Source organism: Winogradskya humida (genome assembly GCF_016862215.1).
GTDB lineage: Bacteria > Actinomycetota > Actinomycetes > Mycobacteriales > Micromonosporaceae > Actinoplanes > Actinoplanes humidus.
In genome coordinates, this window is sequence record NZ_BOMN01000142.1 from 1 (window position 1) to 57671 (window position 57671).

The following is a 57671-nucleotide window of genomic DNA, read 5'->3' on the forward strand; positions in this document are numbered from 1 at the left end:
AGGGGCGGGCCAAGACCCAGCCGCGGCGGCCGTGCGGGAACGTGGTGCGGATCGGGGTGGAAACCCAGTCGTAGACGCGGGGTCCGTGGGCGCCGTCGCCGCAGGAGATCCGCCGCCAGGCCCCGGCCCGGATCGTGTCGATGAGGGCGTCGACGCGGGTGGTGGTGTGCAGTCCAGAGGGCACTTCGTGGTCTTTGCGGGTGGCCATCACGTAGTGGATGTCCTGTTCTTCGCACCAGTCGCGCAGGCCGCGGTTCTGGCCGTAGGCCTCGTCGGCGGTGAACCAGGCGAACGGCACCTTCGCGTTGACGGCGCGTTCCAGCATGGCTTTCGCCTGCTGTGGTTTGGTCGCGAACGCGACTTCGTCCGCGATGTTCGCCGTGCGGCACCGGTCTCGGTCGTCGGTCCACGATGCCGGCAGGTACAACTCCCGGTCGATCAACGCCCGCCCGGCCGGGGTGTGATAGGCCAGGAACACTCCGATCTGGCAGTTGTCGACCTTGCCGGTGGTCCCGGTGTACTGCCTTTGGACACCGGCGGAGCGTTTGCCCTTCTTGATGAACCCGGTCTCGTCAGCGATCAGCACCCCACCCGGATCGCCGATCTCCGCGACGATCCGGGCCCGGACGGCGTCACGAACCGCGTCCCGGTCGAAACACGGGCTGCACAGCAACGCCTGCATCGAGTCCGGAGTGGCATCGCCGGCATGCTCGGCCAGGGTCCACCCGTTGCGCCGCTCGATCGGGGTCATCAACCCACGCAGATACTTCCTCGCCTGCCAGCGGGTCTCCACCCGGCCGAAATGGTGCGAGAACTCCAGGAAGAACTCCTGGAACGCCTCGTCCCATCCCCGCACCTGCTCAACCGTCACCACGTCCGGCAAACGATCCAGAACTACTCGAAGTAGTGATCCGCCGTAGCAGTACTAGGCCGACTGGCCGTGCTGAGCATGCCCGAGTTCCGGGGCCGGGTGGTCGATATCGAGAGCCTGCCGCCGGAGACGCTGCCGCTCGAGAACTCGATCGCCATGCCTATCTACGCGCGCGGCATGACCTCCGAACAGCTACTCGACGCCGTCTGCGCGGCCGTCCGGGTGCCGCCCTCATCGGTCGGCGAACTGGCCCGGCGGCTGCAGAGCGACCGCGAGAGGCGCGCCGTCGTGATCGACGGGATCGACGAGGCGGCCGACCCGCACGCCGTGGTCGACCAAGTCCTCGTACCGCTGGTGCGGATGGCGGCCACGGTCGGGCTGAAGCTCCTGCTCGGCATGCGCCCGTACCTGGTCGATCGCTTTGAAATGCGCACTTTCACCCGGCTCGATGCCGAAGAGCCAGCCTACGCTGACCCGGCCAGCATGCTCATCTACGCGAGGCGCTGCCTGGTGGAGCTGTCACCGGATTCCCCTTATCGGGGACGGCCTGAGATCGCGGCGAAGGTCGCCCGCCTGATATCCGAGGCGGCAAAGAACTCGTTTCTGGTAGCGCTGATCAACAGTCGGAGCCTTGCCAACCGGAAGACCGCCATCGAGGGCGTCGACACCGACCGGCTCAAACTGCCCACCGATGCCGCCGTCGCGATGCGGGTTGACCTAGAGTACCGGCTCGGTGACTCCGCCCAGAAGGCCCGCCTCCTGATGACTCCCCTAGCCTTCGCTCAAGGTGACGGCCTGCCCTGGGAGAACATCTGGGCGCCGCTGGCCGCGGAGATGACGGGCGCCGCGGCCAACGACGACGACGTGGACTGGGTCATGCAGGCGGCCGGCGGCTACATCGTCGAGACCAGGGTCGGCGACCGGTCGGCCTACCGGCTCTATCACGAGGCCCTAGCCGAACACCTTCGACGGGACCACGATGAGGCGTCGGCTCACCGGGCCGCATTCTCGGTCCTGTACAAGCGGGTTCCCCTCGACGTGCACGGCAAGGCCGCGTGGGCGGCGGCCGGCGGCTACACGCGGTACTACCTGTCGGTGCACGCCGCCCGCGGTGGTGTCCTCGACTCCCTGCTGATCGACCCGGCTTATCTGCTCGCGGCTGAGCGGACCAACCTGTTGACCGCGCTCTCCGCGGTCTGCACCTCGGAGGGCCGCGCGTCAGCGGCGGCCTACCGCGAGGCTGCCCACCGGCTGACTGTCCAGGTGGGGACGGACGCCCTCTCTTACCTCGAACTGGCCGCGCACAAGCAGGGCGCCCGCCAGCTCGGCGCGGCGATCGCGAATCTGCGGGCGGACCGACTGTGGGCCGTTGACTGGGCGCGATGGCGACCGCAGACGCCCCACCGCGACCTCGGCAAGGCGTCGGAGTCGATCAACGCGCTCACCCTCGGCCGGCTCAACGCGCGGCGGGTTGTTGTCACCGCCAACTCCGACCGGCACGTCAACATCTGGGACTTTGCCACCGGCAACCTCGTGCTCGACAGCGAGCTGACGGCCGGGCACCCACCGGCCCGGGTCGCCGTGCTCAGCGCGGGACCGTCGATGTATCTAGCCATCGGCGGCTCGACTGGCCGGGCCGGCAAGGACTGGATGGGCCACGTCACCACCTACGCGTTCCCAGCCGGGCAGCTCGTCGGTACCTTCTCCTCGGCCGACGTCGATCCCAGCTCCGGCGTCGGCCTGCTGCCCATCGAGGGGCGGCTGATGGTGCTGGCTCCACGCCCTTCGGGCGCGTTGTGGGCCTGGGATGCGGAGACCGGAGATCCAGCCGACCGGCCTCCGATCCGGCAGTACATCGACGACCGTTTCTGGTCGCTCGGGCACCTCGACGACCGGTCCGTCGCGGTGACCAGAAGCGCCACCCATGTCGTTCGCGTTCACGACATCGAGCAGCGGACCCTGCTGGCGGAGTTCCAGGCGTTCAGCGACACCCCGAACCGATCGTGTGCCGTGGGCCGGAGCGGAGGCACCTTGTACTTCGTCGCCTACAGCCCCCGCAGCCTCGAAGTATGGGACACCGAGACCGGCAAGCTGTCACTGTCCATCGGCGGATTCGGCCGTGCGTTGACCATCAACGGCGATCCGAAACATCACGACGCGGGCATGGCCCGAACCACTTCTCACCCGCGTCGCGACGTCATGGCGGGCCGCCTGCGCCCGTCCGACCGGATGCTGTTCCCCGGTGCTCGACCGGCCACGTCGGACCGGTCCATCGTCAGCGCGACCGTCGTCGAGCGGGACAAGACGCCGGTCCTGGTCCTCGCCTACGACGACGGGCAGATCCTGTGCAGGCCGCTGGCCGTGGGCGCACGTGCAGAGCCCCCGATGCAGGGACACCGCGGCGGCGTCCTCTTCATGCTGCCGACTGAGTTCGACGGACGGCCGATGCTGGTGACCGCGGGCGAGGACCGGAGCCTGCGGGTCTGGGACGTGCTGCCCGGCACCGTCCAGCACGCCAGCTGGGAGGCAGCCGAGCTCGGCGTCCAGTGCCTATCCAGCGCCACCCGCGACGGCGAGCCGGTCACCGTTGTGGCTACTGCCGACGCGAAGCTGCGGATATGGGACAGCCGCGGGGCAGAGGTGCTGTCCCAGCGCGTCGCGGGCCAGGTGTGGGACCTGTGCTCGCTGCCCGCCGACGAGACGGCGATCGTCTACGGCCCGGGCATCGACCGTTCGCTGCGGGGTTGGAGCCTGGGTCGGACGGCCGTCATGGTGGCCGACCTATGGACCGGCCGAACCGGCTGGATCAGCGCGGTAGCGGCTCACCAAGGCACCGACCGTCCTTTGATCTTCGTAGCGGCCGAGAACGGCGACGTGCGGCTCTTCGACACGCGAGAGGGGACGGATCGGACAGTGGGCCGGGTCGGCAAGACCAGCAACCCGGTCGTCGCCTTGCTGGCTTCGACCGGCGCCGGCCCCGTCTATCTCGGCGTGGTGCAGCGCGACGGCACCCTCGGCCTATGGAACCTCCATCACCGGGGCCTCAGTCCGGTAGCGCGGTTCATCACCCGCGGCCCGGCATCGTGGATCCTGATCGACGCGGCTGAGCGGAGGGCGGTGGCCACCGTCGGTGGTCACCTGCTGCTGTTCCGCATTCCGGCTGGCTTCACCGAACGTCTATCCGCCCGCTCCCGCGGCTTGGAGCTCATCCGGACAATTACCCTGGACTCGGCGGTGACGGCCGCCTGCTACGACGACCACCTTCGCCTCATCTTCGTCGGCCAGGCCAGCTCGGTGAAGATCTACGACCGCTCGTTCGTGCTTGTCCAGGTGATCAGCTTGGGTGCCGGCGTGCGGAAGCTGGCCAGCCTGGGCCACGGCCGCATCGTCGCCGCCACTGACGCCGGCTCGGTCGGCCTAGCGGTGCTACGGCCCCCGTCGTCCAGCGCCGTCATCGACGGCGTCGTCGTGCCGGAGAACGGGCAGCCAATATCGCTGCCGGGGGGAGCGCCATTACGGGGCGTGACGCAGACCGGTCGGACTGACGCTTGATTGCGCCGCGATCACCAACCTCAAGGGGCCTTGATGCCGTAGAGCGCGTGCACGCGGCGATCGGTCTGCACAACCTGACTAGCGCCTTTGAGGTGGTTCTGACCCATTAAAGGTGTTTCGACAGCGATGACCAGGATCGCGGTTTGTCGACACGGACGTAAAAATATTCCATGTGACCCCCCTCGGGTAGCCACTTCGCTCAACCGTGGCCCCCAGTCGGTGTCCGAGGCCGACCTGGACGCCGACCTCGCTGCGCTCGGGTTCGGGTCGGACACCGGCGACGACGGCCCGGCTCCGCCAGAACACGGATTCACCCGTCCGTGACTTTCGCCGACGCGGGGTCGTCGGGCAGAATTTGCCGGGCGATCTCGCGACCGTGAGTGCGGCGGCGACTAACAATTAATGCGCAGGTGGGGTTTGCGGGCTGATGACGAGTGTGCCTCGGCGGCCGAGCTCGTTTTCCTCGTCTCGTCCCGGGATGATGTCGGCGCGCGCACGGCAGATCAGTTCGAGTGGCAGGCTGCGATGGCAGCAGCCGACTGTCTCCGTCTCTATTGGGAGGAGCTCGGCGCCGACAGCGCATTCCGGGAAACAATCAAGATCCGAATAGTGTGTGAGCACCACGAGGACTGGACCGTCGTCTACTACGCGGACGCGACGCTCGTGTCTGCGAAACACTACGGCGAGAACTTCAGTCCATACTCCACGATCAACTCCTTAATGGACGAAGGCGGCGTCGCACACCTTTTCAGCAGCTGGCTCGCACTACGCGAAAAGCCCACCACCCGCCTGGTTACCGCCACGGGTGCGTCCGGCGATACGGCAAAGCTCCTGGAGCTGGCTAGAGTCGCAATGGAAAGGCGACTTGACAGCGTGGGTCTCGATCCGACTCCGGAGCAAGTTGATACCCTCGAGAGGTTTCACCAAGCTCTCCTGAAGCATAGTGCTGGTTACCGCGATCACTGGGCAAAGGTCGACGGCTTCCGACCCGGGGAGTCGGCCACGGGAACGCAGCAGCGTCAGCTGATTCGTTTCCTGTCTGGTTTCATGTTTCAGTACAACCCGGTGAACCGGCATGTCATCGCCGACGCGGCGCCGACGCGGTTCGTTCTACCCCTACTCAACCGGCTCGGGATCATGGCGGACCCTGGCCCGGTCTGGGTCGCCGTTCTTGGGCTCGTTCGGCAGCGCATGCGGTCCCGAGGCCCCACACCATCCGGCGGGCTCCTGCCGGTCCGGCCCCTTGGATCCGGTGGCGGAACGGTTACGCCGGCCGAGGCAGAGGCAATGTTGGTCGCCCGAATCGTGACGCTGACCGATATTGACCAGGTAATCCAGCAAGCGATCACGCGGCCGACCGGGTTCGCTAACCTGCGGCGTTTGGTGAGATTCAGCCGGTTGGCGATCAAGATGGAGGCGGGAAGCTGCCCCGACACCATGATCGAGCTGGCCGAGCGGCTCCACCGCGAGTGGTTGAACTACTGGCGTGATCACGACCTGGACCCGACCGCACGCAGCCGCAAGCGGCGGTTGGAGCGTGACCTGCTTAGGATCAGTGTCAAGGCAACGGTACTGGTGAGACAGCGCGACGCGGCGTGGGGACCGACACTGTGGCAGCAGCTCGAGACCGAGCTGGAACGCAGCCAAGACATTCTGCCGCCCGGTATAGACGTCAGCCTTGCGCTCGGCGGGTTATGCGACCTCGCCAGCAATGGCGAGGTGTGGTTCAGCGAAAGCTTCGACGTCGATCACGAACAGGCACGCCGGCGTTCCGCGAGAGGAGGAGACGACTCATGACGGCGCCCGACGCTGATGAGCTCGCGTTGCTACGCGAGGATCTCGCCTACCACCAGGCACGAGTACTGCTCCTCGTCACCGCGGTCTCCGCCGAGCCGGGACATGCCCGCAAGCTCGACGGTCTGACGAAACTCGCCAAGCTTGACTTCCTCCTGCGCTACCCGGCACTGGCAAGCGTTGTACTCGACCCGCTCGATCCTCGTGACCCACGCTTGCAGCTCGATGACGAAGACCACCGAGAACCGACAGCGGTGGAGGCCCCCATGACCCGGTACAAATACGGTCCCTGGGATGACCGGTATTACATGATCATCGGTGCTCTTGTCGGTCGCGGATTACTTAAATACGCCCGCGGGCGGCAGGGCAGCGTCGCCCTGGCACCCACAGCGGCCGGCCGCAAGACGGCAGCCGAGATGGCCGGGACCACACAATGGTCGGAGATCGCCGGGCGCAGCCAGGCCATCGCCCAGGCATCGACCGGGTTAACAGGTAATGCATTGAAGGAACTGATCTACCAGAGGCTGGCTGACCTAATGGACCGACCGCACCGGCAGGTGATCCGGTGACCACTACGTTCCGGCTCAACACCGTCACCCTTGATACCGTCGAAGGCCAGGTGGAGTACTCCTTCGCAGCGGATCTCACCATCCTCGCCGGGCCCACTGCCGTCGGCAAGACCACCCTCCTCGAAGCGATCAAGTACGGCTTCGGTGGGGACGGAATGTTGGCTCCCGTGGTCGTCTCGAGCGTGACCGCGGTAAGCATCGACGTCACCCTTGGGCAGGGCCGCTACCTTCTCACCCGCAGCGTGGACCCGGGTAAGCGCCGGACGGTACGTGTGACCGATTTGAAGAGCGGCGAACGGTTACCCGACCACAGTACCGAGCTCAACGACACCCCGAGCCTGTCCGGGCTGCTCATGGGTGCCCTAGGCTTCGCCGACGATATGCGCGCCGCCGCCCGCGCAAGCGGCAGCACAAGAGCCGGCGCACGGATCACATTTAGCGACATCTACTCCTACCTCTACGTCCCCCAGGCCGACATCAACCGCGACATCGCCAGAAGCCACGACCAGTACCTTGCACCAAAACGCAAAGCCGTCTTCGAGTTGCTATTCGGACTCACCGATCAGTCCCTTCTAGCACTGCGGTCGAGAGCCACCCAGCTGAACGGCGAAGTCGACGAGGCCAAAAAAGAAACGACGACTATTCGCAACTTCCTCGCGACGACCCGCACCACGAGCAAGGAAGAGGCACTCAACGCCCACGGCGACGCCCGCAACGACCAGATAGCAACAGAAGCCGCCCTGCGAGTTCTGCGGGAAGAAATCACACCCGCGGTCGACCACGAAACCCAGGTGTTGCGTGATCTATTAACCGACGGCGAACGTCGGCTCGCTGAAGCCAGGTCTGCGACCACGGCCTTGATTCGCCAGAGTACAGAGCTGACCGCAGAGAAACGGCGTGTCGAGGGCGACATCGCCCGACTCCGCCGCATGCGTGACGCCGGCGCCCGCATCGCCAACATCGAGTTCGTAGCATGCCCGCGATGCATGCAATCACTCACCAACCGGCCCGTCGCAGACGGAACATGCCGCGTATGCCTGCAACCGGATCCCGTCGCTGGCCATACGGACACCGACCAATACGAGGAACGGCAGCTCGCTAGCCAGCTTCGCGAAATGGACGATCAACTTGCAGCCATCGCCGGGCAGCTTCACGTCACCAACGACGCAGTCACCGACCGCGAGAAACTCGTCAGAGAACTGACGATCGATATCGAACATCGCACGGCAGCCCGGGTCACCCCTCGCCTACAGGCATTCGCCGATGCATCCGGCCGACTGGCGACAGCTTTGGCTCGGCAGCGCGAGCTCGATGGCGTGCTCCGGCAATGGGACCGCGTCGACGACCTAATCGCGGCTGAGGAACGGCTGGCCGCAGACAGAGACGCGATTCGTTCCGAGATCGCCCGGCGGGAGGAAGCCATCGATGAGCGGCGCGGCGAAATCCTCACCGAGCTTAACGCCGAATTCAACCGCGCACTGCGCAGCATCGGCGTCCCCGGCATTAAGACAGCACACATCCACCCCACCAACTATTTGCCTATCTTGAATGGCGAGCCTTTCTTCAAGATGAGTCGCGGCGGCGGCATCATCACCGCCACGCAAATCGCCTACTGGACGACAATGCTGTATGTCGTGGTCAGCCGCGGCGACACCTACTACCCCTCGTTCCTACTCATTGACAGCCCGCGCATGGCCTTGAACTCCGCCACCGACATCTCCACAGCCCTGTACCGTCGCCTGCGTGCCCTTTCCGGCGCGCTGCCGGGGAAGCTGCAAATGATCGTCGCGGACAATGAGCTGCCCGACGCGGTCCAACGAGACTTCGCCGAGCTGGACTTCGATTACGAGCATCCCACCGTTGGCACTATCGCCCACCCGGGGCCGAACGCCGTGCAGCCCGTCAGCCAGGACGACGCCCAGTAAGCACCTTTCGCCGGAATGGGCGAAAGCGGTAACAGCTCGCCCCGTTGTGGCCCAGCCTCGGGGCCCTAAACGCTGCGGAGGGCTGAGTGGCTTCGGAGCTAGTCGGCCTACAATGGTGATTAAGTCTTTAACGGATTGGACGAGCCGGTCGAGCGGGACGGCGGTGAGCGCGTCGCCAGGCCGGATCTATCGAGCAACTTCGACAGCTCGTGCCAGTCGGCGTCTTGCCGCGGCGTACCAGCTAGTAGAGCGGTTACCACCGTGTCGCTACTTCGAGGGTCCCGCAGAGCTGCAAGCAGGATCGCCGTGAAGGAAGCCTCGTTGAGCCAACCCTTAATTACCGGCCCGGGCGGGCGGATCCAGGCTGGATCGATCCCAACGGCCTCACCGGCCCTTGGAATCGTGTAGACGGAGTTCAGCCCTGGCCCGGCATACCGGCTTCCTTCAAGAGCCGGAAGAAGTTGTATCTGCCCCTGAAGTTAGGGTTGCCGAGGACGACGAGCTTTTCTCTCTCCAGTAGGGCCAAGGCCCGGACGAGCTGGCGTCGCATGCCGGCCGAGCGTTGCCCGGTACTCGTGGCAGCAGGTAATAGGTCGACCCAGGCGGCCAGCTGCTCGGTTCGGTGCAGCAGCGGTCGCGTGTTGTCGACGCCGACCCCTGGCGGACGACGTGCTTGGGCCTCGAACAGCGCGATCAAGTACAGCTGCAGCGCCCATCCCTTTAACGGGGCTAGCGCTGCGGCTGGTGACGCCACCACGGCAGCCTCCGGCCCCGGAGTCCGCGCCCGGATGAGGTCTCGGCGGATCTCATATGACGCCCGGTTCTGCCCGCCGCCTTCGTGAATCTTGCGCAGCTCCTGCCGGGCACGCTCGTACGACCGACGATGCGCGTGCATAGCGCCGGCCCGATCATGATGGCGCTGTTGTTCGCGAACGTTCACGACCGCCAAGAGTATTGTGACCGATCAGCCGAACCAAGAAGTTCCTTCGCTCGAAGGCCAACGAGGACGCTGAGCCAATCCGCTCTCCGACCTGCCAGGACGGCCACCTGGCATACGCGGCTGATCGGTCATGGTGCTGTTTGGCCTGCGACTTGTACCGGTGCCATCGTTGCCCAGACATCGAGAAGCGGTGCTGGCGGATTGCCCGACCGGCAAACTCGGCGAAGGGATTACTGTGCAAAATCTGGTATTGGTCGGGTTGTACGCCGTGGTGGCTCTGCTCGCGGCAGCGCTCGTCGGCGCGTTCTCTGGATGGTTGTCGTGGCTCGATGACCGCCGGGTCCCGCGAGCCGTGCTTGTTGGCGGCTCGGCCTCTGGCGCTGCTCTCGTGCTTGCTGTCGCCGTCGCGGCCCTGCTGACCTGACACGTCCACAGACTGCCCAGTGTCGTTGTCGCCCAGCGCATCCTCGACGACACTCGTATCGATGTGACCGACCTGCACGACGATCAAAGTTATACATGGTCCGGCGATGGACGCACACCACGGAGCGAAAGCCGACTGTCTCCACTTACCGTGTAACCGTGAGATCGGCAAGGCCTACAGCGGTCGAAATGAAGGACCGGGCGTTGCCGGCTCCGTCCTCCACCATGGCGGACACAAGTAAGCGAGGGGACCTTGACCAAGGTGACGATCAACAAGCGAGCGATCGCCAAACTCACGCGCGAGATCCAAAAGGAATCGACAAGCACCCGATCCGAGTGCCGGTCGAGGCAGACCCCCATATCCATCCCGCCGACCACCATGCCGCCAGCACCACCGTCCACAACAACTTCGGGGTAGTCTTCCACGCCAGCGCCGAAGGTGCGCAGGTGGCGACGAACAACAGCGGACAGATCAACCAGCAACAAACTCACGGCGACCAGTTGGCTCCCTGGTTCGAGCCCCTCGCCCAAACCGTCGCCCTCGTCATGCAAGGCCTCGCCCTGGTGAAGCTCACGGATGACGACCGCCGCGACGCCGAAGAGGCTGCCGCTGAGGTGACCACCGACCACCCCAACTCGAGCAAGATCCGCCGCGCGGTCAACGTTCTCAAAGGGGTGCTCGCACCGATCGGCGCCGGCTTGGCGACCGCTACGAACGCCGAGGTCCAGGAGTGGGCGCGTACCGCCATCGACCAGCTCGGCGCGGCCCTCTACCTACGCGGCCCGTACGAGGGCTGGTTCCGCGCCTCGGCCTCGACGCACGTCCATATCGCCGAATTCACCCAGTCCAGTGATGAAGCCTGTCACTCCCGTGCTGACCAGCGGCCTTTGGCTCCCTGCGGTTCCGTACTCTCGGACACCCCTCGTCCCTGGTCAGCAAGTTGTCAGACGTCGAGCCAAGGGATCCGCTGTGCGGGCGACGATCCGAACGACCCCGGCTGGGTGGGCCACAAGCTGCTCCCATGAATATCACGAGCCTGGCCAATGCGCTTTCGCGAGCTGGGCGCTGTAGGAAACAGCTGCCAGCACTGGCGGTGCCGGCGGGCCGCGCCCGTGCAGGGAACGGACCGACGCCGGTGCCGGTGCCGATCAGGGAACCTGCGGCCTTGCAGCGCGGCCCGCTCCCGTCATTCACTCGGTCGGCGGGTGAGCACCTCGTCGAGGTACTCGCGCCAACGGTGGCTACATTGGCAAACCACGTCGGGGCTGTTGTGCACCTCGCAGTGCTGTTCCGTTTTATGGTGTTGTCCCGGGCAGCGATGGCCAGCAGCCGGCCACCTGAGGAGAGCGCCAGTGCGGTCACTCCGCCGGCACGACCGTGGTCGCGGACGGCGGATATGTTGCTCAGGTCCGTGATCGGCGGGCCGCGCGAGTCGAAGAGTCGTACGGATTTGTCCGATGATCCGATGGCGATCCGGCTGCCGTCCCCAGCCCAGGTTGTCCGGGCCGCGAATGTCGGCCAGCTGTGCTGGCACGCGATCCGGGAGCTTAGGGCATGATCTCCGCCCAGGCGCCGCGCTCGTCCAGGTGGAGGACATTTTGGCCACTACCTGCAAGTGCAGATGAAGGAAGTCAGACTCACTTCCAACAGGACGTCATGCTCGCGCAAATTCAATCAGCTTGGGCATGCGGGCACGATCCGCAGCGTCACCGCTTGACTATGACAACCGCGCGTCGATGACGTAGCGCTCTCCCCTAACCTTGGCTGGTAACGGGGGAAGAGGAGAACATGCGCTGGTGGGAACGACTACAGGCTTGGTGGGCCGACCCGTCGGAGTCTGCCGACGGTGATGTCGCGCTTCTTCCGCTGACGCCGCAGTTCGAGCCGGGGCAGCATGAGGACTATGTCGTACGGCTGGCCTCCGCCCTAAAGGCCCCGGACATCCGCAACATCGCCCTGACTGGTCGTTACGGTGCGGGTAAGTCGAGCGTCCTGAAGGCGTTCACCGACCAACACACAGGACGCGTTCTCAACCTCTCCTTGTCGACCCTCGGGCCTTCCGAGGAGGAGAAGTCGACCACCAACCGGATCGAGAAGGAACTCGTCAAACAACTGCTGCACAGCCAGCCCCAGCGTTTGCTGCCCCGCTCGCATTTCCGACGCATCGACAAGCCGGACTTCCGCCGGGCTATCGCCTTCGCCACGACGCAGGTCGTGGTAGTCGCGCTGATCCTGTTCTTTGTCGGCCGCTTCCCGCGCCTGACCGGCGCCACCAAGGACCATCCGTGGCCGGTGCGGGCCGGGGCAGTCCTTCTGTTCGGGCTACTGACGGTGGCCGTGCTGACGTGGATCCGGCAGGTCGTCCACAACCGGGTCGTCTCCTCCGTGTCTGCCGCCGGGGCCACCGTCGCGCTCGGGGCGAAAGAGGTCAGCTACTTCGACAAGTATCTCGACGAGATCGTCTACTTCTTCGAGTCGATGAAATTCGACGTCGTTGTCTTCGAGGACCTCGACCGGTTCGACGATCCGCACATCTTCGAGGCGCTGCGTGAGCTGAACACTCTGCTCAACGCCTCGCATGCGGCCCAGGGCCGGACGATACGGTTCGTTTACGCGCTCAAGGACAGTATTTTCGAGCGGCTGGGCAACGACACCAAGCAGCTCGACGACTCTGCTACGGCCGAGTCGGTGCGGGCGAACCGCACGAAGTTCTTCGACCTGGTCGTGCCGGTGGTTCCGTTCATAACTCACCGCACGTCTCGCGACCTGCTCACCACTCTGCTGGCTAACCCGGCGCTCGTCCCGGTGACACCCGACCTGGTCGACCTGGTTGCGCGGCACATCAGCGACATGCGGCTGCTGAAAAACATTCGCAACGAATACGCCGTATTCGCCGCCCGCTTGATCACGGCGAAGCACGGCGTTCCTCAACTACGCGCCGATTCGGTCTTCGCGATGATGGTCTACAAGAACGTCCACCTAGCCGACTTTGAGCAGGTCTCGCTGGGCCGCAGCGACCTCGACAAGCTTTACAAATTCAGCCGTGACCTGGTGAATCAGTCCATTGCAAGGCGACGCGACCGCCTCAGAGAGCTCGCCGATTCCGAGGCGCTGGCCTACGTTCTTCGGGAGAAGCCCGAACGGTTCGGCCGACGCCTGAACTGGTATGCCGATGTCATCCGGCGCTCCGTCAACCGTCATCAGTACACCCTCATGAGCTACACGGTCGGCGCCCAAACGTTCACTCCCGCGGAGGCCGAAACCGCGCAGTTCTGGCGAACGCTGATCGCAGACGGAAACGGACCAATCGCAAACTTCCATCAGTACAGCTCGCCCTGGGCAGTGTCCATCCCGTTGGCCGATATCCGCGAGCTCTTCCGGGCCGAACTGGACCTGGACGACTGGGACGCCCGCGAACGTCAGGCACGGGACGCCGAACGTGAAGAGGTGAGCGCGGAGATCCCGGCGCTGCGGAAGGCCGACTTTGCCGACCTGGCCGCGAAGCCCGCCTTCACTCTCACCCGCGAGATCGCGGAGGACACCTTCGAGACGCTCCTCAAGGAGACAATTCGCTCCGAGGTTGCCCGCGATCTGATCCGCCGCGGCTTCATCGATCAGAACTTCGCCCTCTACGTAGCCCAGTATTACGGCGAGCGGGTCTCCCTCCGCGCCATGAACTTCATCGTGCAGCACGTGCAGCCCAACATCCCCGATACGTACTACGCCTTCGACGGCCCGGACGACATCGCCGGGGTCCTGCGGGAAACCAAGGCAGAATTCCTCGACCTGAACAGCGCCTACAACATCGAAATCCTGGACCACCTGCTAGCAAGTCAGCACCCTGGCGCCCGGACCGTCCTCAACCGCCTTGCCGAGATCGATGGCCCGACCGAGCAGGCCTTCCTCCAGGCCTACCTGAGCGGCGGAGCGCAGGCCGTGGAGGCTGTCCGGCGGCTGTCCGGCCCGTGGCCGCCGATCCTGAGCCGGATTCTGCGGGTCCCCGACCTCCTGCCGGAACGCCGGCTCGACCTGGTCGACGTGGGAGTCGCGCATGCTGATCCGAATCTCGATCGGCAGACTGAGGAGCAGGTGACCACCTACCTCCAGGACAACTACGCTCGCCTGACCTGCCTGACCCAACCAGCCGACGAGCCATCGGCGCGCAACGCGGTCGCGCTACTGAGGCAGGTTCGGGTGATGATCGACGACCTGAGCGTTCTCGATCACGGAGTACGTGCCCTGGTCGTCGCCGACAGCATGTACACCCTCACCGCCGGGAACCTGCACAGCGCGCTGCACAATCCGCCGACCCTGAGCCTGGACACCATCCAGGCGATCGAACCGACCGTCTATAGCTACTGCATCAACAATCCCGCCGACTACCTGACCGCGGTCGAAAACGACAAGCCCACGACGATGACGGTCGCGGATCCCGGCACCTTCGCGGACATCGTCACGGATATCTCCGGTTGGGAGACCGGACTGGCCGAGCGAGTCTGCCGCGCCGCGTCGACGCAGTGCCGGATCGAGCATCTCGCGGAGGTACCCACGGAGGTATGGCCCGCGCTGGCTCGCTCCCGGCGATTCCCGGCGACGGTGACCAACACTGCCGCATACATCGAGTTGGTCAGCGGGGTCGACGCGGATCTGGCCGGCCTGCTCGTCGACGCAGGCACAACTATCACTCCCGCCGGTGAGCCCGATCCGCTCGCCGAGCAGAAGACGCTGGTCGCCGTAACGATCCTTCGCAGCCGAGCGACGATCCCCGCCCCCAAGACCCGCGCCGCGTTGGTCACCACGCTCGCCCTGACCGAGTCGATCGCCGCGAGCAACGTCGAGCCCGAGGACGGCCCCCTGCTCGGCGAGCTGCTCCGCCACCAGATCTGCGACGACACCGCCGAACTGTTCCAACGGTTCGCAACCAGCGACTGGGAGACTCTGCAGTACGGCATCGAAAACTCGGCGAAGTTCGTCGACTTCGCCGCGCCCGCCCTGCTCGATGAGGACATGACGGCCCGGCTACTGGGCAGCGCCTCGATTAGCCAAATCGTCCGGCAAGCCGTCCTATCTCGGCTGGACGAGTTCGTTCCGACCGACCATCGCGATGCGCTGCTGGCCGCCGGGAGCTTCGCCGCGACGGCCCAGTTGCCGCTAGGCCCCGCCCAACTGGAACGGATCGCCCACGCAACCCGCCACGCGGCGGTGGTGGTCCCGCTGGTCAACCAGCTCGGGAACGCCATCTCGACGAACCAGATCATCGCTATCCTTACGAACCTCGGGAACCAGTACGCCGATCTGGGCACCCCGGCCGCATCGTTAGCCTTCCCGAACGACCCCCATCACCTCCGGGTTCTCACCCGGCTCAAGGAGGAGGGACTGCTGTCAAAGTTGACCAGACGCCCCGCCAAATCCCAGATCAGCGTCACGGTCGCCTGAACTTTGGCCCAAAGGTTCTCTCGGGAGACCTTGAGGTTATGGGAGGTGCCTCGCTGGGCTATGAATAGGGGTTCCACCGGCGGCGCAGGACGCACTTGATGAGCTGGTTGGCGACTCGGGCGAGGCCCTACCGGTAGGCCGGGACGAAGGGGCGGGCACGGTGGAGGACACGGAGTTGGTCATTGCGCGATTGACCTCGGTTTGGCGGGCAGCAGTGGCTGGCACAGACGGTCGACGATTCGTCGTTGGATTAGCCCTGGGTGACGAGGTGGAGAACGTGGTGTAGCTGAGCTCTGCCAGCGGGCCGACTGCCGGGCGCAGTGAATCCGGGGACACCTCATATTCGGACGTTGTCGGTGTCTGTGATCCATCATCGGTATTGTCGACCAGCAAGCCACTTTCTAACGCCGCATGAAGCTAACCCGCTCGGGTCCCGATGCAACGGCTGCGGTTCAGCGCGAAGTGGCAGGCATGGCGCTTGATGGCGTGCGGTAGGTCGTCTCAACATGTCTCGTCGAGGTCGATGGCCCCGGTCGAGTGACGGTCATCCGTGGCTGGCGGCCGGGTCGGCGGTCGTTGGACCAGCCGCCGACCCGGGCGGCGCATGATTTACAGGAGCAGGTGCCAGCTGATCACCGCGATCAGCATCAGGACTGTCAGACGGGCAGTCCGGGCGTTGCTACTCAGAGAGTAACGGATGGTCTTACCTGTTTCAGTGACGGCAGCCAAACTGTTGATCATGATGTCCTCCTATGGCGAGTCGAGAGCGGGCTGCTCTCTCTGCTGAGGATGGTGGGGAGGCGTAGCCGGTCGCTAACTGCTCTGCAGCGAATTCGATGTAATCTCTAAGTGTGGAGGCCGAGGAACAGTGCACCATCGACAGCGTGCTCTCAGCGGCCTCTCTCCGAGGCCATGATGTAGGCCCGCGCCTATTGACTGACTGGGTAGCACGCGGGCTGCTCGATCATCCCCAGAAGCGGCCCTTGGGTCATGCCCGGGGCTCCTTGCCAGCCATATACACCCCGCAACAGCGGGACCTCTTCCTGGCCTTGCTCGACAAGAGGCGCGACGGTGCAAAGCACATCAAAACCCTGGCCAAGATCCCGATTTGGTTCTGGCTTTACTACGGTGATGATTGGGTACCGACCCGGCAGGTCTCCCGCGCCTTGAAGTCCTGGCTAGGTGATTATTCCGTGAGCACTAAGGCGGCGGCCCGCGACGCTACCGCGATGATTAAACAGTTCGATCATCCGGATGCCACTCTGGTTGCCAGACGAAGACTTCACCTAGTTCTGACCGAAGTGGCCAAGAAGAGGCGAATCGTCGACAGAGCCGGCCTGGAGCGAGCCGTCCGCGACGTCTTCGAGCCCGCGAATGTCTTCGGCGCGGTACGCAGAGGCGCTGGTCCATCGGCGATGCCAGTAAGTGCCGATGGCGTTGTTCCACTCATCGAGGCCCGCCTGTCCAGCGCCCACGCAATCAGAGGTGCTTGCCTTGACGAAGTATTTCTGAATCGCGCTCGCGACGAATTTAGACTCGGTCGGGCTGAATACGTCAGGATGCTTCCTCATCTGAGGGCGCAAGCCGGTGAGCAGCACGCCTCGATGTTTTACGCCGATACCCCCGAGAGCCAGCTAAGGGACTGCGCGAACGACTTCCAAACGCTTCTTGGATTTATGCTGCTCGCTGCGAAGCGAGAGGCACGCGCGGCGAGTTCAGCCCCGTGACGGAGGGCGAGCTACTCGTCCGAGCCCTCAATTCCTACCTGGATCTGGCCCAAGCCGTGAGCATGTTCTTCGCCGCCGATCGGAAGCTCTGCCAGTGGCAGGACGGTGTAACCACCCAAGCGGTCCATTTGCTGGCCGAAGCGCAACTGGCACTCTCGCGGCATCCCGACGAGGCACGGCGAGCTGTCGAGCGGGCAGTTGTGGCCGTGATCGGCTGCCCGTCGATGCCATGACGTGTGGGCCATTATCGATCTGCACAGCAGGGCCGTCACTTGGGTGGCCTACGAATGATCACCACGGAGGTCTGCTAGGTCATCTGTGTTGTCAGTATCGGAAGGTGGCGACCAGGGCGGTCAGCTGGGTGGACATGCGGGCCAGTTCGGCGGTGGCGACCTGGGTTTCGGTGACGCCTTCGCTGGTGGTGCGGGCTGATTCGGCGACGCCGGTGATGGTGTGGGAGATGTCGCCGGTGCCCATGGCCGCTTCGGAGACGCTGCGGTTCATCTCGGCGGTGGTGGCGGTCTGTTCTTCGACGGCGGAAGCGATGGTGGTCTGGAAGTCGCTGATGCGGGTGATCACGCCGGTGATCTCTTCGATGGCGGTGACCGCGCCGCCCGCGTCGGCTTGAATGGCCTCGACCCGGCGGGAGATCTCCTCGGTGGCCTTCGCGGTCTCCTGGGCCAGATCCTTGACCTCGGAGGCAACGACAGCGAAGCCTTTACCGGCCTCGCCGGCGCGGGCGGCTTCGATGGTCGCGTTGAGGGCCAGGAGGTTGGTCTGCTCGGCGATCGAGGTGATGACCTTGATGACGTTGCCGATCTCGGCTGACGAGTCACCGAGCTTGTTCATGGTGACCGAGGTCTGGGTGGCCGCGGCGACCGCTTCAGCGGCGACGCGGGCGGCCTCGGTGGCGTTCTGCGAGATCTCCCGGATGGACGCGGCCATCTCTTCGCCGCCGGCGGAGACGGTGCCGACGCTGGCCGAGACCTGTTCGGCGGCGGAGGCCACGCTCTGGGCCTGGACGGAGGTTTCCTCGGCTGAGCCGGCGATCTGGCGGGCGGTCGCGGAGATTTCCTCGGTGGCGCTGGCGAGGGAGACCGCGGAGGTGTCGATGGTGCCCACGGTGGCACGAAGTTTTTCGACGGCGGTGTCGAGGGCGCGGCCCATTCGTCCAGGTTCGTCGCGGCTGGTCAGGCCGCTGCTGCGGGTCAGGTCGCCGCCGGCGAGGGCGTTGCAGACCTCTTCGACGCGGGCCAGGGGGCGCACGATCGAGCGGGACACGAACAGGCCGGTGAACCCGGCGACGATCAGGCCACCCAGCAGCAGGGCAACCGACAGGGTACGGCTTGACGTGTACGCGTCCTGCGCTGATCTGGCGGCGGTGGCGGCGTCGGTGGTTTCGGCGGCGGTGAGCTGGTCGACGGCCGTAGTGATCGTGTTCATGATGGGTAGCACGTCGGTGTCGCGGACCCTCGTCCAGGCGGTGATGTCGTGGGTGGCGCCCGCGGGTAGCAGTTGGCCGGTGACCATCGTGGTGTAGGCCGCCCATTGCGTTTTCAGGGTGGCGATGACGGTGGTGTCTCCGGCGGACTGGCTGGCCGAGTAGGCGGCGAGGTCGGTGTCGAAGTCGCTGCTGTCGGTGGTGAAGGCGTCATCGTATTTGGTGGCCGTTGCCGGGGTCAGGGCGAGGGCCTGGTTCGATACGTCGAGGCGGGCCTTGAGTACCGCCCCGCGGACCTGTTCGATCGCGGCGACCGCGAGCAGGTTGCGGCGGTAGATTCGTTGGGCGGAGCCACTGGCCCGCGACAGTGCCACCAGGCCGGAAATCCCGACAGTGAGGGCGACCAGGGCGGCCAGCCCGACCGCGGTGAGGATTTTGACGCTGGTGGGCAGGTCGCCGAATCGACGTGTGGTGGCCATGGCAGGGGTGCCTTCCTCCGGGGCGCGGCCGGTGGCCGCTCGTGCTTGCCCACCATCGGCGTCGGCTAGGGGCCTCTGCAGTGATACTTTCTGTGAAGTTGCTGTAGCGCATGGTGCAATCTGGGTGCGCCGAACTCCGGGCCGTCAGGCTGGCGCCAGCGCTCCTCTGGCGGGAAAGCGGCTCGCCCGTTGTCCGGCGGATCGGGTCGGCGTCGCTTCTCAGCAGTGATGTGTCTGCCCAGAAACGCCGGGTTGCCGGACGGGAATGCTGCCCGGTGCAATCCGGGTGGGGTGGTGGCGAGACCTGCGGTGTCCCGGGTGGCCGCCGCGCTGACCTTGATCCTCGTCGCCGGTCTGCTTCTTACGGTCTTCAGCAGGCCTGCCCGGACGCGCCTGCCTCCGACGGAGCCGTCGAGGGCAGGCGCATTGTCATGTGCTCAGACCCGGAAAGCACCGACCAGCACGCGTAGTTGTTCGGCGGTGCGAGCTACGTCGGCGCTGGCCTGGTTGCTTTGGTGAACGCCCTCTACGGAGGCGTTGCTGGCCCGCGATACATCCGCGATGCTGCCGGCGATGCGTTCGGCGCCGGCAGCTACTTCGGCGATGCTGCGTGACATCTCCGCGGTAGTGGCGGTCTGTTCCTCGACGGCGCTGGCGATGGTGGTCTGGTAGTCGTTGATCTTCGCGATGACCTCGCTGATCCGGTTGATGACCTCGACAGCGCCGCCGGTGTCGGACTGGATCGCTGCGACCCGGCTGCTGATGTCCTCGGTGGCCTTCGCGGTCTCCTGTGCCAGGTCTTTGACCTCGGAGGCGACCACGGCGAAGCCTTTACCCAGCTCACCCGCGCGGGCGGCCTCGATAGTGGCGTTGAGGGCGAGCAGGTTGGTTTGCTCCGCGATGGCGGTGATCAGCTTGATGACGTTACCGATTTCCGCGGAGGACTCACCGAGGCGTTCGATGCTCTGGGTGGCCAGGGTGGCTTCGGTGACGGCCTGACCGGCGATCTGCGCCGCCTGGTTGGTGTTCTCGGCGATCTCCCGGATGGACAGACTCATTTCCTCGCCACCGGCGGCGACGGTCTGCACATTACGGGAGATCTCGTCGGCTTCGGTTGACGCCGCCGCGGTCTGCGCGTTGGTCTGTTGGGTGGCCCCGGCGATCTCCGAGCTCGTCGCGGCCAGCTCGGTGGCTGCACCGGCGAGGGTGTCGGCGTTGGCGGCCATCGCCTGCATCGCTTCCCGCATCGTGTTCACCGCCTGGTCCAGTCCGGCGGCCATGACGCCGAGCTCATCGCGGGAGTCGACGTCGGTGCGCTGGGTCAAGTCACCGGTGGCGAGCGCGGCGACGACTTCACCGACCCGCCGCACCGGGCGCAGGATCGACCGCAGCAACGGCACCGACAACACGGCTAGGGCGAGCAGGCCGAGTCCGGCGACCAGCAGCATCCAAAGACGCGCCGCGCTTTTCGTGGCGGCCATCGACTGCTGATGCGACGTGACTTCGGCGTCCAGCTGGTCGTGGACCGCGCTGATGGCGTCGTCGACGGCGTTGTTCTGCTCGGCGATCGAGTCGTAGCGGCCCTCGATGGCCGCCACATCGGCTTTGGCGTCGGCGGTGAACGTCGTGACAAAGGTATTGAACGCCGCCACTTTGGTACCGAGGTCATCGATGTTGTCGTCGACGGTTCCCGGCAGGACGTACTGCGACGCCGCGTCCAGGGCCTCATTGGCGGAGGTCACGTCATCAGCGGCGTCACCGGTGGTGTCGTCACCGTGCGCGGCCCGATACGCGTCGACCTTCAGCTCGCTCTCGCGGGTATCGAGGTGATTCAGCGCGGACTTGGCGGAAACGTAGTCCCGCAACGTCTGGGCATGATCGTTGAGGTCTTCCTGCGACCAGATGCCGATACCCGTGACCGTGGCGGTGACCACCACCCCGATCGCCACAATCGATGACAACCGCACGCCGATACGGACATCAGCAAGACGAGGCATGCGTGTTCCCCCCGGGTGTCACCGTTGATGTGGGCCTGTATGGCTCCGTCACCTGTGCATGTCGGCATCACCTGATATCTGCTGAGCGATCCGTTGAGCAGTTTCCTAAGACCCCGCCGGCGTATAAGGCCAGCTCCTACCATGAGGGGGTGCCCCCTGGCCTGGAGCAGCACTCCGACGTCACCGACAACGAACCAGTCACCGGCCTTATCGATGCGATGACCGCGATAATGGCGGACTCCGTCCTGCTGGCCCGGCAGCTGCACCACGCAGGACTGCTGTCGGACCAGGCTCTGACCGCTCTGCTCGCCCAAGAAGACCAGATCAGCGCAGGGATCACCCAGCTGGGCGCTGGCCACAAGTAAGTCGACGGCGTTGCCCAGCAAGCGCGGCTTGCCATCCACCGGCTGCAAGCGGTACGTAGCTGTGGGAGTCGCTACAACACACGGCGCAACCGGGGTACGCCACGTCTCGGGCCGCCCGGCTGGCGACCGGCGCTACGACATCGGATGTCGCGCTCAGAAAAGCGCCGGGGTTGCCGAACGGGAACGCTGTGACCGGTGCGACCAGGGTGGGGCGGCGGCGAGACCTAAGGGTGTCCTGGATCGCCGTCGCCCTGACGGCGATCGTCGTGGCAGCACAGATCGTCGCGCTGCTGGTCGACGGGGCGAGGTTGGCGATCACGTCCTACTCGCTTACGGTGCTCGACGTGCTGGGCCTGGTCTACAGCCTGCGGGCAACCCGGCGGGGTATGAACCGGTTCACCTGGCAGTCGCTGAGTACGGCCCGGGTGATGTCGATGGTGTCGACGGCGTGCCTGATCACCGCGCTGCACTCCAGCCAGGCCCGGTGGTGGTGGATCGGGGTGATAACCGGGCTGATCACGTACGTGTGCCTGGCGCTGGCCGCGGTGGCAGTTCCCGCCCAGCGGCTGCAAGGATCGCAGTGGGCCGCGTTCGCCGCCGAGGTACTCACCGTCACGGGCTGCGGGTTCATGTTCATCTGGCATTTTGTGCTGTCCCCGATCGTCGAGTCCGGCACCCGGGGTCATCTGCTCGTCCTCGCCCTCGGGTTCCCGCTGGGTGACCTGCTGCTACTGGTAGCGGTCACCGCGTTCCTGCTGCGCAGCGGGTTCCTGTCCATCTCGCGGCCGGTGGTCCTGCTCGTGGCCGGCATCGGGCTGTATCTCGTGGCCGACCTGCTGCTCGATGGTGTCGGCAACGACGGCGTCCGCAGCATGGGTTCACGACCAGCAACGGTGAGCATGGTCGCGGCCTCACTGCTGCTGACCCTCGCCGCGCGATGGCAGGCCAGCACCCCCACGACCACCACGACCACTGCGGGAGCGAGTCCGGTGCCGCCGGTCTGGGCCACCTACTTCCCGTACGCCGCCACCGCAGCCGGTTTCACGTTGATGATCGTTGTCACTGTGCTCGACAACGCCCTGATGTCCTGGGGTGGCCTGGTCCTCGGCATGATCGTCATGACCGGTGCCGTCGTCGCCCGCCAGTTGCTGTCCCTGCGCGCTAGTCGCAGCCAGACCGTGACCGACATGCTGACCGGGCTCGCGAACCGCACCGGCCTGCACCACGCCCTGGACCGTGCCGTACGCCGCCAGGCCCCGGTCGCGCTTTTCGCCATCCACCTCGACGGCTTCGACCAGATCAACACCCTGCACGGCCGCAGCGTCGGCAAAGCCCTGCTGACCGAGTTCGCTCACCTGCTGCGCTCCACCACCCGCAGCACCGACATCGCCGCCCGCGCCGGCGGCGACGAGTTCACCCTGCTCGCCCACGACATCCGCACACCCGGCGAAGCGACCGCCGTGGCCCACCGCCTGCTCACCACCGTCACAGCCTCCCCCGTGACGATCGGCGAGCTCACCCTTACCCTGCAGCTCAGCATCGGTATTAGCCTCACACAGCCCGACACCAGCGTGGAAGAACTCACCCAGCGGGCCGCCGTCGCCCTGTACCAGGCCGAACGAGCCGGCAAACACAGCTATGCCCTGTACGACCCGTCGATGATCGACCGCCGCACCGAGGACGCCCTGCTCGCCCGCGACCTCGACCACGCCGTCCCCGACGGCCAGCTACTGGTCCTGTACCAGCCCATGGTCGACCTTGCCACCGGCCAGCCGCGCGGTGTCGAGGCCCTGGTCCGCTGGCAGCACCCGCACCGCGGCCTCATCTCCCCGCTGGACTTCATCCCGATCGCCGAACGCACCGGCGCCATCACCATCATCGGCCTGCACGTCCTGGAGCAGGCCTGTCACCAGATCCAGGACTGGCGCCGGCAACTACCCGCCGACCGGCCGTTCTACGTCAGTGTCAACGTCTCACCCCGGCAACTACAGGAACCCACCCTGGTCGACGACATCCTCGCCGTCCTGGCCCGCACCGGCATGAAACCCGCAGATCTGGTCCTCGAAGTCACCGAATCCGCCGTCGTCGACGAACAGATCGCCATCCCAGCCCTGCGCACCCTGCGCGAACACGGCATCCGCGTCGCCATCGACGACTTCGGCACCGGCTACTCGTCACTGCACTACCTGACCCGGCTACCCGTCGACATCCTCAAAATCGACCGCAGCTTCGTCAACGAGCTCAACGGCACCGCCGAAGGCGCCGCCGTCGCCCAGGCCATCATCCATCTCAGCAAGGCCCTGCATCTGAGCACCGTCGCCGAGGGCATCGAAACCACCAGGCAGGCCACCGAGTTGCAACACCTGGGCTGCGACATCGGCCAGGGCTACCTGTACGCCCGGCCACTGGTCCCGGACGACGTCACCGCCATGCTGCTGCACCACGTTGAGCAGCAGGCGTAAGTCGCGTTCCCGCTGTTTCGTCCGGCCGTGGTGCCGAACAAGAAGGGGTGAGCATCGTGCAGAACCGGTCACCGCGGCGCCGCCTGACCTCTCTGGTAGCGGTGGTACTGGTGCTGGCGGCGGGATGCGCGGTGACAGTGGCGGCGTACGTGGCGGTCCGCGACGGTGAGACCCGCTATGCGGGACAGGTGATGGACCGCTACATCGACGACATCACCGAGACCGTCGCGGATCGGGTCGCCAGGTACGGCTCCACCCTGTCCGACCTCGCCTACGCCATCGGCGCCCAGACAGACCTGGAAGCCGATGACTTCACCCGCATCAGTACCGGCCTGGACGCCACCCGGCTACCCGGCGCCAGCGGTATCGGCTTCGTCGTCACCGCATCCACCACCCAGATACCGTCCGTGCAACGCACCTGGCGTACGCACGGAGCGCCCGGCCTGACCCTGAAACCCGCAGCCGGCATCTCGGCCCATAATTTCGTCATCTTCGAGAAGGCGTTCGACGACCGTGAGGACATGCAGGGCACCGACCTGAGCATCAGCGCTCCTCTGGCCTCCGCGCTGGACACCGCCCGCCACAGCGGCACCCTCGCCATCAGCCCGGCCTACCAGCTCCTGCGCGACCGGTGGATGACACCCGAGCAACGGCAGACCTCCGTAGTTCTGGCTGCCCCGGTTTACACCGGGCTCGGGTCGTCCGCCCCGGACGAGTTCATCGGCTGGGTCGTCATGGGCCTGCGCGGGCAGGACTTCCTGGGCCAGACATTGCTCGGCCGCAGCCAGAAAGTCGTCCAGATCAGCATCACGGACACCACCGCAGGTGACGCCCTGATCGCCGCCATCGCACCCGGGCGCCGGGTGAGCACCGCGAACCTGGAACGCCAGCAGAGTACCGCTGTCGCTCAGCGACGCTGGCACGTCACGGTATGGCCGACCACCCGGCTGCTCGCCAGCACCGACCGCGGCATGAGCCGGCTCACCCTGGCCGCCGGCATAGCCCTGTCAGTCCTGCTGGCCATGCTGGCCGGGGTCCTCACCGGCAGCCGCAACCGCGCCCTGGAACAGGTCGAGCGGGCCACCACCGAACTACGCCGCGACATCGACCGCCGCGAACAGGTCGAAGCCCGCCTACACGAACGCGAGCAACAGTTGCAGCAACTCGCGTTCCATGACCCCCTCACCGGCCTGGCGAACCGGCTGCTGTTCTACGACCGCCTCACCCACGCCCTGGCCACCCACGCCCGCGGCAACCGCGTCTTCGCCGTGCTGTTCATCGACCTCGACGGCTTCAAACAAGTCAACGACCAACGCGGCCACAACGCCGGCGACACCGTCCTGCAAGTCGTCGCCGACCGCCTGCGCACCGGGCTACGCGCCAGCGACACCGTCGCACGCTTCGGCGGCGACGAATTCGCCATCATCATCGAAAGCCTCACCGGCATCGCCGACGCCCGCCCCACCGCCGAACGCATCATCGGCGTCGTCCAGGAACCCATCGACATCGACGGCACCCCCGCCCAGGTATCCGCCAGCGTCGGCATCGCCGTCAACCACCCCGGCGTCAGCGCCGACGACCTGATCCGGGAAGCCGACGCCGCCATGTACACGGCGAAGACCAGCGGCAAGAACCGCTACGCCGAAGCCGGCACCGCACCCCACTGACCCGGCGGCGGGTACACCCGGACCTGACATCCACACGCCGCTGACCTGCCGGCTGCCAATGTCTTATGCGGTCTGAGGTGGACGGGCTGCGGCAGCCGCCTCTATCCTCAGCGCTACGCCGCTGCGCGTTCTCCCCCCGTGGAATTCGCAGCGGCGCCTCGACGCCACGTTTCCCCGTGATGGCATACCCGGGGACGCCAAGACCGGCACGCTGCAGAGAGCCGGCCCGGCTATCTGACGGCACAGCCCGCCATCGACGCTGAACTTCCAGCACGCTCAGGGCGTGACCGGATTACGGCCGCCGCCGCGCTACGACGCCTGTATCGCGCTGTGGGCCTGGTCGGGGCGGTGCACACCGAGCCACTTTTCAACGTCTACGGTGCGCCACACCTTGCCCTGGGCGAGGTCGGCAACCGGTTCGGGGAAGTCTCGGCGGCTGGTGATCTGGTAGGCCCGCTGTCTGCTGACCCCGCCCAGCCGGACACGAATTTCATGGGCACCGAGAAGACTGTCTTGCTCCGTTGACATGACCCCCATCATAGTCTCGTGACAACTTGTCGCCAAGCCTTAGGCTGGAACCCTTTTCACTGCCACCGAACCTCGTGCCACGCAGGCACCTAACTACCAGCGACGGCACGGCGTGAGCGACTCGGGCGTAGCCCCCGCCCACGAACTGCCGCAGCATCTCCATGTCCGGCGGCGCGTCCCGTCGTTCAGCTAGCCCGCACACCCACTAGGCTACGACAACTACCTCATGTGGTGCCTATAAGCTTGTCTAACCACTACTGATTGTGATTTGTCTAGTCGTGACTGACGTTCCCGCAGCCCGCCACATCACTCCCCTCGCCACCGACCAAGGGTCGCGTCGCTGGTCAGGTCACACCACGTCGTTTCGCATCGAGGACCTCGCCGGAACCGTGACCACCCACCGCACCGGCGACGGCACCACGGCCGGCTTCGACCTGCGCGTCGGCACGCACGGCTCCACCATGGCCGGGCTCACCGACGCCCTCGCCGCCGCCGCGTCCCTCGCCCTGCAACACGGCGCACCCCTGGCATCGATCACCGATGCCTGGCAGCAGACGTGGTTCGTGCCGAACGGCGTCACCGACGACCCCGACATCCCCCACACCACCTCGCTCGCCGACTACGTCGCCCGCCGGGTGAGCATCGACCAGCCACCCACCGGCTCCGACACTTCGCCGGCGGTATCGCGTGCCGGGCAGTTCCCCGGCGATGACACCACCGATCCCCCGGCCCCGCGAACAGCTCATCGCGCTGCTCGAGGCATCACCGTGGATGATGCAGGTCCTCGCCACGGTGCATGACAGCGGACTGCCCGACGCCTGGGTCGGGGCCGGCGCCGTCCGGGACCTGGTCTGGGGTCAGCTGTACGGGCACGGCTTCGACCCGGCCGACGTCCACGACATCGACGTCGCCTTCTACGACCCCGACCGCCTGGACTGGGACCGCAATGAACACGCGACCGCCCTGCTCGCCGCGGCGTGGCCGGGCCAACCGTGGGAAGCCCGCAACCAGGCCGCCATCCATACCTGGTTCCACCACCGCTTCGGCGGCGACCCGGTGGCGCCGTTCGCCTCGATCCAGGAAGCGGTCGCGTCGTGGCCCGAAACCGCCACTGCCGTCGCCGCCCGCCTCGACCACGACGGCACCGTGGATCTGTGCGCGCCGTACGGCCTGGACGACCTGCTCGCTGGGATCTGGCGGCGTAACCCCGCCCGCGTCACACTCGCCGAATCCCGTGCCAGGCTCGCCCGTCATCAACCGCGGCAGCGGTGGCCCGGCGTCAATGTCATCACGCCGTCCTGACCCCGGCTCTAAAGCGGACCCGGGGTCAGCCGCCTAGCGCGAACCACATCAGCCGTCTCCCGAAAGCAAGCCGGGCGCGGCTGCCAGTTCGTCAGCAAGCGTCATCAGACCGACGCTGTCGGAGGCTTTCAGCAGCACGACATCACCCGCCGTCAGCCGCCCCGCCAGCGCGTCGGCGGCGGCCTCGCGGTCGGTGACATGTATCGCCTCGACACCACCGTGCGCTGCGGCGAACGCGAGCTGCCGGGCGCCGTCGTTGCCGACTGCCAGCAGGAACGCCAGCCCGCTGGACGCCGCGGCGGCGACCTCAGCGACAGTCCACGGCAACATCCCCGGCACGCTACGACCTCGGTGGCCCGTTCAGCCCACGACCCTCCGCCGCCGCCAAACGAATCCCTCGTCCGTGCCCGCCATGCCCGGGTACCACCACAGCCATTCGGCAGGGTGATGCCGCGCTTCCGATACCATGATTCGCAGTTCAAGGACTATCGGGATTGGCGGATAGGACGTGAAAGGCACTCCCCGTTTCGCCGTCTACATCATCGACAAGATCCTCAAAACCTACTGGCAAACATTCAAGCCGAAGACCTACGGTGTCAAGGCCCTGATACTGCACCCGTCCGACCCTGATGTGTGTGTACTGATCAGACAGTCCTACGGCGATCAAGAACGCTGGGGGCTGCCAGGAGGTGGCTACCGGCCCCGCAAAGAGTCGCCCGAGAGTGCCATCCGACGCGAGTGCCGAGAAGAGCTGGGGCTGATGTTCGAGCCAGCCGTCGATGTACTCGAAAACCTCGTGACGACAGCCGAAGGCAAGCGGGACCATCTCACCCTTTTCCGGGTCACCGCACAATCGACGCGGCTTCGCCCAAACCCAGAAGTCGCGGAAGCCCTATGGACGCCCCTTGACTATTCTGGCCTTCCAGCAGGAACACGAATTTCCCGGTTCGCCGACATTGCTATATCTGCCCACCGCGAAGCCGGAGCGGCGCCGGGTCAAGGCCCTGACGCCTAGCTGGGCAGGCCGTCGCGGAGCAGCGGGAACAACCGGTCAGGTTCGGTGAGTACTCCCCCGCCGTCGTGCGGCCACATCCGTCGATCGCTGAAGGCGATGCCGAAGTAGATCCTGCGGGGCTCATAGTCCCAGGTTGGATCAACCACGACACCGTCCGCGGTGACGCACCAGCCGTGTGCCAACGGCAGCAGCTGTCCCCGGACGTCTGTGGTGGCGAAGCCTTCGGCATACGTCAGGCCGTCGTCGGCGTAGGTGACTGCGGTGGAGGCGGCGTTGCCGTAGCACAGCCGATCCGGCAGCTTCGGCACCGCAACAGGCGGCGGCGCCGTGACGAAGAAGGCGCCGTGCGCGTCGAGCAGGTGGTAGACGGAACCGAACACCCAGCCGGGTGGGCAGGCGTTGACTTCCATGACGGTGGCGCAGCCGCGAACATAGTCGAGCAGCACACGGTGAGCCGGGCTCAGGCCGGCGGCGCGTAGCTGTTCCAACGTCATTGCCGTCGTGTCCCTCCCGAACGTCTCAGTGCATGGTAGAACGCAGCACACCGTTGCCGTGCCCCTTCTCGGGGCCGCCCAGCTGTGGTGACATCAGGGCCGAGCTCCTGGGCCAGGTCCGGAGTTCGGTTGACGCGGAGGGCGACGAATGGCTCAGCTGGAAAGCGTTACCGAACGCCCTGGCGCGGGAGTTCCTGCGGCGAGCCGGTGGATCCAGGATCATTCCGGCCGTTGCTGGCGATCATGGTGGGCTGGCGGTGACCATCGCCGGGCCGCGGGGCCCGGTCTTCGTCAAAGGCTCCTCGTCGCAGCCGGGTGACGGGTGCTTCGCTACGAGTTGCAGGCGAGCCGGGCCGCCAACCAGCGATACGCACCGGCGGCGTTGGGGGACCTTGAGGCGGACGGCTGGCTGGTGGTGGCATTCGAGCGTTACGACGGCCGCACGCGGATCTGTCACCAGGTAGTCCCGATCTCGACCTGCTCGGCGAGCCCTGCACGAGCGGTCCGGCACACTCGCGGCCGCCGGGTCGTGGTTCAGCCCGCACGCCCGGCTCGGATTCGACCATCCGGCGATGCACAGTGACACCCTTGTGCCTAGCGTCCTCGATGCGGCCAGGCTGATCGTGACCGCCGCCTGGCTGCGCATCGTGGACTGAGCGTCTTGACGGTGTCGGTGCTCAACACCAGCATGCGGCAAGCCCCCTCGTCGTCGAAGCCGTCGGCGAGGAATACGAGGACTTCGTGTTTCGCCGCCTAGATGCCTGCCGTAGCGATATTCACATCGGGTATTCGAGTTGCCCTGCGGGTGAGTGCGACGATCTGGTATCCGCTGTGTTCGCGTTCGCGGACGACGTGCCAGCCTTGGACGTCGCGGTAGTAGCGGACGAGGTCGGGTACGAAGGTGCCTCGGCGTACCCATGTCCTGCCGGTTCGTGCTGCGTGGTCGAGTACCCACCAGGCCAGCCGGCAGCCCAGCTGCTGTCGGGCGAATCGGGGGTCGGTGACGGTTCCGGTCATGAACAGTGCGGGCTCGGCGCGTTCGGCTGCGGTCCACAGCCATTCGGGGGACTCGGTGAGCAGGGTGGTGCAGCCGATGACTTCGTCGCCGCCGGTGAGTACCCATACGGGTATGTCGGGGTGCGCGGCTTGACCGGCGAGGTCGTCAGCCACCTCTTCCCAGTCAGGTTGATCATGTTCTCGCATCCATACGGAGCGAGCGCGGATCAGAGCTGCGATCGCTGGCACGTCATCGCGCCCGGCGGGTCGCATCAAGAGTGGAGGCGCAGGCTGTTTCACCTGGGAATTCGTTGCGGTTAGGTCAGCCACTCAATCCACCTTAGACCGGGGCCGCCGTGCTGGCAGCTACCGTCGCGGGTGATCTCGCATGGCCGTAGCTGCGCAGGGTGGCCTCGAGGGACGAGACCCGGCAGATCTCGTGGTCATCGGGTACTGCGGTGCCGGCGTCGATGCCGGCCATGGTGGTGGCGAGCCCGTCGGGGTCGAGGTATCCGTCTGCGATGAGCGGGGATCCCTCGTCCAGGATTTCCCGTAGGTAGGCCACTCCGTAGCGCCGCAGGCCGAGCCCCATGACCTGTTCGAAGTTTTCTCGCAGGGGCGGGTCGGTCAGGTACGGGTCGCAGCCGAGTGAGGCGAGACGTGCCCTGTGCAATTGTTTGCGGTGCCGCCACTGGTAGGGCAGCCAGTCCCCGAATCGGATCAGCGTCGGGTCGGCCAGCGGGTGTATCGGCCACATCCCTGCTCGCAGCAGTGGTGGGGCGACGCAGGCCATCGCCATCAGGGTCATCTCGTTGACCACGGACGCGGATGCGATGGCCGTGTCGGTGTCGTCGAGCAGGTGCAGGGTGCGCGGGCCGAACCAGGTCGCAGCGGGGGTGTCCATGCCGAGGGCGGGCCGGGACAGTTCGTCGAGGGTGAGCGCGACCATCTCGTCGCCGCCGATCCCGGTGACGACCGTGCGGATGCCGCGCTCGCCCAGGAGAGCGACCAGGCTGCTCTTGCCCTCGTCGTAGAGTTCGTCGTACGGGGTGATCAGGGCACGGGAGGCGCGCCGGCCGCCGGGCCGCAACGGCAGGTTGTCGATCATGCGGGTGGTGACGTTCTCGCCGAGGCCGAACAGGTTGATCATGCGTCGGCGCCGGTCCTGCTGCTGCTCGCCGGCGTCACCGACGATCAGCATCGCGGCTGCCGTGATCTGACCTGGGTGGCGGGCGCCGAGGGTGGCAGCGACGTTCGCCGAGTCCAGGCCGCCGGACAACTCGACCGCGGTGGTGGCCGGATCGTAGGCGTGCCGGTCGAGGACCTCGTCGAGTAGCCGCTGGTAGGCGGCTACCGGGTCGGCGTCGGGGTGCAGCTGTCGGGGGCGGCCGTGTGCGGCGGCCAGCGGGTAACACAGCCGCAGTCCGTGCCGGCTGTACACCGCCCGGGACCGCTCGGTCAGCCAGTTCAGGCCCTCCCACAGGGTCTCGTGGGTGTAGCGGAATCGGCCGGTCAGCTGCCGGACGAGCTCACGTTCCTGCAACGGCGCCTCACGGACCTGGTCGGCCAGGTCGGCGACGTCCCACGAGCCGTGCAGCACGTTGCCGTGTTCGATCAGGTAGATCGGGGCGATCCCGTGGGTGCCGGCTTCGAGCCACATGCTGTCGCCGGCGAACTGCACCACGACGAAGTCTCCGGCCCATTGCGGATGGTGTGGTTGTGCATCCCGGCCGGGGATCCGTTCCCGGACGACCATTGCTGGACTGTCGGGGGTCTGATCGAGCACCTCGAGGGCAGGATGGTCGTAAGGCTCGATCCATGACGCGCCGCTCTGCCATTGGCGGCCGGTCCATGTCCACCGGCCGGGGACGTCCTTGGCACGGATGTGCAGCTTCAACATCGATTACTCCCGGCGGATTCGTTGAAGAGACAAAGGCGGGGCCGGGGACGCCCTCGACAACGGACGCCCCCGGCCGGCGTGGATCAGGTGATGATCTCGTCCCGCTGGTTGGCGGTGTCGGAACTGCCCGACTTCTTCTTGTAGCCACTGCGTTCCGCCGCCGATGGAATCTCCAGCGTCTCCGGGCTGGCGAACAGCGGGGCGGGCTGCTGCGACAGGTCGTGCTCGATGTCGTCGGTCATGGCCTTCTCCTTCGGTTCGAATGTCTACCAAGCGGCTCCGCGGGCCGATTCCCACTAAAGCCCTGCGATGCAGAGGAGGCCATGTCATGTGGTCGGTGTCTGTTTGTCACCGGTTGTCCATGACCATCTCGGCAGCCCGGCGCTACCCCAGGTGTAGCCCCCGCGTGGCCGAGCGCCTCGAACGCCGTCGACGACCGGTGATTCAGCGACTACTCTTTGCTTTCGCTGAGGAGGGGGAGGAAGCTGTGGCTCCCAGCCGGAGACTCCTGGTGTCACCACTTCGTATGGCCCGGCGGACTATCCCCGCCACCCTCGAAGCTGTATGCGCCGACCTGGACCACGCCGCACTCACCGGTTCCAGCGGAGTCACCCCGGCCATGCTCTCCGGCTGGGAACTCGGCCGGCACGTCACCAGCATCAAATACCGCAAGATGCTCAGCGACTACTACGGCCGACCTATCGACGATCTGTTCAGCCACCAGGACCACGCGCTGACCTCGGTCGCAGAAACACCTCGGCTCCTGGCCGGTCCACGGCAACTGTGGAACGCCATGATCGACGTCGTCGAGTCCGCTCAAGTCTGCCTGGCCGTCGTCGGCTCCCGCTCCCGGCACAACGACTACCTCACAAAAATTGAGAAGTCGCTCGCCGGTAACCCCGAGCTGGTGCATTACCGCATCCTGTTCGGCCCGCCCCGCAACCAAATCCTCAAGGACCACCTGCTGCGACTCACCCAGATCCGCGACCCGGCCGACCGCAGCACCGGCATCCAAACCCTGCACATCGGCATCATCGACGACCCCGCCGTCCCGGAACGGTTCTACTGCGCCGGCGACACCGGCGCGGTCACCCCGATCCCCTCGTTGACGTCATCGGAAGCCTTCGACTCCGGCGTATTGTTCGAGTCCGAGGTTTCCGCCCGCCTGGTAGACCACACCCGGCAGCTGTACGCCGCCGCCCGCAAGATCGAAGATCCCCATCAGCTGGCCGAGTTGCCGGTGCTGCGCCATCACGGCCGGGCCCGGCTTGACCCAGAAGGGACCCGCCCGTGGCCACCGCGGAGATAGGCAACCGGTCCGCTGTTCTCGCCGCCGCCCGTCACGATGCCGCAGGGGTACTCGAGCTCACTCGTGGACTCGTGGCCGTGCCCAGTCGCGGCGGCATCGACGACTACGGCCCGATTGTGGACCTGCTGACCGGGTGGCTACGGTCGCGCCAACTCGACCCGCGTGTGCTGTATGCCGACGACGGCACCGCGATCGCCGTGGTCTGCGAGATCACCGGCGAGCACCCCGGCCCGCGTCTCGTCCTCGACGCCTGCCTCGACACCGCCCCGTTCGGCGACCTCACCGCCTGGACCCATCCGCCCACTACTCCCGTCGAACATGACGGATGGCTCTACGGCCGCGGCACCGCCGACTCCAAAGTCGCCGTCGCGACCTTCTGCCACCTCGTAGCCCAGATAGCCGCCACCCAGCGTCACCTGATCCATGGCCGTCTGGTGCTTCTTTTCGACCTGGACGAGCACACCGGAACGTTCGGCGGAGCGAAGAGCTACTTCGAGGGCTCGGACGCCCCCACCGATGTAGCCGGCGTGATGATCGGTTACCCAGGCGTTACGAAACTCGTCGTCGGCGGGCGCGGTGTCCACCGTGTCCAGCTATACGTGCACGGCGTGAGCTCTCACTCCGGCGGCCGTCACCGCACCCCGAACGCCATCGCCAAGGCCGCCCAACTCGTCCAGGCACTGACCGGCGAACGACTCGAGGGAACCGACGAGCGTTTCCCGATGGGACCCGCCATCACGGTCACCGCTATCGACGGAGGACAGGGCTACTCCGTCACCCCCGACCTGTGCACCGTCAACGTCGACATCCGCACCACCGGCACCTTCAGCGACCACGACGCCCGCCAGCTGCTCAAACGGGTCATCGCCGGCATCGATGGAGACTGGCCGGCCACCCGGGCCACCACCATCAACACCGTGACCAGCTGGCCGCCGTACGCCCTGCCCGACAATCACCCGCTGCCCACAGCCCTGCTTAGCGCCACCTCCGACCTCGGCCTGACCGTGCAAACCAAGGTCGCCGGACCATCCAACATCGGCTGCTACCTCGCAGGACACGGCGTACCAGCCACCGCCGGCTTCGGCGTCAACTACACCGGCCTGCACAGCACCGACGAACGCATCGAAATCGCCGGAATCCCCCTGGTACAAGCCGCCTACCACACCGCCGTCCTCACATTCCTAACCTCCACGTAGCCCTGTTCCGGCGGACTGCACTGCAACTCATTTGGTCGGATGGCAGCCGACGGTGGATCGAGTGGGTACCTCCCAGCCGAGCGCTGCGCCAGACGCTCCGCGCTAGAACGGCTACGTCTACATCAGGGTGGCCGAGGAGCGCGCGGCAGCCGTCGTGTCCGCCGAACTGCGGATTCGAGCACTCCCGCGGCAGATGAAGATGCCGTTAACGTGTTGGCTGGCTCATGCGGTTTGCTGCTGGCTACGGTTCGTAGATGATTGTATGGGTAGCGTCGTTTCCTCGTTCCGGTAACACCTTTCTGCGGATCGTTCTTCACCGGCTGTATGGCGTCAGAACCTCGACTGTCTATGACGTCGACGGTGTTGCTGAGCGTCTCGGGAAGGATCTGATCGGGTTCACTGATCGCCCGGGAAGCCTTCCTGAAATGCGTGCCGCCGACGAGCCGCACTTCGTCAAGACCCACCGGCTGCGGGATGTCGAGGTCGACGAGGAAGATCGTGCGATATGCCTGGTGCGAGACGGCCGCGACGCTCTGGTCTCGTGGGCTCGCCAAGCGAGCGAGGAAGACCCGAACACCTATGAGGACGAACTACGGTCAAAGATCCGGCGAGTGAGTACGGGCGGGACCGGCAGTTGGGGAACCAACGTTCTCAGCTGGCTACGGCCGTCGGTGCCGCATCGTGTCGTCCTGCGATACGAGGACCTGATCCGGGACCCGCATGCGACGGTAACTCCGATCATCGCCACGGTGGCCCCCGCGCTTGGTCTGCGGCCGGAGGCTGCCATTCCCTCTCTCGACGAGCTACGAGGGCACGACGACCTGTTCTTCCGCCGAGGTCGTACCGGCAGCCATCAGGACGAAATGCGCACCGAGTTGCACCAGCTCTTCTGGTCGCGGATCGACAACCAGGCGGCGATGGCCCTACTCGGGTACCCCAAGCCCCACGATGATCAAGTCCCGCAATCCTGACGGTGCAAGCGAATCGCGGCAGAGCAGTGCGTCATGATACAGATCGATATCGCGTCATTCTTTGGGGTGACTAGGCGCCAAACGCGTCGAGATCAACTGTGCTAAGTGTCGAAGGAGACGGCACCGTTTCAAACGCCGTCCACCAGGAGAAGCGACCCACATCCAGGTAGTGCTTGTAGCAACTTGGCACCTCACAGCATGGGTCAGCGGCAGCAAACGGGAACATCGCGAGAGGCGGAGATGTCGTACGTCGCGGATAGTCTGCCGCTATGAAACGTCAATCAAGAATTCCGCGCGTGCCGCGGCGAGGCGTCGCTCAAGCGGTAACCACCGGGCCCTCCTGGCGTGACCGGCGTTACCCGGCTTGCTGGGACTGGTCGCATACCCTTGCCATACCGCGCCTTGCTGGCGAGCCGTATGACGATGCTCTATGGCGCCAAACACGCTTCCTGGAACGCTGGCAAGATGGGCGGTGCGCGATTTGCGGCCTAAAGGCAGGCGGATCTGCATTTCGTCACGGGCTTGTCGAGGACCACGATCATGACTCTGGCTACGTCCGAGGCCTTCTTTGCTCGCGTTGCAACCTAGCCGAAGGGTCTTCACACCGTCCGATCTTCGAGGGATACCGGCAGCGGCATCCAACCAAGATTCTTAGACTACAACTTCCCTATTTCGCCCTCTTCTCTCGCGAGGGGATATTCGGAAGGGGCGAGGTCCGGGAAGCATGGGCGAAGATCGTGATCGAATCTGGTTTCCATGCCGACGTGGGCGAGTTCGATGAATATGCCCTTGGCACTCTGAGTGAGACTCGCGTGGCTCCGCCAGAGGGCGCCAGGCCGTGGATCCATCTACTGGAATGTCTTGCTGACCGGCTTAATCACGGCGAGGTGGGCCGCATGCACCTGCACACCGAAGCCTTGTGGCTTGCACTGCGCGATGCGACGTCAGCCGTGGAACAGCATCTCCAGAAAGATCCGCCGGACTGGGTGCCCAGACGCACGATCGGTCCGTGGGACTACCTCCGGTAACGGGCAAGACTGCACCGTCGGAGATGTGATGGCATTAGCCCGTCAACTCGGTGACGGCAAGCGGGATCTCGGGCCGGGCGGCGCTCTAGTTCGCCGGGCCAGGCGGAGCGATCGGGTCCGGTGACCTGGTTCTGGTCGAGCTCCCCGCCTGCCGGTGCAGACCGGCGGCTTGTTCGCGGCAGATCAGTGCGTTCGGCAGCTAACCGTTCTCCCTGCCTGGTAGCGAAGCGCCTGCTTAGAACGCCTCATACGCTTCGCGCGCGTCGTCACCGATCAGAGGCTTTTGGTTCGAGTAGCGGCCGTCGGTTCCATCGAGTTTCGGGCTCGAGACCCAGCACTCTTCCCCGGTGTTGACGTCGTAAAAATTCGCGTCGAAGTCCGCGTCGGCGGTACCAGAGACCCGGCGCAGAGTTCTCCTATGGACTTAAGCCGCCCGCCAGGTTCGAGTGAACTGCACGCAAGCGATCCAGGCCGGGCCACGGTCAGTGTCGTGCCCGGTCTTGCGCTGGACACACATGATCCGCGGGCACGGGCACGGGCACCGGGCGGCGACCCGTCCAGCGACCTCGAGCGCACCGACACCGTAGGCAGAAAGCCGGTACACCTCAACATCGTCGTCGGAAACCTGCCGCACCAACCATCCCGCCTGCACCCACTGTCGGCAAAGATCACGCGTGTTTCCTGTAGGCAGCGGCTGGCTGTCGTCCTCGCCGTACCCCGCAGCACGCAACTGTTCGAGGGCCTCATTGATCTCCGTATGCGCATCCGCCACCGCAACCGTCGGGCGGTCTGCGGTAAAACCATCGCCAACACCGTCACCACGAACGGCGCGTGAGTCTGATGAAGCAAGGAAAGCATCGGATTTTGAAACGTCCGAAGCGCCCCCTGGTAAGCACCTTCAACATCTCGCGTAACCATCAGCACACAGCGTACGGCGTAGGTACGACATGGAAGAGCTCGCAACTGTCGCCGCTGTGCGGTCCTCGCGTGCGGAGGCGGCCCCGTAGCCCTCCGCCTACGGACCACCGCAGCGCCGGCGCCGTCGTAGGAGCCGAGCAGCTCCAGCGTCGGCGAATGGCGCGTGGAGGTCGTCCGCCGCGGTCGGTCGCGCTTACACCGAGTCGTGCGCGGCGAAGTGGTGCACGACTGGCTGTCCATCAGCGCGTTGGAGCGGCTCCTCGACGAAAACGGCGTGGACTGGCGCGAGCTGGTGGCTGTCTGATTCCCGAGGGTGTCAGGATCCGTCCGGCGGCCCCTGGTCTGAATTCGTCTCGTCTGCTGCGGCGCGCTCGTCGGCCTTGGCCCGCCGCGCTGCCCGGCGGCTAGGGGGCTGATCGGCAGGGTCGGGCTCCGGATCGCGGGCGGGCTTGTGCACCTTCAGGCCATGCCGGCTGGCTTCGAGACCCATGCCGGTGTCCATGGTGAGCAGGCGTACCTTCTCTCCGGACATCACCTGCACTGCCAGCGCCCGGTCGATGATTTCCGCGTCGTCGTTGTGCAGTGGGACGTGCATCTCGTTGTCGTAGAGGACCTCGATCGTCACGGTGCCGCGCGGCATCTCACCGCGGTCGGCCATCTCGTGCGGGTTGGGGTCGGCAGGGCGCAGCACGGTGCGGCCGTCTGGGTTGCGGAGCAGCCTGTCGACGACCGCCAGGGTCAGGCCGGCACGCCAGCGAACCTGCGGCTGCGAATGCTCCTTGAGCCTGTCCAGCTCCTTGATCACCGCATACGGGACGACGACGCGGATCTCCTCGAACCCCTGGCCGATCTCTTCGGCCCAGGGAATGTCCTCGATCTTCATCGGGTGCTTGATGAACACGCTCGTATCCACCACCACGAAGACCTCGCCGTTTGAGCCCCACCGGACGAACTCTTTGCGCAGCGCCGCGTGCGCGGCCTCGTACGCGTCCTTGCGGTCGGCGATCTCCACCGCAAGCGCGTCGCGTGCCCATGGGGTGACCTGACCGCCTGCCTCCATGAACACGCCTGGCCGCTCAGTCTGCTGCAACGTGGCGGCGGCGCCGGGCAGCAGACTGAGCAGCCGGGTGAATCCTGGGGTGAACAGCAGCCGGTCCACGTCAGAGGTCCGGATCTGACCGCGGAACATGCGCGCCATCTCGAATACCCAGCGTACATAGCGGATAGGGTCGCCGGAGTAGTTGTCCGGTTCGCTGCGGCAGCGATCGAGCAGTGAGATTACATGGAGCAGGTTGGCGCCGAGAGTCGGTGTGACGAGCATGGACAGCATCCTGGCAGGTGCGCAGATCCGATGTGTACTGGGTTACGTCGCTGGTAGTCGCCCTTGGCCGGCGGGATAGTTCTGCCGTTCACCCCGGGCAGCACTTCGAAGACGCGGAGCGCGGCGACCACGCGATCGGCTTCCTCGGCCGTGAACTACTCCCAGGAGTACACGAATCTCACCTCGGGTTCCTCGGCAGGTCAGTCCACCGCGCTACCCGGTTATCGTCCACCGCGTCGCGCGCCAGAGCCGGGCGTCGATGTCGACGCGCACGGGCATGAGATATTTCATCGGCAGGTCGTCCGATTCCGACGAGAGCAGGACTATCTGACAGGTCACGGCCCGATCGACGGCTTGATTATCAAACAGTAGGGTCATGCACCACGTCGCCCCAAGGGTGCAGGTCGAGCCCGACTCCGCGGATCGACGGCAGGTACGCAGCAAGTCTGCACGCAGCTCAGCGGCCGGGAAGAGCATTGTCCGCCAGCGCTGCGGCCCGACCGTCCCCGCGCGGCAAGCGCTCGTTGCGGCAGAAGAGTGCATTTGCTTGGTGCGGTACTTGCGCCATCCGAGTAGGTCGAAACGCCTCCTGAAGCGCTCCTTGACTACGTCAAGCTAAGAAATATAGACCTATTGTCATGCCCGCATGCGGTTTCACGCCCGGCCTTGGACCGCACGGATGCAAAGCCTCGGATTGCATTTGAAGCGTTGCCTTATTGTCGAGTGAAGCCTTGAGGGTTATTCAGCAGGGCTTTGATAATCCACAGTAGAACCCAATGAAAAAGACGGTCCGCTCATCAGTAGGATGGAGTTACCACACAACACCCAAAGAAGAGCGAACCGTCGAAGATGTATCATACCACCGGCTTCTCCAAGGACCAGATCCTGGATCTTTGCAGCCGCGCCCATTCCCACACCGCAGATATGCAGAAGCCGCCATGGCCACCAGTCCTTGACCTCTACCGCGCTGTCGTCGTCACACTTACCTACCTTCGACGCAACCGCGTCCAAGCAGCACTCGCCGAAACCTACGACGTCTCGCAATCCACCATTTCACGAGCCGTCTCCGGACTCACTCCCGTTCTCAAGAACATGCTGACGGAATTTGTGCCAACAGCCGACGAACTCGACCCGCGAACCCTGTACATCGTCGACGGCAGCCTGCTGCCGTGCTGGTCATGGGCCGGACACCGGGAGCTGTACTCCGGCAAGCACAAGACCACGGGCCTCAACGTCCAGCTCGCCTGCCGGCTCGACGGAAGCCTCGCGGGGGTCTCAGACCCGATCAACGGATCACGCCACGACACCTTCGCCCTCAACGAGTCCAGCGCCCTGATCTCGATGAACCCGAGCCTGTGGATCGGCGACAAGGGCTACATCAGCAACGACATGCTCACCCCGATCAGAAAACCCACCCACCGAGCACTCCTGGACTGGGAGAAAGAATTCAACACACAGGTCAACAAGGTTCGTTACGTCATCGAACAGGCCATCGCCAACTTCAAGACCTGGCGAATCATGCACACCGACTACCGGCGACCCCTCAAATCGTTCCGTCAAACCATCAGTGCCGTAGTCGCTCTGCACTTTTACAAGATCGCCTGTGAATAACCCTCCTTGTGTCGGCCGTAGATAACGTCGATTAATTGAGGGCGAGTCTAGCGCGGCATGATCGCCCAGACCGATCTGCCTATTCGGCCAACGGTCACCATCGAGTTCTTAAGTGCGCTCTTCCGGCGAGAGCCGACAAAGATATTTAGACGGGATGAATCAGGCGATTCGCGCTCAGGTTCCCACCTTCTTGCCCGAATCTGTTAGCCAGTCAGCCCCCATGCGGTCGTTTTCTTACATGCTCGTCGAAGATGCGGGATTCTGTCTGGGCTGCCAACCAGGAGGGCTCACGAATGAAAGAAAAGCAGTTTGTCTTCGGGGTGGACCTTGACGGAGTATGCGCGGATTTCTACAAGAAAATGCGAGAGGTGTACTCGGACTGGAAGGGTGTACCCCAGGAGGCTCTGACGAAAGAGGTCAGCTATGGCCTGCCCGAATGGGGAACCCTGCCGGACGAGTATTCCAGAGTTCACAGGTTCGCCGTAACGCAACGTGAACTTTTTAGTTCGATGGATCCAATCAAGGGTGCTGCCCAGTCAATACGTAGACTAGGCAGCGAAGGGGTGCGAATTAGGATCATCACCCATCGGCTTTTCATAAGACACTTCCACGAAACCGCCGTCAGTCAAACGGTTAGATGGCTTGACCATCATGCGATTCCCTACTGGGACTTGTGCTTCATGCGCGATAAAGATCTTGTCGACGCTGATATTTACATCGAGGACACCGAAGCAAATATTAGATGCCTTCAAGACGCGGATAAGGAGGTCATAGCCTTCACCAACTCCACTAACAGGAATATGAGTCCACCTCCAAAGCTTAGAGCCAATGACTGGAACGAGGCAGAGGAAATGGTTCGCCAGAGGTATTACGCGTTCCTTGACTCTCATGGAATGCCCAAGCCTGAAGCCCCGGGGCACGTTCCTTCGCAAACCCTATGAGACTTCTGCGAAATTTACGCGGTTGCACGCATTTACCCCTTGTTGTGGCGGCAATCGGCGAATAGCTACTGACTCGCGTGTCCTCATCTCGGCAGATCCGGACCCCGCCAGGAGCCGGAGAAAGTCACTTCGTGTAGCCGATGGTTTCTGTTTGCCAGCGTCGGCTCGGCCGTCAGCTCGCTGCGGAGCGCGCGGACGTCGACGGCCCCTTCGCACTCGTCGGCGTACGTGGACCTGCACTGCGAACTTCAGCTTCCTGCGCCGACAAGATCTTGAACAGAAACACTTGACAGGGAACACCACGGCGACCACCGTCCGTACCGAACTGAGGCGCTCTTCGATAAGCGGACGAGCGAAGGCCACATTCTCCACAGAGGTACGCGAACGCCGTTCGACAATCATCTGACCTGGTGCGATTCCCAGCGATCGGAGCAGCTGGGCGTGCACATCACTTTCGACATGAGCAGGTTCACGGCGGTTGGGACCTCCCGTCAGAGCGATCAGCGGTGCCAGCCCCGATCGAAATGCATCCGCCGCCGGCAACACGGCGTCAGGCAGAGTTGATCCGAACACGAAGATCAGGTCAGCTTGGCCCGTTCCTGGCGCGGACGCATCGACGAAATCCGCAACGTCGTCAATTGACTACCGACATGTCGGGCACTCCGAACCTCGCGTGTGAATTCCGTCGCACCGCGCGGTGATCTTGCTACAGAGGTTGAAAGGCTGACGGTCGTCGGCGTGTCTACGTGACCTACGTCGATGGATTCGGTAGGCCAGAGGTATGAGGTATCCGGCTGGTGGTGGCATGAACGCGGCAGCCCGGATCCGGCGTGAGAAGGTCAGGATCCAGGCCGCGACCATGTTCGAGGCATTGGAAACGACCGCGCAGATTGCATCTGAGCTGCGGGTTTCTGAGAAGTCTGTCCGTGAGTGGCGGCGTCGGTGGGCTGCTGGCGGAGCCCAGGCCCTAGCGTCGTCCGGGCCGGGCGGTTCGGACTGCAAACTCTCCGATGACCAGCTCAAACAGCTTGCCGAGGTGCTCGATGAAGGACCCGTCGCGCAGGGCTGGGTCGACGCACGCTGGACCCTCGCTCGGGTCGCCGAGGTGACCGAACGCTGCTTCGGCGTCTCGTACACGCTGCGCGGAGTGTCGTATCTGCTGCACCGCATCGGTTACAGCCAACAGGTCCCGACCCGTCGGGCGATCGAACGCGATCCCGAGGCGATCGCTTCCTGGCACCGTCGGCGGTGGCCGTCGGTAAGAGGTTAGCCGCAGCCCAGGGTGCGTGGATCTGCTTCCAGGACGAGGCCGGTCAGGTCCTGCGCCCGCCGGTGAGCAAGACCTGGGCCCGCCGTGGCCGCACGCCGGTGATCTCGGTGTCGGGTAAAGGCTCCGGCCGGATCTCGATCGCCGGCCTGGTCTGTCTCAAGCCCGGTGAACGCGGCCGGCTGATGTGGCGCACCCGCTTGCACCGCGGCCGCAAAGACGAACGCGGTAGCTTCAGCGAGGACGACTACATCGCTTTACTCGACCAGGCCCACCAACGTTTGCAGGCGCCGATCGTGCTGATCTGGGACAACCTCAACACCCACGTCAGCCGCCGTATGCAGGCGCTGATCGCCGCCCGGTGCTGGCTGACGGTGATCCGGCTTCCCGCTTACGCCCCGGACCTCAACCCGACCGAGGGCGTCTGGTCCTGGATGAAACGCGGCCTGACGAACATCGCCGCCCGCGGCATCGACCACCTCGCCGACCTGGTCAGACGCCGGTTACGCGCCTGCCAGCAGCAGTCCGATCTCCTCGCCGGCTTCTTCGCCAGCACCGAAATGACCCTCGACCCCGAACTACCGCAATGAGGCAGACCTCAGCCTTTCAACCTCTGTAGCAGACTCGCGGACGAGGACTTGAGCGGTGTGAAGCTCAGGACCGTGATCGAAGGTTTCGGTGAGAGCGGCCATGTCGCTGTTGGCCGGTTTGGCGCTCCAGGGCAGGGCGAAATCCTCGAAGCGGGCCGGCGACCCCGGCATCGGCGGGACTATCGTGCGGGCGAGCGGACGGGGCACCGTTCGGCGCGGTCAGTCATACGTGACGCCGCCCGCGCCGCTGTGCACGATGGTCATCTCCCGCTGTGGCGATCCGGCGGTGAAGCCGTCATAAATCGCCGCCAGCGGCGAACCGGCGTCGATGACGGTGTACCCGCGCGGTTGCGACAGGTTAGGGATCTGCTGACGCAGGACGTGCAGGGGCATGACGGGGTATTCACGCACACGGGTGATGGGCATGGCGTAGCCGTGGGGCAGGTCGTGCAGGTAGGCGCGGACCGATGCACCGTTCCCGGACTCGGCCTGCTCGGCAAGGCCAGCGATGCGGTCAGGAGGGTCCACGATCGCGGAGGCGAGGTCAATGACCGCGGCCAGCGCCGAGGTTGGCGCGTTGAGGTAGACCAGCCAGCTCACCGCGGTGCCGGTGAGGAAACGGCGCCGGAACTCGTGCCGCTTCGCTCGTTCTCTCCGTAGTCTGGGAATGTCTCACCTCCAGGTCATCTGCGCGCAGCCTTCTGTTATCAAGTCTGCCGGAGGTATGGGTGGAGATCTTTTATGTGGACCGGCGGTCGCGCGGTCTCTGGCCGGGGCCGGAGGGGTTTGACGTCCGTTCGACGTTGGACTACCGATCGCTGCCGGATGGCATGCCGATCCTGGTTGATGAGGCGATGCAGCCGGTCGAGCCCGTGTCCGGCTGGTTCCGGGTGTTGGCCTACGACGGCAAGCAGGCGACAACTTTGCGGGTGTATGCGTACATCGTGCGCCGGCTCATCGCGTTCCTCGACGGCCGCGGCGCGGACTTGCTTTCGGCGACGGAGAGCGACTTGGTCGCCTACCGCCGGTCGCGGACGGAGTTGCAAGACAAGCCCATCGACGAGGTGACGTGGGACCGCGAAGCGACGGTGATCAACGCCTTGTATGGGTATCTGCTCGATCAAGGTTTGGTCCGTCGCCGGCCGTTCCGGATGACGCGTCGGGGTGCTCGGCGTGGTTCTGAGCACAATTAGCGGTCCCGTTTGGGCGGGAGTTTGGGTCCCGGTGGCGGCCCGCGGGTTTCGTTGGGCGTGAGTTCGGGACCCGCCCTGGTCGTGTAGTTCAGGCGAGGGCACCCCGCATCGCTTCTATTACCGCCGTACGTACGGGTTCGTGGGTGAGCGGAGGCAGCTCCTCTGGCCGGAACCAGCGGATCTCGTCGTGTTCTTCGGGGGCGGCATTTGTCGGTGTCCCCTGCCACTCCTTGACAATCCAGGCGCTGAAGTGCACGGATTCCTCTCCGCGGCCCACCTGCAGCCGGCACAGATGGATCACCGAGCCCGGCTCGATCTGCACGCCCAGTTCCTCGTCCAGCTCCCTGGCAAGCGCAGCCAGTTCTGTCTCGCCCGGCTCCATGTGCCCGCCGCCCAGGCCCCACACGTCCGGGTACACAGGACGGTTCGGACTTCGGTGGACGAGCAGGATCTGACCTTCGCAGATCAACGCCCCCATGACGATCTGAATCATGGGCGGATTGTGGCATGACCATCCGACAAGAACGTCCGCGACAGCCACGATGAACGTTCGCTCTCAGGCTCGGGTTCAGGGTGTTGGCCTGCGGTTTGGTCGCGATTTCAGGACCCACCTCGATCGGGTGGTTTCGATGTTCACGAGTTTCGGACCCACCGAGAGCGGTGGGAGCATCAGCGGGTCTGGACGGGAGTCTTGCCGATGCCGTTGATGTCGAAGGTTGACCTGTTCGCGGCGATCCGCCGCGACTCCCGTGCGGGGATGTCGGTGCGGGCGATGGCCGGCAAATATCAGGTGAGCCGCCGCACGGTCCGTGCTGCTCTGGCGTCGGCGTGGCCCCAGCCGCGCAAGGCGATGCCGCCTCGGGCCTCGAAGCTGGACGGCTTCAAGCCGATCATCGACGCCATCTTGCGCGCAGATCTGGACGCCCCCCCGCAAGCAGCGGCACACGGCTACCCGGATCTACGACCGGTTGCTGGCCGAGCACGACATGCAGGGCGTGTCCTACTCGGTGGTGCGCCGCTACGTCGCCGACCGCAAGCCGCAGATCCGGGTCGAGGCCGGCCGCGGACCGGTCAACGTGTTCTTCCCGCAGACGCATCGCCCGGGCGAGGAAGCGGAGGTCGACTTCGGCGAGGTCACGATCAACCTGCGCGGTGAGCCGGTGACATGCATGCTGTTCGCACTCCGGTTGTCGTTTAGCGGCAAGGCCGTCCACCGGATCTTCGCGTCCGGCGGGACCGAGGCGTTCCTCGAAGGCCATGCCCACGCGTTCACCGCGCTCGACGGTGTTCCCACCGGCAAGATCCGCTATGACAACTTGCGGGCCGCGGTCGCGCAGGTCCTCGGGTTCTCCCGGCAGCGGGTCGAAACGATCCGGTGGACGGCGTTCCGATCGCATTTCTCAGTCGATGCTTTCTACTGCCAACCGGGATTGCAAGGCGCTCACGAGAAAGGCGGGGTCGAGGGGCAGATCGGCTGGTTCCGGCGTAATCACCTGGTCCCCGTTCCCGAAGTCGACTCGTTCGAGCAGCTCAACGCCATGGTCGACGCCTGGGACGCGGCCGACGAAGCCAGGCGCATCGGCTCCCGGGCCCAGACGATCGGGGAGATGTTCGCGATAGAGCAGCCGCTGCTGGTGCCGCTGCCAGGCGAGCCGTTCGAGACCGGCACGTGGCTCGGGCCGCGGGTCGATCGCTACAGCCAGGTCACCGTCCGCACGAACCGCTACTCGGTGCCGGTCCGGCTGGTCGGCCGGCACGTCCGCGTCCACCTGCACGCCTCCCACCTCGTCGTCTACGACGACCGCACCGAAGTTGCCCGGCACGAACGGTTGATGGCCAAAGGCCGCACCCGCCTCGACCTGGACCACTACCTGGAGGCCCTGCTGCGCAAACCGGGTGCGCTGCCCGGCTCGACCGCGCTCGAGCAGGCCCGCTCCGCCGGCCGGTTCACCCCGGTCCACGACGCCTGGTGGGAAGCCGTCCGCAAGACTCACGGCGACGCTACCGGCACCCGCGCCCTGGTCGAAGTTCTGCTGCTGCACCGGCACATGTCCCACGAGCACGTCGTTGCCGGGCTGGCCACAGCGCTACAGGCCGGGGCACTCACCGCGGACGCTGTCGCGTTGCAGGCCCGCAAGTTCGCCGAGACCGACGACCACCGGCATCCCGTCGACCGGCAGGTCTGGCCGGTCAGCAACGTCATCTCACTGACCGAACGGCGCCTCGCGCAGCTGCCGGCCGACACCCGGCCGCTGCCCACCGTCACCGCCTACGACCAGTTGCTCCGCCTGCCCCCGCGCACTGCAGAAGGGAACCGGCCATGACCCGCCACAGAGGCCTCACTGAACAAGCCGCCGACGCCGCGATCGACTCCGCCTGCCGGCTGCTGCGCCTGCCCACCATCCGCAGCCAGTTCGGTGACCTCGCCGAGGCCGCCGCCCGCGACCAGCAGACCTACCGCGGTTTCCTGGCCGAACTACTCATGGCCGAATGCGACGATCGGGCCCGGCGCCGCTCCGAACGCCGGATCAAAGCGGCGGCGTTTCCCCGGGATAAGAGCTTGCGCGTCTTCGACTTCGACGCCAACCCGTATGTCGATCCCGCGGTCGTTCACAACCTCGCCAAATGCGACTGGGTCCGCAAAGGGCTCCCGCTCTGCCTGATCGGCGACTCCGGCACCGGCAAGAGCCACCTGCTCATCGCGCTAGGCACCGAGGCCGCCATGGCCGGCTTCCGCGTCCGCTACGTCCTGGCCACCAAGCTGGTCAACGAGCTCGTCGAAGCCGCCGACGAGAAGGTTCTCGCCAAGACCATCGCCCGCTACGGCCGCGTCGATCTGCTCTGCATCGACGAGCTGGGCTACATGGAACTCGACAAACGCGGCGCTGAACTGCTGTTCCAAGTCCTCACCGAGCGCGAGGAGAAAGCCTCCGTCGCGATCGCCTCCAACGAAGCCTTCTCGGGCTGGACCAAGACGTTCACCGACCCGCGGCTCTGCGCCGCGATCGTGGACCGGCTCACCTTCGGCGGCAACATCATCGAAACCGGCACCGACTCCTACCGCCTCGCGCAGACACGCGCCCGCACCGAGCAACCGGCACGACCGCGCGCCTGACCCCCGGCGTCCACGCTGAGTGATCCAGGAGGACAGGAGTGCAGCCCGAAGAGCCCGACGATCTGTTACCGCTACTGCTCGAGATCTGCGAGGACTACTTCGCTCACGCCGGGCCGATCGGCCACCGCGAAGTCGATGCTCTTCTCCGCGCTCGGGACATCACCGGCGGCCCCGGCTGGCTGATCGACATGCTCGCGCTCACCCGCCGACGTCTGCAGGATGGGACCCAAACTCTCGCACATTGATCATGCCGAAACGCCGATCCCTGGGCCCAACACAAGCGCCCATCCGGGTCCCATTCCCACGACCGAAGCCAGCTCGGCGTGAAGCCGCGAACTCGCTGCAGACCGGCAGGCAGCGGGAAATGAAGGTCCGTCACATGACGCTCGAGCAGTATCTGTACTTCCGGGATGTGGGGTTCGGCGGGCAACGCCCTGACGGCGAGGTGAGCGAAGCCTTCCGCGGCCGGGCTCCGCATCGCGGCCGGGCCGGCTTGGAGCTGGCGTTGCTGACGGGGATGCGGTTGCAGGAGTGGTCGACGCTGTTGCTCCCGGAGTTGCAGCAGGGGCACAGGCCGGGAGAACCGGTGGAGTTCGAGTTGCAGAAGTGCGCGAAGTTCGGGCTTCGCCGCGATGTCTATGTGCCGGTGACGGCTCGTGAAATGGTGGCGCACTACCTGCTGCTGGAACGTGGGGAGTTCGCGGCTGCCTCGGCCGAGTCGCTGGCGCGACGCCGCGAGGAGCTGTTCGTGGTGACCGCGATGGACGCCGGGCAGCGCCGGCTTTCGGGAATCTTGGAAGGCCGTCGCCGGTCGTTCGTGATGTCGGCAATGAGTCCGCAGTTGCGTCGGATCACCGTTCGCGAGACTGAGCGCGGGTTGGAGCCACTGGCGGTGTTCATTGGTCACGGCGGGCTGATGTTGGGGCCTTCGTCGTGGGACCGGATCCGGAAGGACGCCTGGCGGCGGATGTTGCTGCACGCAGCCGCTCCGGGAACTCCTGTGCTGCCGGCGCACCCTTGGCGCTTCCACGACGCTCGCCACACGTTTGCACTGCAGCTGCTGCGGTTCTTGCAGCGTCGGCGTGTGCAACAGGAGATCGATGACAACCGGGAGCGCGGGATGCCGACGCCGGCGGAGCATATTTCCGTTCATCCGGTGCTGACTGTGCAGCGCCGGTTGGGTCATAAGCGGCCAGCCAGCACTTACGCCTACCTGCGGTACCTGGAGGATCCCCGGACTTACATCGACGCCGCGTTCGCGCAGTGGTCGGAGCACGACGGCGCAACGTACGCCGCGATCGGCCTGCACGCGTTGGCGGAGGACTGGAAGGCGGCGCTCGATGCCTCGGCGGGGTGAATACGCGGTTCCCGCCGCTGCACCTCGGGAACTCGGCGGCCGGCTTACCCGTATCGGGATGCGGCAGGTGGTCCGGGAGAACGGAAGGCGCTCGCCGGTGGTGTTCGATCCGAGCCGGTATCGATGTATGACGTTGGCGGCGGAACTCGCCGACGAGTGGGTCGCCTACGCGGAGCTGACCCGTTTGTCGACGCCGTCCGTGGTCACCTACCGGAACACCCTACGACGCTTTACCGCCTATGCCGACCTGCACAGTGACGACGCCTCGGCGTTGTCGTTGGCCAAGGACACTGCTGAGCTGGCGGGGTTGATCCACCAGTGGAGTCGGTCGCTGATCACCGAGTTCGCCGAGGGATCGACGAGCCCGGCGAACTACTGCAACGTGCTGCGGACACTGATCCGGTTTCGCGCCGAACGCGATGACGCGCCCGTCGCTTCATCAGTGCAGCGGCTGGTCTCAAGCCCGATACCCGTTCCGTTCGGCCGGACCGACGAACTTGATGAGTTCACCAGGCAGGAGAAGCAGGCACTGATTCGACTCGCATGGGAGCAGGTCCGCGTGATGGAGGGGCGGCTTGGCCGTGGCCGCGCCCTGATCGCCTCTGCCCAGGGTCACCCGGCGGATCATGGCTGGTTCGACCCGGCCAATCTCTTATGGGCACTGGACAACGGCACGACGTCCTTCCAGGAGATCCGGCCCTGGCTGCCCAGGCTCAACGAGGCCCCGCCCGTGCTCATTGAGATCGTTAGAAGGGGTGGTGGCCGGCCGAGCGGCCGTATGTTCCGCTTTCAACTCATGGTGGCTCTGGCTGCCTTGCTCTATCCGCGGCGTGAGGATCTGCAGGCGTTCCGGCTGCTGCTGGTAGCGGCAACGGGTCACGCTCCGGAGGAACTCACCGGTGTGCGGGTCGGGGATGTGGAGTTCACCCCCTCGGGCGTGCGCCTGACGATGGACAAGCGGCGCGCCGGATGGGTTCGGCACCGCCAGTTCGACGGACCCGGGCCGGCTTCACATCCGGCGAAGGGATCGTTGAACGCTCCTGAACTGTTGCGACGCTTGCTGGCGGCCACCGAGAAGGCCCGGGCAGCCCTCGCAGACACCGCCTCGGGATCGGTGTTCCTGAGCGGATCGGTCACGATCGACGGCAAGTTCACCGTCGCGCCGTTCGCGTCCAACTCCTCGTCGTCCTCGTCGTTCGGCCGGTGGGTCGCCGGGCGCGGGCTCAGCGTCTCCCAGCCGGTGGATATCCGGCGGATGCGCAAGTCAGTCAAGGTGGAGAAGGCGATCGCTCGGCGCGGAGTCGTTGCCGACATCGCCGACGACCACACCTACCAGACGTTCATGGGCCACTACGCGCATGGCACGACCCTGCACGTCATCTCCGGCAGCGTGGTGAACCGTGCTCAGCACCGGTGGCTGAACACCGCTTTACATGGCCCTGTGGTCGTGGATGATGAGGCTGTCGCCGGCCTGGACGACCCGGCCGCGCAAGCGGCGCTTGGTATCTCCCTGGACCAGGCGCAGCAGATCATCACAGGTCAGTTGGACATGGGAGTGACCAGTTGCCGTGACCCCTTCGACTCGCCGTACAGCAAGGCTGGCGAGTTGTGCGCGGTCGCTCCGTTGCGGTGCCTTGAATGCACCCACGCGTTCATCCTGCCGTCCAACCTGCCGCAGCTGCTGCTGTTCGCCCAGTACCTGGAGCGCCTACGGCTGCGGCTGTCGCCGCAGCACTTCCACACGCTGTGGGGGCAGGGCCACGCCAACCTCAAAGCCGTGCTCGATGCACGCAAGGACAACGAGATCGCTCTCGCCCGACGCCAGATCAAGGACCAGGGGTTGACGCTGCAACTGCCCCTCGCCGCCCATGCGGAGTTCGATCAATGACCCAGCACGCCACCTGGGCGGTCTCGCCGAGTAAATCGGTGTTCGCCACCGACGAGCCGGTCCTGCAATCTCAGTCCCTGATCAGCGGTGCGGCGGTTCCTCGCTTCGGCGATACCGTCGAATGGCCGATGCACGCCGTCGTGAAGCCTGCGAACAAGCCTCGTTCGGCCTGGCGGGTGTCCTTCTCGGGGTTGGAAGATTCCGTCTGGAACCTGCGGGCCCGCGAGATCGCGATGGCGATGCTCAACCCGCAGCACCCTGCCGTTCTGCGTGCCGGGCTCTACCTGGGCACCCGGCCCGCCGCAGTCACCACGGTGAACGCAGGCATGTATCGGCTTGCCGCCCTTGCCCGATGGGCGAAAGAACGGGCCTTGCCGGCCTTCCTGGGACAGTGGCAGACGAGCGACCTGACCGCGTTCATCGACGGGCGGGCAGCCGACCTAACACCAGGCAGCCTCGCTGCCTACGTGGTCACGGTTCGTGGGCTGCATCAGTTCAGCCCCTTGCTGACCGGCGGCGGGATCACCAGCGATCCGTGGCCCGGCAAGACCGCCGCGCAGTCGGCCAGGAACCGCAGCGGCGACGAACTCGCCACCGCAAACATCGCCCCGGAGACATGGTTCGCCCTGATCCGCGCTGCCTGGGCATACGTCCACGACTTCGCCCCGGACATCCTCGCGGCCCGCGACCGCTACCGTCGGCTCCTGGTCGAGAGCCTGCGGGACTGGGAGCCGATCGACGAGCGCCTGGAGATCTACCTGGCAGACCCAGACAATCGGATACCCGTGCACTCGTCCCGCTCTCCGACCGGCACTCCGGGAATGATCAACTGGAGTCTGCTGTCCGCGCTGATCGGCGTTCACCCTGAGTACGGGCCCAAGAAGATGCGTCGTTCTTCGCCTATCCGGCGGAGGTTCGAGGCCGCGGCGCGGGCGGCGGTTGATGCCGGCAGGGGTATCAGCGGAGGGTTGATCGCCGAGCACGCCGTCGTCGCCGGGCCCGACGGCGGCCAACGCCCCTGGCACCCGGGCTTGTGTCCTCGCACCACCGACAGTGAGTGCATCGCACTGAGGGGTGCCTCTTACGTGTTCGTGGCAGCGCTCAGCATGATGCGCGACTCCGAGATCCGAGAGATCGTTCGAGGCTCCGTCGGCGAGCACTACGGAGCCCCCGCGCTCACGTCGATCAAACGCAAGCACGACCCCAACCGCCCGCGGGAAGCGTGGTGGATCATCGAGCCGGTCGCCGAAGCGATCGCTGTTGCCGAAGCCTTGTCGGGCCACCCTGAGCTGATCTTCACCTCCAGTGACTCGAAACACGGCTCGGAGTTCAAGAGTCCCGACATCGTTCGCAGCTTCATCCGGCAGGTCAACGCCGCGACGGCTGACCACGGTCTGCACATTCCCGCAGGTACGGTGCGACCGCACATGCTGCGCAAGACGATGGCGATGCTGACTGCCACCGAGCCCGGCGCGGAGATCGCCTTAGGCATGCAACTCAAGCACGTCACGACCCGCCTGCTCGCCAACCGCGTCACAGAGGGCTACGCAGCGTCCGACGTCCAGTGGGACAAACTGCTGGACACCGCAGTGGACCAAGCCCGGTTCGTTACCCTGCGCGAGTTGTACGACGAGCATCATTCAGGCAAGACCGTCGGCTTCGGCCCGGCCGCCGGCAAGATCGCTGCGATGTTCGACGCGGTCAGGCAAAGCGCGCAGCAGATGGTTGCCACCGGCCAGGCGCGCCAAGGCGATGCCCGGGTCGAATATGACCTGCTCCGCAAGGCGCGAATCTTCATCCGGTTCGGAAAACTGAACCACTGCGCCGCGGACCCCAGCAATCCCGTCGCCGCAAAATGTCTCGACGGGCACGTCGAAATCCCACCAGGGCACCAGGGTCCTTTGATCGATCGTTGCCAGCCCGGCCGGTGCGCGAACAGCGTCATCGGTGTCGAGCATGTCCCGATCTGGACGGCCGAGAAGCGTAGCCTGCTCAAACTCGCCGAGGCGCGCAAACTACCGCCGGCCCGCCGGGCGCTCATCCAGAGGCAGATCGATGACGTCCAAGCCGTCATCGATCGAGCCGACAGCGGCACCAGCGACCAAGGCGAAGACCAGGAGAAGTGACCAGGCGATGAATGTGTCCGAAGCTGCGCGGCAGGCGCTGCGGGAGGCAATGGATCGCCTGAAAGCAGGCAATCCGCTACGCACCGACGGGGCGTTCACCAAGGAGAACCTCTACAAGGAGGCAGGCATCAGTAGGGCCACCATGAACCGCGCCACCGACATCCGAGCCGAATGGGACCAGTACGTCGCCGAACACGGCCGGCGAACTGAAGGCGAGGCCCGCCGCGACACCGACATCGATTCACTCCGGAAGAGACTGAGGGACAAGACCGAGGAGTGTGCCGCACTTCGCCGCAAACTCCATGCCGCCGCAACCGTGATCGCAGCGCTGCACCACGACAACCAGGCGTTACGGGAACACCTGGACAGCCACTCCGGAAAGGTCATCAATCTGGACAGCCAACGGGCAAAATAGCGGCTTCCCCATCGCGTTCGGTGGCCTGCTGGTCGTCGAGGTTCTCCGGGAGAGTCATGTAAAGATTCGTCATGGCCAGAGCAACTCGCGAACCCATCCATCCGCGCTGTGGGCGTATCGAAGTCTGGTGTGTTTTCGTTCTTTGTCGCCTTGCCAGAACTCGACCGTGTTGGCGGTCAGTGTGTAGAGCGTCCAGTTTGGGTCGACGAAGTTCGGGGCGTCGGTGATCCGTTCGCGGGCTTGCCTGACGGCGAGGTCCAGGGTGTGGCGATCGGCCAGGGGTTGGCTTTGCCGGCCGATGGAGGCTTCGGCGCGGGAGCCGGTGGGGCGGGCGAGGAAGTCTGCTGCGCTGCGTTCGGCCGGCTCCGGGCGCACAGGGCCTTGGACCCGGACCTGGCGGGCCAGTGCCGGCCAGTAGAAGGTCAGGGCGGCGGCGGGGTTCCGGGTCAGGTCCTGGCCTTTCGGGCTGGCCGCGTGCACGGCGAATTGCCAGCCGTGGTCGTCGATGTTCTTGAGGATGAGGACCCTCGCGGACGGTCTGCCGTCAGCGTCGACGGTGGACAAGGTCATGGCGTGTGGTTCCCGTACGCCCGCGTCGACCGCCGTGGTGAGCCAGTCGACGAACAGGGTGTCGGGCTGTTGCGGTGCTTGGGCCGGGTCGAAGGCGGGTAGCTCGCCGGCGAAGACGGGCAGGCCGCGCAGGTATTGCCGAAGGTCGGTCATGGTCGGCCCACAATCAGTCGTAGCGATCCGGTGAATTGCGGCTGGGTGCGTAGGTGGCCGTGGCGGGTCTCCCAGGCGCCGGAGTCGAGATCGGCGCGCAGCCGTTCGACGGCCTGGGCGGTGGCGGCGTCGTCGATGAAACCCCAGGCGGATTGCGCTGCCCGGACCTGCGGGTCGAGGAAGCGTTCGGGGCGGGCGTAGTAGGCCTCGGTGAAGCCGTCGACGCAGTCGATCGGGATCGGTACTTCGATTGCCTCGACGCGGGAGCCGATCGCGGATGCGATGGCGTCGATCGAGGGGTAGCGGCGGCGTTCCGCGGCGATGAGTTCCGGGGCGTACTCGGCCAGCCAGAGCCGGTCGAGGGCGTCGCCGTCGAAGGTCAGTACCACCACCGGGCCGCGGGCGACCCGGCGCAACTCTGCCAGGCCGCGAGCCGGGTCGGGCCACTGGTGGACGGTGACGGTGGCCATGACCGCGTCGAAGCTGTCGTCGTCGAACGGCAGGTGCTCGGCGGTGGCGTCGAGGGCGGGGACCGCGGTCGCGGGGCGTTGGGCGCGCATCCGGGCAGACGGTTCGACCGCGACGACGTACCGGTCGGCGGGTTCGTACGAGCCGGCGCCGGCCCCGACGTTGAGCACGGTCCGGGACTCACCCAGCGCCGTGTGGATCATCGCCGCGATGCGTGGATCGGGGCGCCGCTGCAGCGCGTACCCGTCGCCGGTGCTGTCGTAGTCGACGTCGCCGCCCGCTGATGTGATCATGGCGCGACCCTAAACCCGCACCCCGGGGTGCAGGTCAAGGCCGGAGCCGTTCGCCGAGTGCGGCTTTCGCCGCCGTCCAGTCGTCGTCGACCATCGCGTACAGCACGGTGTCGCGCCACGACCCGTCGGCGCGGCGGCGGTGCTTGCGGAGAACGCCCTCGCGTGCCGCGCCCAGCCGTTCGATTGCGGCCTGGGCCCGGAGGTTGAGGATGTCGGTGACCCAGGCGACGCGGACCGCGCCGAGTGTCTCGAAGGCGTAGGTCATCATGAGGAGTTTGGCTTCAGTGTTGACGCCGCTGCGCCACCACCGTCGGCCGAGCCAGGTGTAGCCGATGACCAGACTTCGCTGCCGGGGATCCGGGTCGGCGAGCGAGGTCGTGCCCGCGAACTCTCCCGTGGCGGCGTCGATCTGCGCGTACGGGAGCCGGGATCCTTGGGCCCGCGCACCGAGCGCCGCCGCAATGTGAGCTGCGGCGTCGTCGACGGTGACGGGCACGCTCAGGGCGCCGCCGGGCGGGCTCTGCCACCGGAAGATCTCGGCGCTCTGCTGCGGAGTTCCGGTCGCGGCGAGGTAGCCGGCGGCGTGCTCGACGGTGAGTGGTTCCAGCCGGACCGTGCGGCCGGCCAGGCCTGGCATCGCGTACCAGGAGTCGGCGTCGGTCACTGCGTTCCGGATCAGCGGGCCAGGTGCAGGCGCACGAGGCCGGAGACGTACCGGCCGCCCTTGATGTCGCCGGGCACCACGAGCCGGGGGCGTCCGTCGGCGGTCGGCTGGCCGTCCTCGGTGAGCGCGACCAGGACGGTCTTGGCGCCGAAGTCGGGGTCGAACTCGGCCCAGGCAACCAGGGCCTGGTAGCCGTCGCTGCCGGTCGCGGTGACGGCGTAGCGCAGCTTGTCGTTCTTGACGGCCGGGTCGAAACTCGGCCGCGCCAGGTTCAGCACGTCGAACAGCAGCGGGCCGGTGTAGGTGTGGGTCTGCGCACCCGAGCCGCTCTGGAACGTCACCGTGATCGTTTGCTGAGGCAGCGCCGCCAGTTGCGCGTTGCTGAGCCGCAGCCGATCCTGCACCGCCCCGTTGACCTGAGTGGTGATCCGGTGCCCGACCGCGGTCGGAGCCTGTACCGGCGTGGTGGGTGCTGCCGCCCCGGCGGCTGCGCCGCTGACGGCGATCAGCGCGGTGATCGAGACGGCAAGGCCGGTCAGGCGGCGGATCATGGTCCGGGGCACGGCAACTCCATTCGAGGCGGGTCGATGTCCATCGATCCTATGGTCATGGGCGAAGGTCGAGGAGTTCCTCGTGGAAGCCGCCGAAGCCGCGCTCGCGGTCAACGAGATGGATCTCGAGGATCCAATGGCACTGCCGGCCGGCCCGGTCGTGGCGGCGCATCGGCTGGTCGCTGCCGGTGGTGATGTAGTACTCGATCTCGTCGCCGTTGATCCGTTCGTGCGGGAACTCGCCGACCAGGTGCCCGGCGTGCGTGCCGCCGAACTCCCAGCCGGCCTGCGCGGTCAGCCGCCGGACCTCAGCGAACAGTTGCTCGCCGGTGATCTCGGGGTGGGCGTCGAAGTAGCGGCGCCCGGCGTCGAACACTGTGGGCAGGTCGTCACGCAGGTGGTGCTTGACCGGGTCGTCGCCGAGCACATAGGTGCGCCCGAAGTCCGCTTCCCACTGCTCGAACAGGGGCCCGAAGTCGCAGAACACGATGTCGTCGTCGGTGATCAACCGGTCCGGTGGGTTCTCCCGGTACGGGTGCAGCGTGTTCGGCCCGGCGCGCACAATCCGCTTGTGCCAGAACTTAGCGACCCCGAACATCTCGTTCGCCAGGTCCCGGATCTGATCGCTGACCGCCCGCTCGCCGCGACCAGCGGCGATCAGGCCGCGCCGGTCGATCTCGTCGAACAACTCGACCGCTTTGGTCTGCGCATCGATCAGCCGTTCGGCGCGCGTCGTCTCGTCATCCACGACCCCACGCTAGCCGGGCCCACCTTGCCCAGGCCTGCCGTTTCCACCCGGAGCAGGCTCTGACGAAGGACTACGCCTGTATGGGTCGCCGATCACGTGGGTGCGTGTCGGCGTTGGGAGAGAGCGGCCGGCCGTCAGCGTGGGTTGCGCGGGGCTGGCATCAGCCGGGGGATGTGCTTCGGGCAGCGCATGTACGCCTCTGCCACGTGGGTGACCACCCACACCCGGGGGCGCCGTCCTGGGGCCGGATCCACCGGCACGCCCGGGAACGCGACCCGGAACGTCGCGTCGTTGAGGATCTCGGCGGTCCCGTTCACATGCAGACCGGCAGGCTGGCCGGTGAAATCGACGAACAGCAGACCCACGTGTGGATTGGCGACGATGTTGCCGAGGGTCGCCATCACCCCGTTACCGCGGTAGTCCGGCCAGGCCACCCGGTGCGGTTCGAGGACCTGCACGAAACCCTGCGGGCCGCCGCGTAGTGAATTGTCGCAGTTACCGGAGGCGTCGCTGGTGGCCACGAACAGCAGTTCCTGGCGGCTGATGAACGTTCGCATCGCCTCGTCGAGGTGGTCCAGCACCTCCCGGCCGGCGCCGGGAGATCTCGGCGCGGCGCCGTCGCCGTGGTGGGTGTCGACATCGGATGGCAGGCTGAGCTGATCCATGAGTGCTACCTCCGTCGGGATCACCAGCCCCCGCGAAGCACCAACGGCCCTTCAGTGTCACACAGTAAGCGCACGACTCCAATCGGTCATAGGTTGGTTTTCCCTGCGCGTAGTCCTTCTTTGATGGCGTCGGTGGTCATCAGGATGGTGCCGATGCCGGTGACCTCGGCCAGTCCTTGCTCGGAGGTGCGTGAGGTGGCGTCGGTGGCGAGGACCAGGCGGTAGTCGCGTTCGCTGGCCTCGATCAGGCTGGCCCGCGGGCAGTTCGGCAGGTTGCACCCGGCGAACACGATCGTGTCGATGCCGTGGCTGGTCAGGAGCTCGTGCAGAGGTGTGCGGTAGAAGGCGCCCCAGCGTGGCTTGTAGATCACGAACTCGTCCGGGCCGAGTTGCTGCGGGTCGCCGCGCAGCAGGGCGTCGTCGTCGAGG

The 57671-nt window shown here is 65.8% G+C and carries 54 protein-coding genes and 2 pseudogenes (1 of these 56 running past the window's edge); 32 read left to right on the plus strand and 24 right to left on the minus strand.

The genetic code is table 11. From position 1 onward, the window contains the following. Positions 1-856: IS701 family transposase (locus tag Ahu01nite_RS46770; protein ID WP_239159712.1), on the minus strand; the 856-nt coding region annotated here is incomplete at its 3' end. A gap of 93 nt (positions 857-949) precedes the next feature. Between Ahu01nite_RS46770 and Ahu01nite_RS46775 the strand changes: the two genes are divergently transcribed. From Ahu01nite_RS46775 to Ahu01nite_RS46790, 4 genes are all read left to right on the plus strand, one after another. Further along, positions 950-4423: a WD40 repeat domain-containing protein gene (locus tag Ahu01nite_RS46775; RefSeq protein WP_203843227.1), complete on the plus strand. Its 3474-nt coding sequence runs from the start codon at positions 950-952 to the stop codon at positions 4421-4423. Positions 4424-4840: 417 nt separating this feature from the next. Continuing rightward, positions 4841-6220 (plus strand): hypothetical protein, encoded by a 1380-nt coding sequence (locus Ahu01nite_RS46780; RefSeq protein ID WP_203843228.1) that lies wholly within the window; start codon positions 4841-4843, stop codon positions 6218-6220. Continuing rightward, positions 6217-6786, plus strand: a complete 570-nt coding sequence (locus Ahu01nite_RS51135) for a hypothetical protein (RefSeq protein ID WP_239159700.1) — start codon at positions 6217-6219, stop codon at positions 6784-6786. The genes Ahu01nite_RS46780 and Ahu01nite_RS51135 overlap by 4 nt, the downstream gene beginning before the upstream one ends. Continuing rightward, positions 6783-8711 carry an AAA family ATPase gene (locus Ahu01nite_RS46790; RefSeq protein WP_203843229.1) on the plus strand — a complete coding sequence of 643 codons (1929 nt, stop codon included), beginning with the start codon at positions 6783-6785 and terminating at the stop codon, positions 8709-8711. Before Ahu01nite_RS51135 ends, Ahu01nite_RS46790 begins: the two co-directional genes overlap by 4 nt. Before the next feature lie 415 nt (positions 8712-9126). Here Ahu01nite_RS46790 and Ahu01nite_RS46795 read toward each other — a convergent pair whose 3' ends face one another. After that, positions 9127-9651, minus strand: a complete 525-nt coding sequence (locus Ahu01nite_RS46795) for a hypothetical protein (protein ID WP_203843230.1) — start codon at positions 9649-9651, stop codon at positions 9127-9129. 130 nt (positions 9652-9781) lie between these two features. On the opposite strand from Ahu01nite_RS46795, the gene Ahu01nite_RS51140 reads away from it, so the two are divergent. Together Ahu01nite_RS51140 and Ahu01nite_RS46805 are read left to right on the plus strand one after the other, a co-directional pair. Beyond that, a complete protein-coding gene (locus tag Ahu01nite_RS51140; RefSeq protein WP_239159701.1) occupies positions 9782-10075 on the plus strand; it encodes a hypothetical protein in 294 nt (97 codons plus the stop codon). Between the two features lie 335 nt (positions 10076-10410). Next, positions 10411-11100: a hypothetical protein gene (locus tag Ahu01nite_RS46805; RefSeq protein WP_203843231.1), complete on the plus strand. Its 690-nt coding sequence runs from the start codon at positions 10411-10413 to the stop codon at positions 11098-11100. 280 nt (positions 11101-11380) lie between these two features. Here Ahu01nite_RS46805 and Ahu01nite_RS51955 read toward each other — a convergent pair. Then, positions 11381-11644: pseudogene (locus Ahu01nite_RS51955) on the minus strand (hypothetical protein); the annotation flags it as partial. 219 nt (positions 11645-11863) lie between these two features. On the opposite strand from Ahu01nite_RS51955, the gene Ahu01nite_RS46810 reads away from it, so the two are divergent. The 3 genes from Ahu01nite_RS46810 (at position 11864) to Ahu01nite_RS46820 (ending at position 17471) form a co-directional block, all read left to right on the plus strand. Next, positions 11864-15511, plus strand: coding sequence for a YobI family P-loop NTPase (locus Ahu01nite_RS46810; protein WP_203843232.1), 3648 nt, complete (start codon positions 11864-11866; stop codon positions 15509-15511). Positions 15512-16362: 851 nt separating this feature from the next. Next, the gene (locus Ahu01nite_RS46815; RefSeq protein WP_203843233.1) at positions 16363-17238 is read left to right on the plus strand and encodes a hypothetical protein; all 876 of its coding nucleotides are present in this window, start codon (positions 16363-16365) and stop codon (positions 17236-17238) included. After that, positions 17235-17471 (plus strand): hypothetical protein, encoded by a 237-nt coding sequence (locus Ahu01nite_RS46820; protein ID WP_203843234.1) that lies wholly within the window; start codon positions 17235-17237, stop codon positions 17469-17471. The genes Ahu01nite_RS46815 and Ahu01nite_RS46820 overlap by 4 nt, the downstream gene beginning before the upstream one ends. A gap of 91 nt (positions 17472-17562) precedes the next feature. Here Ahu01nite_RS46820 and Ahu01nite_RS46825 read toward each other — a convergent pair whose 3' ends face one another. Both Ahu01nite_RS46825 and Ahu01nite_RS46830 read right to left on the minus strand, forming a co-directional pair. Beyond that, complete coding sequence (locus Ahu01nite_RS46825; protein ID WP_203843235.1) at positions 17563-19158, minus strand: methyl-accepting chemotaxis protein; 1596 nt, start codon at positions 19156-19158, stop codon at positions 17563-17565. A gap of 437 nt (positions 19159-19595) precedes the next feature. After that, the gene (locus Ahu01nite_RS46830) at positions 19596-21155 is read right to left on the minus strand and encodes a methyl-accepting chemotaxis protein (RefSeq protein ID WP_203843236.1); all 1560 of its coding nucleotides are present in this window, start codon (positions 21153-21155) and stop codon (positions 19596-19598) included. Positions 21156-21304: 149 nt separating this feature from the next. Between Ahu01nite_RS46830 and Ahu01nite_RS46835 the strand changes: the two genes are divergently transcribed. From Ahu01nite_RS46835 to Ahu01nite_RS46845, 3 genes are all read left to right on the plus strand, one after another. Continuing rightward, positions 21305-21520 (plus strand): hypothetical protein, encoded by a 216-nt coding sequence (locus Ahu01nite_RS46835; protein WP_203843237.1) that lies wholly within the window; start codon positions 21305-21307, stop codon positions 21518-21520. 230 nt (positions 21521-21750) lie between these two features. After that, positions 21751-23982, plus strand: coding sequence for a putative bifunctional diguanylate cyclase/phosphodiesterase (locus Ahu01nite_RS46840; RefSeq protein ID WP_203843238.1), 2232 nt, complete (start codon positions 21751-21753; stop codon positions 23980-23982). A gap of 47 nt (positions 23983-24029) precedes the next feature. Then, entirely contained in the window at positions 24030-25649 is a 1620-nt protein-coding gene (locus tag Ahu01nite_RS46845; protein WP_203843239.1) for a diguanylate cyclase domain-containing protein, read from the plus strand. A 309-nt stretch (positions 25650-25958) separates the two neighbouring features. Here Ahu01nite_RS46845 and Ahu01nite_RS46850 read toward each other — a convergent pair whose 3' ends face one another. After that, positions 25959-26177: a helix-turn-helix transcriptional regulator gene (locus tag Ahu01nite_RS46850; protein WP_203843240.1), complete on the minus strand. Its 219-nt coding sequence runs from the start codon at positions 26175-26177 to the stop codon at positions 25959-25961. Between the two features lie 278 nt (positions 26178-26455). On the opposite strand from Ahu01nite_RS46850, the gene Ahu01nite_RS46855 reads away from it, so the two are divergent. After that, on the plus strand, positions 26456-26977 hold the full coding sequence (locus tag Ahu01nite_RS46855; RefSeq protein WP_203843241.1) for a TSCPD domain-containing protein: 522 nt from the start codon (positions 26456-26458) through the stop codon (positions 26975-26977). Further along, positions 26886-27479, plus strand: a complete 594-nt coding sequence (locus Ahu01nite_RS46860) for a nucleotidyltransferase family protein (protein WP_239159702.1) — start codon at positions 26886-26888, stop codon at positions 27477-27479. Before Ahu01nite_RS46855 ends, Ahu01nite_RS46860 begins: the two co-directional genes overlap by 92 nt. Positions 27480-27527: 48 nt before the next feature. Here the strand turns inward: Ahu01nite_RS46860 and Ahu01nite_RS46865 are convergent, their stop codons facing one another. Continuing rightward, positions 27528-27809 (minus strand): hypothetical protein, encoded by a 282-nt coding sequence (locus Ahu01nite_RS46865; RefSeq protein ID WP_203843242.1) that lies wholly within the window; start codon positions 27807-27809, stop codon positions 27528-27530. Between the two features lie 178 nt (positions 27810-27987). Between Ahu01nite_RS46865 and Ahu01nite_RS46870 the strand changes: the two genes are divergently transcribed. Further along, positions 27988-28494, plus strand: a complete 507-nt coding sequence (locus Ahu01nite_RS46870) for an NUDIX hydrolase (protein WP_239159703.1) — start codon at positions 27988-27990, stop codon at positions 28492-28494. On the opposite strand, the gene Ahu01nite_RS46875 is transcribed toward Ahu01nite_RS46870, so the two are convergent. The 4 genes from Ahu01nite_RS46875 to Ahu01nite_RS46890 all read right to left on the minus strand — a co-directional run bounded on the left by Ahu01nite_RS46875 (position 28491) and on the right by Ahu01nite_RS46890 (position 32126). Beyond that, the gene (locus tag Ahu01nite_RS46875) at positions 28491-28988 is read right to left on the minus strand and encodes a hypothetical protein (RefSeq protein ID WP_203843243.1); all 498 of its coding nucleotides are present in this window, start codon (positions 28986-28988) and stop codon (positions 28491-28493) included. The genes Ahu01nite_RS46870 and Ahu01nite_RS46875 overlap by 4 nt on opposite strands. A 753-nt stretch (positions 28989-29741) precedes the next feature. Then, positions 29742-30257, minus strand: coding sequence for a GNAT family N-acetyltransferase (locus tag Ahu01nite_RS46880; RefSeq protein ID WP_344572655.1), 516 nt, complete (start codon positions 30255-30257; stop codon positions 29742-29744). Positions 30258-30324: 67 nt separating this feature from the next. Further along, positions 30325-31884 carry an asparagine synthase-related protein gene (locus Ahu01nite_RS46885; RefSeq protein ID WP_203843245.1) on the minus strand — a complete coding sequence of 520 codons (1560 nt, stop codon included), beginning with the start codon at positions 31882-31884 and terminating at the stop codon, positions 30325-30327. Positions 31885-31967: 83 nt separating this feature from the next. After that, positions 31968-32126 (minus strand): hypothetical protein, encoded by a 159-nt coding sequence (locus tag Ahu01nite_RS46890; RefSeq protein ID WP_203843246.1) that lies wholly within the window; start codon positions 32124-32126, stop codon positions 31968-31970. Positions 32127-32395: 269 nt separating this feature from the next. Between Ahu01nite_RS46890 and Ahu01nite_RS46895 the strand changes: the two genes are divergently transcribed. The 4 genes from Ahu01nite_RS46895 to Ahu01nite_RS51960 all read left to right on the plus strand — a co-directional run bounded on the left by Ahu01nite_RS46895 (position 32396) and on the right by Ahu01nite_RS51960 (position 36388). Next, on the plus strand, positions 32396-33193 hold the full coding sequence (locus Ahu01nite_RS46895; protein WP_203843247.1) for an XRE family transcriptional regulator: 798 nt from the start codon (positions 32396-32398) through the stop codon (positions 33191-33193). A 71-nt stretch (positions 33194-33264) separates the two neighbouring features. Continuing rightward, positions 33265-34389, plus strand: a complete 1125-nt coding sequence (locus Ahu01nite_RS46900; RefSeq protein WP_239159704.1) for a M20 family metallopeptidase — start codon at positions 33265-33267, stop codon at positions 34387-34389. Positions 34390-34643: 254 nt separating this feature from the next. After that, positions 34644-35360, plus strand: a complete 717-nt coding sequence (locus Ahu01nite_RS46905; RefSeq protein WP_203843248.1) for a sulfotransferase domain-containing protein — start codon at positions 34644-34646, stop codon at positions 35358-35360. 269 nt (positions 35361-35629) lie between these two features. After that, on the plus strand, positions 35630-36388 hold the full coding sequence (locus Ahu01nite_RS51960) for an endonuclease domain-containing protein (protein ID WP_203843249.1): 759 nt from the start codon (positions 35630-35632) through the stop codon (positions 36386-36388). 424 nt (positions 36389-36812) lie between these two features. On the opposite strand, the gene Ahu01nite_RS51145 is transcribed toward Ahu01nite_RS51960, so the two are convergent. The 3 genes from Ahu01nite_RS51145 to Ahu01nite_RS51595 all read right to left on the minus strand — a co-directional run bounded on the left by Ahu01nite_RS51145 (position 36813) and on the right by Ahu01nite_RS51595 (position 38966). Further along, a complete protein-coding gene (locus Ahu01nite_RS51145; RefSeq protein ID WP_239159705.1) occupies positions 36813-37160 on the minus strand; it encodes a DUF3375 family protein in 348 nt (115 codons plus the stop codon). Positions 37161-37622: 462 nt separating this feature from the next. Further along, positions 37623-38627 (minus strand): PIN domain-containing protein, encoded by a 1005-nt coding sequence (locus tag Ahu01nite_RS46920; RefSeq protein WP_203843250.1) that lies wholly within the window; start codon positions 38625-38627, stop codon positions 37623-37625. Positions 38628-38840: 213 nt separating this feature from the next. Beyond that, on the minus strand, positions 38841-38966 hold the full coding sequence (locus tag Ahu01nite_RS51595; protein ID WP_275411843.1) for a hypothetical protein: 126 nt from the start codon (positions 38964-38966) through the stop codon (positions 38841-38843). 510 nt (positions 38967-39476) lie between these two features. On the opposite strand from Ahu01nite_RS51595, the gene Ahu01nite_RS46925 reads away from it, so the two are divergent. Continuing rightward, entirely contained in the window at positions 39477-40238 is a 762-nt protein-coding gene (locus Ahu01nite_RS46925) for a transposase family protein (protein ID WP_203843251.1), read from the plus strand. A 293-nt stretch (positions 40239-40531) separates the two neighbouring features. Then, positions 40532-41179: a 5' nucleotidase, NT5C type gene (locus Ahu01nite_RS46930; RefSeq protein WP_203843252.1), complete on the plus strand. Its 648-nt coding sequence runs from the start codon at positions 40532-40534 to the stop codon at positions 41177-41179. On the opposite strand, the gene Ahu01nite_RS51965 is transcribed toward Ahu01nite_RS46930, so the two are convergent. Further along, positions 41174-41752, minus strand: a complete 579-nt coding sequence (locus Ahu01nite_RS51965) for a YdcF family protein (protein WP_203843253.1) — start codon at positions 41750-41752, stop codon at positions 41174-41176. The two genes, Ahu01nite_RS46930 and Ahu01nite_RS51965, sit on opposite strands and share 6 nt — an antisense overlap. A 232-nt stretch (positions 41753-41984) precedes the next feature. Between Ahu01nite_RS51965 and Ahu01nite_RS46940 the strand changes: the two genes are divergently transcribed. Together Ahu01nite_RS46940 and Ahu01nite_RS46945 are read left to right on the plus strand one after the other, a co-directional pair. Further along, on the plus strand, positions 41985-42449 hold the full coding sequence (locus Ahu01nite_RS46940) for a winged helix-turn-helix domain-containing protein (protein ID WP_239159706.1): 465 nt from the start codon (positions 41985-41987) through the stop codon (positions 42447-42449). Further along, complete coding sequence (locus Ahu01nite_RS46945) at positions 42428-43036, plus strand: transposase (protein ID WP_239159707.1); 609 nt, start codon at positions 42428-42430, stop codon at positions 43034-43036. Before Ahu01nite_RS46940 ends, Ahu01nite_RS46945 begins: the two co-directional genes overlap by 22 nt. 219 nt (positions 43037-43255) lie before the next feature. On the opposite strand, the gene Ahu01nite_RS46950 is transcribed toward Ahu01nite_RS46945, so the two are convergent. Continuing rightward, positions 43256-43636, minus strand: a complete 381-nt coding sequence (locus Ahu01nite_RS46950) for a hypothetical protein (RefSeq protein WP_203843254.1) — start codon at positions 43634-43636, stop codon at positions 43256-43258. Positions 43637-43764: 128 nt separating this feature from the next. Here Ahu01nite_RS46950 and Ahu01nite_RS46955 point away from each other — a divergent pair, with 128 nt between their 5' ends. Then, the gene (locus Ahu01nite_RS46955; protein WP_203843255.1) at positions 43765-44229 is read left to right on the plus strand and encodes a site-specific integrase; all 465 of its coding nucleotides are present in this window, start codon (positions 43765-43767) and stop codon (positions 44227-44229) included. An 88-nt stretch (positions 44230-44317) separates the two neighbouring features. On the opposite strand, the gene Ahu01nite_RS46960 is transcribed toward Ahu01nite_RS46955, so the two are convergent. Continuing rightward, the gene (locus tag Ahu01nite_RS46960) at positions 44318-44722 is read right to left on the minus strand and encodes an NUDIX domain-containing protein (protein WP_239159708.1); all 405 of its coding nucleotides are present in this window, start codon (positions 44720-44722) and stop codon (positions 44318-44320) included. A 400-nt stretch (positions 44723-45122) separates the two neighbouring features. On the opposite strand from Ahu01nite_RS46960, the pseudogene istA reads away from it, so the two are divergent. The 8 genes and pseudogenes from istA to Ahu01nite_RS46995 all read left to right on the plus strand — a co-directional run. Next, a pseudogene (gene istA / locus Ahu01nite_RS52120) lies at positions 45123-45815 on the plus strand (IS21 family transposase); the annotation flags it as partial. Between the two features lie 21 nt (positions 45816-45836). Then, on the plus strand, positions 45837-46553 hold the full coding sequence (locus tag Ahu01nite_RS52125; RefSeq protein ID WP_438874873.1) for a Mu transposase domain-containing protein: 717 nt from the start codon (positions 45837-45839) through the stop codon (positions 46551-46553). After that, positions 46550-47344, plus strand: a complete 795-nt coding sequence (gene istB / locus Ahu01nite_RS46970; RefSeq protein WP_203843257.1) for an IS21-like element helper ATPase IstB — start codon at positions 46550-46552, stop codon at positions 47342-47344. The genes Ahu01nite_RS52125 and istB overlap by 4 nt, the downstream gene beginning before the upstream one ends. Positions 47345-47382: 38 nt before the next feature. Further along, entirely contained in the window at positions 47383-47589 is a 207-nt protein-coding gene (locus Ahu01nite_RS46975; protein ID WP_203843258.1) for a hypothetical protein, read from the plus strand. Between the two features lie 134 nt (positions 47590-47723). Further along, the gene (locus Ahu01nite_RS46980; RefSeq protein WP_203843259.1) at positions 47724-48701 is read left to right on the plus strand and encodes a site-specific integrase; all 978 of its coding nucleotides are present in this window, start codon (positions 47724-47726) and stop codon (positions 48699-48701) included. 58 nt (positions 48702-48759) lie between these two features. Further along, entirely contained in the window at positions 48760-50589 is a 1830-nt protein-coding gene (locus Ahu01nite_RS46985; RefSeq protein ID WP_203843260.1) for a hypothetical protein, read from the plus strand. Next, complete coding sequence (locus Ahu01nite_RS46990; protein WP_203843261.1) at positions 50586-52715, plus strand: hypothetical protein; 2130 nt, start codon at positions 50586-50588, stop codon at positions 52713-52715. Before Ahu01nite_RS46985 ends, Ahu01nite_RS46990 begins: the two co-directional genes overlap by 4 nt. Before the next feature lie 7 nt (positions 52716-52722). Next, entirely contained in the window at positions 52723-53130 is a 408-nt protein-coding gene (locus Ahu01nite_RS46995) for a hypothetical protein (RefSeq protein ID WP_203843262.1), read from the plus strand. Between the two features lie 69 nt (positions 53131-53199). Here Ahu01nite_RS46995 and Ahu01nite_RS47000 read toward each other — a convergent pair whose 3' ends face one another. The 7 genes from Ahu01nite_RS47000 to Ahu01nite_RS47030 form a co-directional block, all read right to left on the minus strand. Beyond that, positions 53200-53853, minus strand: a complete 654-nt coding sequence (locus Ahu01nite_RS47000) for a pyridoxine/pyridoxamine 5'-phosphate oxidase (RefSeq protein WP_203843263.1) — start codon at positions 53851-53853, stop codon at positions 53200-53202. After that, the gene (locus Ahu01nite_RS47005; protein WP_203843264.1) at positions 53850-54614 is read right to left on the minus strand and encodes a class I SAM-dependent methyltransferase; all 765 of its coding nucleotides are present in this window, start codon (positions 54612-54614) and stop codon (positions 53850-53852) included. The genes Ahu01nite_RS47000 and Ahu01nite_RS47005 overlap by 4 nt, the downstream gene beginning before the upstream one ends. 34 nt (positions 54615-54648) lie before the next feature. Beyond that, positions 54649-55278: a GNAT family N-acetyltransferase gene (locus tag Ahu01nite_RS47010; RefSeq protein WP_239159709.1), complete on the minus strand. Its 630-nt coding sequence runs from the start codon at positions 55276-55278 to the stop codon at positions 54649-54651. 11 nt (positions 55279-55289) lie between these two features. After that, positions 55290-55841, minus strand: coding sequence for a molybdopterin-dependent oxidoreductase (locus tag Ahu01nite_RS47015; protein ID WP_203843265.1), 552 nt, complete (start codon positions 55839-55841; stop codon positions 55290-55292). Positions 55842-55884: 43 nt separating this feature from the next. Then, on the minus strand, positions 55885-56577 hold the full coding sequence (locus tag Ahu01nite_RS47020; RefSeq protein ID WP_203843266.1) for a M24 family metallopeptidase: 693 nt from the start codon (positions 56575-56577) through the stop codon (positions 55885-55887). Between the two features lie 134 nt (positions 56578-56711). Continuing rightward, a complete protein-coding gene (locus tag Ahu01nite_RS47025; protein ID WP_203843267.1) occupies positions 56712-57242 on the minus strand; it encodes a pyridoxamine 5'-phosphate oxidase family protein in 531 nt (176 codons plus the stop codon). A gap of 86 nt (positions 57243-57328) precedes the next feature. Beyond that, positions 57329-57671 carry the 3' portion of a cysteine hydrolase family protein gene (locus Ahu01nite_RS47030; protein ID WP_203843268.1) on the minus strand. It continues 314 nt past the right edge of the window, so the window shows 343 of its 657 coding nt (coding positions 315-657); its start codon lies beyond the right edge, outside the window; it ends in the stop codon at positions 57329-57331.

Bases quoted from the DNA above. Each gene is read 5' to 3' on its own strand.
- Ahu01nite_RS46775 (WP_203843227.1), top strand. From the start codon at position 950: ATGCCCGAGTTCCGGGGCCGGGTGGTCGATATCGAGAGCCTGCCGCCG.
- Ahu01nite_RS51135 (WP_239159700.1), top strand. From the start codon at position 6,217: ATGACGGCGCCCGACGCTGATGAGCTCGCGTTGCTACGCGAGGATCTC.
- Ahu01nite_RS51140 (WP_239159701.1), top strand. From the start codon at position 9,782: ATGGTGCTGTTTGGCCTGCGACTTGTACCGGTGCCATCGTTGCCCAGA.
- Ahu01nite_RS46810 (WP_203843232.1), top strand. From the start codon at position 11,864: ATGCGCTGGTGGGAACGACTACAGGCTTGGTGGGCCGACCCGTCGGAG.
- Ahu01nite_RS46825 (WP_203843235.1), bottom strand. From the start codon at position 19,158: ATGGCCACCACACGTCGATTCGGCGACCTGCCCACCAGCGTCAAAATC.
- Ahu01nite_RS46830 (WP_203843236.1), bottom strand. From the start codon at position 21,155: ATGCCTCGTCTTGCTGATGTCCGTATCGGCGTGCGGTTGTCATCGATT.
- Ahu01nite_RS46850 (WP_203843240.1), bottom strand. From the start codon at position 26,177: ATGTCAACGGAGCAAGACAGTCTTCTCGGTGCCCATGAAATTCGTGTC.
- Ahu01nite_RS46860 (WP_239159702.1), top strand. From the start codon at position 26,886: ATGACACCACCGATCCCCCGGCCCCGCGAACAGCTCATCGCGCTGCTC.
- Ahu01nite_RS46865 (WP_203843242.1), bottom strand. From the start codon at position 27,809: ATGTTGCCGTGGACTGTCGCTGAGGTCGCCGCCGCGGCGTCCAGCGGG.
- Ahu01nite_RS46875 (WP_203843243.1), bottom strand. From the start codon at position 28,988: ATGACGTTGGAACAGCTACGCGCCGCCGGCCTGAGCCCGGCTCACCGT.
- Ahu01nite_RS46880 (WP_344572655.1), bottom strand. From the start codon at position 30,257: ATGCGACCCGCCGGGCGCGATGACGTGCCAGCGATCGCAGCTCTGATC.
- Ahu01nite_RS46885 (WP_203843245.1), bottom strand. From the start codon at position 31,884: ATGTTGAAGCTGCACATCCGTGCCAAGGACGTCCCCGGCCGGTGGACA.
- Ahu01nite_RS46890 (WP_203843246.1), bottom strand. From the start codon at position 32,126: ATGACCGACGACATCGAGCACGACCTGTCGCAGCAGCCCGCCCCGCTG.
- Ahu01nite_RS46905 (WP_203843248.1), top strand. From the start codon at position 34,644: ATGATTGTATGGGTAGCGTCGTTTCCTCGTTCCGGTAACACCTTTCTG.
- Ahu01nite_RS51960 (WP_203843249.1), top strand. From the start codon at position 35,630: ATGAAACGTCAATCAAGAATTCCGCGCGTGCCGCGGCGAGGCGTCGCT.
- Ahu01nite_RS46920 (WP_203843250.1), bottom strand. From the start codon at position 38,627: ATGCTCGTCACACCGACTCTCGGCGCCAACCTGCTCCATGTAATCTCA.
- Ahu01nite_RS46925 (WP_203843251.1), top strand. From the start codon at position 39,477: ATGTATCATACCACCGGCTTCTCCAAGGACCAGATCCTGGATCTTTGC.
- Ahu01nite_RS46930 (WP_203843252.1), top strand. From the start codon at position 40,532: ATGAAAGAAAAGCAGTTTGTCTTCGGGGTGGACCTTGACGGAGTATGC.
- Ahu01nite_RS46940 (WP_239159706.1), top strand. From the start codon at position 41,985: ATGAACGCGGCAGCCCGGATCCGGCGTGAGAAGGTCAGGATCCAGGCC.
- Ahu01nite_RS46960 (WP_239159708.1), bottom strand. From the start codon at position 44,722: ATGATTCAGATCGTCATGGGGGCGTTGATCTGCGAAGGTCAGATCCTG.
- Ahu01nite_RS52125 (WP_438874873.1), top strand. From the start codon at position 45,837: ATGTTCGCGATAGAGCAGCCGCTGCTGGTGCCGCTGCCAGGCGAGCCG.
- istB (WP_203843257.1), top strand. From the start codon at position 46,550: ATGACCCGCCACAGAGGCCTCACTGAACAAGCCGCCGACGCCGCGATC.
- Ahu01nite_RS46980 (WP_203843259.1), top strand. From the start codon at position 47,724: ATGACGCTCGAGCAGTATCTGTACTTCCGGGATGTGGGGTTCGGCGGG.
- Ahu01nite_RS46985 (WP_203843260.1), top strand. From the start codon at position 48,760: ATGCGGCAGGTGGTCCGGGAGAACGGAAGGCGCTCGCCGGTGGTGTTC.
- Ahu01nite_RS46990 (WP_203843261.1), top strand. From the start codon at position 50,586: ATGACCCAGCACGCCACCTGGGCGGTCTCGCCGAGTAAATCGGTGTTC.
- Ahu01nite_RS46995 (WP_203843262.1), top strand. From the start codon at position 52,723: ATGAATGTGTCCGAAGCTGCGCGGCAGGCGCTGCGGGAGGCAATGGAT.
- Ahu01nite_RS47000 (WP_203843263.1), bottom strand. From the start codon at position 53,853: ATGACCGACCTTCGGCAATACCTGCGCGGCCTGCCCGTCTTCGCCGGC.
- Ahu01nite_RS47005 (WP_203843264.1), bottom strand. From the start codon at position 54,614: ATGATCACATCAGCGGGCGGCGACGTCGACTACGACAGCACCGGCGAC.
- Ahu01nite_RS47025 (WP_203843267.1), bottom strand. From the start codon at position 57,242: ATGGATCAGCTCAGCCTGCCATCCGATGTCGACACCCACCACGGCGAC.